52 protein-coding genes, 1 tRNA gene and 1 rRNA gene are annotated in these 55,344 nt (G+C 71.5%); 15 read left to right on the top strand and 39 right to left on the bottom strand.

The features are described 5' to 3' along the window. The first annotated feature begins 66 nt into the window (after positions 1-66). A complete protein-coding gene (locus tag J8J14_RS15245) occupies positions 67-621 on the top strand; it encodes a DUF1003 domain-containing protein (protein ID WP_209380396.1) in 555 nt (184 codons plus the stop codon). Next, positions 618-836, top strand: a complete 219-nt coding sequence (locus J8J14_RS25010; protein ID WP_209380395.1) for a DUF1289 domain-containing protein — start codon at positions 618-620, stop codon at positions 834-836. Before J8J14_RS15245 ends, J8J14_RS25010 begins: the two co-directional genes overlap by 4 nt. Before the next feature lie 6 nt (positions 837-842). Here the strand turns inward: J8J14_RS25010 and J8J14_RS15235 are convergent, their stop codons facing one another. Continuing rightward, positions 843-1,604, bottom strand: coding sequence for a TrmH family RNA methyltransferase (locus J8J14_RS15235; protein ID WP_209380394.1), 762 nt, complete (start codon positions 1,602-1,604; stop codon positions 843-845). A 125-nt stretch (positions 1,605-1,729) separates the two neighbouring features. Between J8J14_RS15235 and J8J14_RS15230 the strand changes: the two genes are divergently transcribed. Further along, positions 1,730-2,593: a branched-chain amino acid aminotransferase gene (locus tag J8J14_RS15230; protein WP_209380393.1), complete on the top strand. Its 864-nt coding sequence runs from the start codon at positions 1,730-1,732 to the stop codon at positions 2,591-2,593. 116 nt (positions 2,594-2,709) lie between these two features. Further along, positions 2,710-3,486: an SPFH domain-containing protein gene (locus J8J14_RS15225; protein ID WP_209380392.1), complete on the top strand. Its 777-nt coding sequence runs from the start codon at positions 2,710-2,712 to the stop codon at positions 3,484-3,486. Between the two features lie 14 nt (positions 3,487-3,500). On the opposite strand, the gene J8J14_RS15220 is transcribed toward J8J14_RS15225, so the two are convergent. Continuing rightward, positions 3,501-4,469: a PfkB family carbohydrate kinase gene (locus J8J14_RS15220; RefSeq protein WP_209380391.1), complete on the bottom strand. Its 969-nt coding sequence runs from the start codon at positions 4,467-4,469 to the stop codon at positions 3,501-3,503. Between J8J14_RS15220 and J8J14_RS15215 the strand changes: the two genes are divergently transcribed. Together J8J14_RS15215 and J8J14_RS15210 are read left to right on the top strand one after the other, a co-directional pair. Next, complete coding sequence (locus J8J14_RS15215) at positions 4,468-5,181, top strand: RluA family pseudouridine synthase (protein ID WP_245215817.1); 714 nt, start codon at positions 4,468-4,470, stop codon at positions 5,179-5,181. The two genes, J8J14_RS15220 and J8J14_RS15215, sit on opposite strands and share 2 nt — an antisense overlap. A gap of 127 nt (positions 5,182-5,308) precedes the next feature. After that, positions 5,309-7,018, top strand: a complete 1,710-nt coding sequence (locus J8J14_RS15210; protein WP_209380390.1) for a sensor histidine kinase — start codon at positions 5,309-5,311, stop codon at positions 7,016-7,018. Between the two features lie 12 nt (positions 7,019-7,030). Here the strand turns inward: J8J14_RS15210 and pbpC are convergent, their stop codons facing one another. The 7 genes from pbpC to bla all read right to left on the bottom strand — a co-directional run bounded on the left by pbpC (position 7,031) and on the right by bla (position 21,433). Further along, a complete protein-coding gene (pbpC, locus tag J8J14_RS15205; protein ID WP_209380389.1) occupies positions 7,031-9,031 on the bottom strand; it encodes a penicillin-binding protein 1C in 2,001 nt (666 codons plus the stop codon). A gap of 67 nt (positions 9,032-9,098) precedes the next feature. Further along, positions 9,099-9,701: a DedA family protein gene (locus J8J14_RS15200; protein ID WP_209380388.1), complete on the bottom strand. Its 603-nt coding sequence runs from the start codon at positions 9,699-9,701 to the stop codon at positions 9,099-9,101. 85 nt (positions 9,702-9,786) lie between these two features. Continuing rightward, on the bottom strand, positions 9,787-11,652 hold the full coding sequence (locus J8J14_RS15195; protein WP_209380387.1) for a fructose-specific PTS transporter subunit EIIC: 1,866 nt from the start codon (positions 11,650-11,652) through the stop codon (positions 9,787-9,789). 27 nt (positions 11,653-11,679) lie between these two features. Further along, on the bottom strand, positions 11,680-12,630 hold the full coding sequence (gene pfkB, locus J8J14_RS15190) for a 1-phosphofructokinase (RefSeq protein WP_209380386.1): 951 nt from the start codon (positions 12,628-12,630) through the stop codon (positions 11,680-11,682). Next, positions 12,627-15,113, bottom strand: a complete 2,487-nt coding sequence (gene ptsP / locus J8J14_RS15185; RefSeq protein WP_209380385.1) for a phosphoenolpyruvate--protein phosphotransferase — start codon at positions 15,111-15,113, stop codon at positions 12,627-12,629. Before ptsP ends, pfkB begins: the two co-directional genes overlap by 4 nt. A gap of 164 nt (positions 15,114-15,277) precedes the next feature. Continuing rightward, positions 15,278-20,425, bottom strand: coding sequence for an MG2 domain-containing protein (locus J8J14_RS15180; protein WP_209380384.1), 5,148 nt, complete (start codon positions 20,423-20,425; stop codon positions 15,278-15,280). Positions 20,426-20,551: 126 nt separating this feature from the next. Then, positions 20,552-21,433 (bottom strand): class A beta-lactamase, encoded by an 882-nt coding sequence (gene bla, locus J8J14_RS15175; protein ID WP_209380383.1) that lies wholly within the window; start codon positions 21,431-21,433, stop codon positions 20,552-20,554. Between the two features lie 116 nt (positions 21,434-21,549). Here bla and J8J14_RS15170 point away from each other — a divergent pair, with 116 nt between their 5' ends. After that, positions 21,550-22,422 (top strand): LysR family transcriptional regulator, encoded by an 873-nt coding sequence (locus J8J14_RS15170; RefSeq protein ID WP_209380382.1) that lies wholly within the window; start codon positions 21,550-21,552, stop codon positions 22,420-22,422. Between the two features lie 10 nt (positions 22,423-22,432). On the opposite strand, the gene J8J14_RS15165 is transcribed toward J8J14_RS15170, so the two are convergent. From J8J14_RS15165 to J8J14_RS15100, 14 genes are all read right to left on the bottom strand, one after another. Further along, entirely contained in the window at positions 22,433-23,116 is a 684-nt protein-coding gene (locus J8J14_RS15165) for an anti-sigma factor (RefSeq protein ID WP_209380381.1), read from the bottom strand. Further along, positions 23,113-23,661 carry a sigma-70 family RNA polymerase sigma factor gene (locus J8J14_RS15160; protein WP_209380380.1) on the bottom strand — a complete coding sequence of 183 codons (549 nt, stop codon included), beginning with the start codon at positions 23,659-23,661 and terminating at the stop codon, positions 23,113-23,115. The genes J8J14_RS15165 and J8J14_RS15160 overlap by 4 nt, the downstream gene beginning before the upstream one ends. Next, positions 23,654-24,841 (bottom strand): iron-containing alcohol dehydrogenase, encoded by a 1,188-nt coding sequence (locus tag J8J14_RS15155; protein ID WP_209380379.1) that lies wholly within the window; start codon positions 24,839-24,841, stop codon positions 23,654-23,656. Before J8J14_RS15155 ends, J8J14_RS15160 begins: the two co-directional genes overlap by 8 nt. 77 nt (positions 24,842-24,918) lie before the next feature. Continuing rightward, positions 24,919-26,013 (bottom strand): ABC transporter ATP-binding protein, encoded by a 1,095-nt coding sequence (locus J8J14_RS15150; protein ID WP_209380378.1) that lies wholly within the window; start codon positions 26,011-26,013, stop codon positions 24,919-24,921. Next, positions 26,010-27,005 carry an ABC transporter ATP-binding protein gene (locus tag J8J14_RS15145; protein WP_209380377.1) on the bottom strand — a complete coding sequence of 332 codons (996 nt, stop codon included), beginning with the start codon at positions 27,003-27,005 and terminating at the stop codon, positions 26,010-26,012. Before J8J14_RS15145 ends, J8J14_RS15150 begins: the two co-directional genes overlap by 4 nt. 2 nt (positions 27,006-27,007) lie before the next feature. After that, positions 27,008-28,441, bottom strand: coding sequence for an amidohydrolase family protein (locus tag J8J14_RS15140; RefSeq protein ID WP_209380376.1), 1,434 nt, complete (start codon positions 28,439-28,441; stop codon positions 27,008-27,010). A gap of 59 nt (positions 28,442-28,500) precedes the next feature. After that, a complete protein-coding gene (locus tag J8J14_RS15135; RefSeq protein WP_209380375.1) occupies positions 28,501-30,093 on the bottom strand; it encodes an ABC transporter substrate-binding protein in 1,593 nt (530 codons plus the stop codon). Between the two features lie 20 nt (positions 30,094-30,113). Next, on the bottom strand, positions 30,114-31,004 hold the full coding sequence (locus J8J14_RS15130) for an ABC transporter permease (RefSeq protein WP_209380374.1): 891 nt from the start codon (positions 31,002-31,004) through the stop codon (positions 30,114-30,116). Next, complete coding sequence (locus J8J14_RS15125; RefSeq protein ID WP_209380373.1) at positions 31,004-31,942, bottom strand: ABC transporter permease; 939 nt, start codon at positions 31,940-31,942, stop codon at positions 31,004-31,006. Before J8J14_RS15125 ends, J8J14_RS15130 begins: the two co-directional genes overlap by 1 nt. Positions 31,943-31,949: 7 nt before the next feature. Beyond that, positions 31,950-33,590, bottom strand: coding sequence for an amidohydrolase (locus tag J8J14_RS15120; protein ID WP_209380372.1), 1,641 nt, complete (start codon positions 33,588-33,590; stop codon positions 31,950-31,952). Next, entirely contained in the window at positions 33,587-34,369 is a 783-nt protein-coding gene (locus J8J14_RS15115; protein WP_209380371.1) for a class II aldolase/adducin family protein, read from the bottom strand. Before J8J14_RS15115 ends, J8J14_RS15120 begins: the two co-directional genes overlap by 4 nt. Before the next feature lie 129 nt (positions 34,370-34,498). After that, a complete protein-coding gene (locus tag J8J14_RS15110) occupies positions 34,499-34,969 on the bottom strand; it encodes a thioesterase family protein (protein WP_209380370.1) in 471 nt (156 codons plus the stop codon). Continuing rightward, positions 34,945-35,625: a class I SAM-dependent methyltransferase gene (locus J8J14_RS15105; protein ID WP_209380369.1), complete on the bottom strand. Its 681-nt coding sequence runs from the start codon at positions 35,623-35,625 to the stop codon at positions 34,945-34,947. The genes J8J14_RS15110 and J8J14_RS15105 overlap by 25 nt, the downstream gene beginning before the upstream one ends. Beyond that, entirely contained in the window at positions 35,622-36,329 is a 708-nt protein-coding gene (locus J8J14_RS15100; RefSeq protein ID WP_209380368.1) for an RraA family protein, read from the bottom strand. The genes J8J14_RS15105 and J8J14_RS15100 overlap by 4 nt, the downstream gene beginning before the upstream one ends. A gap of 175 nt (positions 36,330-36,504) precedes the next feature. Between J8J14_RS15100 and J8J14_RS15095 the strand changes: the two genes are divergently transcribed. Both J8J14_RS15095 and J8J14_RS15090 read left to right on the top strand, forming a co-directional pair. Further along, positions 36,505-38,187 carry a methyl-accepting chemotaxis protein gene (locus J8J14_RS15095; RefSeq protein ID WP_209380367.1) on the top strand — a complete coding sequence of 561 codons (1,683 nt, stop codon included), beginning with the start codon at positions 36,505-36,507 and terminating at the stop codon, positions 38,185-38,187. Then, positions 38,184-39,368, top strand: coding sequence for a PP2C family protein-serine/threonine phosphatase (locus J8J14_RS15090; RefSeq protein ID WP_209380366.1), 1,185 nt, complete (start codon positions 38,184-38,186; stop codon positions 39,366-39,368). The genes J8J14_RS15095 and J8J14_RS15090 overlap by 4 nt, the downstream gene beginning before the upstream one ends. Positions 39,369-39,389: 21 nt before the next feature. Here J8J14_RS15090 and J8J14_RS15085 read toward each other — a convergent pair whose 3' ends face one another. Then, on the bottom strand, positions 39,390-39,926 hold the full coding sequence (locus tag J8J14_RS15085; protein ID WP_209380365.1) for a hypothetical protein: 537 nt from the start codon (positions 39,924-39,926) through the stop codon (positions 39,390-39,392). Between the two features lie 175 nt (positions 39,927-40,101). Here J8J14_RS15085 and J8J14_RS15080 point away from each other — a divergent pair, with 175 nt between their 5' ends. Beyond that, positions 40,102-41,271 (top strand): helix-turn-helix transcriptional regulator, encoded by a 1,170-nt coding sequence (locus J8J14_RS15080; RefSeq protein WP_209380364.1) that lies wholly within the window; start codon positions 40,102-40,104, stop codon positions 41,269-41,271. 24 nt (positions 41,272-41,295) lie between these two features. Here J8J14_RS15080 and J8J14_RS15075 read toward each other — a convergent pair whose 3' ends face one another. From J8J14_RS15075 to J8J14_RS15035, 9 genes are all read right to left on the bottom strand, one after another. Continuing rightward, positions 41,296-43,836, bottom strand: a complete 2,541-nt coding sequence (locus tag J8J14_RS15075; RefSeq protein ID WP_209380363.1) for a chemotaxis protein CheA — start codon at positions 43,834-43,836, stop codon at positions 41,296-41,298. Continuing rightward, positions 43,833-44,561: a response regulator gene (locus J8J14_RS15070; RefSeq protein ID WP_209380362.1), complete on the bottom strand. Its 729-nt coding sequence runs from the start codon at positions 44,559-44,561 to the stop codon at positions 43,833-43,835. Before J8J14_RS15070 ends, J8J14_RS15075 begins: the two co-directional genes overlap by 4 nt. Continuing rightward, entirely contained in the window at positions 44,558-45,628 is a 1,071-nt protein-coding gene (locus J8J14_RS15065) for a chemotaxis protein CheB (RefSeq protein ID WP_209380361.1), read from the bottom strand. Before J8J14_RS15065 ends, J8J14_RS15070 begins: the two co-directional genes overlap by 4 nt. Further along, a complete protein-coding gene (locus J8J14_RS15060) occupies positions 45,625-46,764 on the bottom strand; it encodes a chemotaxis protein CheW (protein ID WP_209380360.1) in 1,140 nt (379 codons plus the stop codon). Before J8J14_RS15060 ends, J8J14_RS15065 begins: the two co-directional genes overlap by 4 nt. A 10-nt stretch (positions 46,765-46,774) precedes the next feature. After that, positions 46,775-47,566, bottom strand: a complete 792-nt coding sequence (locus J8J14_RS15055) for a CheR family methyltransferase (protein WP_209380359.1) — start codon at positions 47,564-47,566, stop codon at positions 46,775-46,777. A gap of 29 nt (positions 47,567-47,595) precedes the next feature. Beyond that, positions 47,596-47,922: an STAS domain-containing protein gene (locus J8J14_RS15050; RefSeq protein WP_209380358.1), complete on the bottom strand. Its 327-nt coding sequence runs from the start codon at positions 47,920-47,922 to the stop codon at positions 47,596-47,598. A gap of 62 nt (positions 47,923-47,984) precedes the next feature. Then, positions 47,985-48,368, bottom strand: coding sequence for an ATP-binding protein (locus J8J14_RS15045; protein ID WP_209380357.1), 384 nt, complete (start codon positions 48,366-48,368; stop codon positions 47,985-47,987). A 180-nt stretch (positions 48,369-48,548) separates the two neighbouring features. Beyond that, the gene (locus J8J14_RS15040; protein ID WP_209380356.1) at positions 48,549-48,983 is read right to left on the bottom strand and encodes a hypothetical protein; all 435 of its coding nucleotides are present in this window, start codon (positions 48,981-48,983) and stop codon (positions 48,549-48,551) included. Positions 48,984-48,994: 11 nt separating this feature from the next. Then, on the bottom strand, positions 48,995-49,297 hold the full coding sequence (locus J8J14_RS15035) for a hypothetical protein (protein ID WP_209380355.1): 303 nt from the start codon (positions 49,295-49,297) through the stop codon (positions 48,995-48,997). 184 nt (positions 49,298-49,481) lie between these two features. Here J8J14_RS15035 and J8J14_RS15030 point away from each other — a divergent pair, with 184 nt between their 5' ends. After that, entirely contained in the window at positions 49,482-49,637 is a 156-nt protein-coding gene (locus J8J14_RS15030; RefSeq protein WP_209380354.1) for a hypothetical protein, read from the top strand. Between the two features lie 32 nt (positions 49,638-49,669). On the opposite strand, the gene J8J14_RS15025 is transcribed toward J8J14_RS15030, so the two are convergent. The 4 genes from J8J14_RS15025 to J8J14_RS15010 form a co-directional block, all read right to left on the bottom strand. Beyond that, on the bottom strand, positions 49,670-51,391 hold the full coding sequence (locus J8J14_RS15025; RefSeq protein WP_209380353.1) for a sensor histidine kinase: 1,722 nt from the start codon (positions 51,389-51,391) through the stop codon (positions 49,670-49,672). 50 nt (positions 51,392-51,441) lie between these two features. Then, positions 51,442-51,651, bottom strand: a complete 210-nt coding sequence (locus J8J14_RS25005; protein ID WP_209380352.1) for a NepR family anti-sigma factor — start codon at positions 51,649-51,651, stop codon at positions 51,442-51,444. A gap of 2 nt (positions 51,652-51,653) precedes the next feature. Continuing rightward, entirely contained in the window at positions 51,654-52,310 is a 657-nt protein-coding gene (locus J8J14_RS15015) for a sigma-70 family RNA polymerase sigma factor (RefSeq protein ID WP_245215815.1), read from the bottom strand. Between the two features lie 94 nt (positions 52,311-52,404). Next, positions 52,405-52,911, bottom strand: coding sequence for a sigma-70 family RNA polymerase sigma factor (locus J8J14_RS15010; RefSeq protein ID WP_209380351.1), 507 nt, complete (start codon positions 52,909-52,911; stop codon positions 52,405-52,407). A 122-nt stretch (positions 52,912-53,033) separates the two neighbouring features. Between J8J14_RS15010 and J8J14_RS15005 the strand changes: the two genes are divergently transcribed. The 4 genes from J8J14_RS15005 (at position 53,034) to J8J14_RS14990 (ending at position 55,065) form a co-directional block, all read left to right on the top strand. Beyond that, positions 53,034-53,750: a response regulator gene (locus tag J8J14_RS15005; protein ID WP_209380350.1), complete on the top strand. Its 717-nt coding sequence runs from the start codon at positions 53,034-53,036 to the stop codon at positions 53,748-53,750. Positions 53,751-53,886: 136 nt separating this feature from the next. Continuing rightward, complete coding sequence (locus J8J14_RS15000; RefSeq protein ID WP_209380349.1) at positions 53,887-54,144, top strand: CsbD family protein; 258 nt, start codon at positions 53,887-53,889, stop codon at positions 54,142-54,144. An 86-nt stretch (positions 54,145-54,230) separates the two neighbouring features. After that, the gene (locus J8J14_RS14995; RefSeq protein ID WP_209380348.1) at positions 54,231-54,392 is read left to right on the top strand and encodes a DUF1328 domain-containing protein; all 162 of its coding nucleotides are present in this window, start codon (positions 54,231-54,233) and stop codon (positions 54,390-54,392) included. A 7-nt stretch (positions 54,393-54,399) separates the two neighbouring features. Further along, on the top strand, positions 54,400-55,065 hold the full coding sequence (locus tag J8J14_RS14990; protein WP_209380347.1) for a hypothetical protein: 666 nt from the start codon (positions 54,400-54,402) through the stop codon (positions 55,063-55,065). A 46-nt stretch (positions 55,066-55,111) separates the two neighbouring features. On the opposite strand, the gene J8J14_RS14985 is transcribed toward J8J14_RS14990, so the two are convergent. Continuing rightward, positions 55,112-55,188: transfer RNA gene (locus J8J14_RS14985), tRNA-Met, on the bottom strand. A 51-nt stretch (positions 55,189-55,239) separates the two neighbouring features. Further along, a 5S ribosomal RNA gene (gene rrf / locus J8J14_RS14980) occupies positions 55,240-55,344 on the bottom strand; the annotation flags it as partial.

Genomic DNA, 55,344 nt, shown 5'->3' with positions numbered 1-55,344 from the left:
CAACCGATGCCGCAGCCGGGAGCTTACGCGGCCGGGGGGTTCCCCGGCCCCGAAGGATCCCGCGACATGACGCCGCCCAGCCCGACCATCCCCCATCCGCGCCCGCCGAGCCTGAACAGCTCCCTCACCCGCAACATCCGGGCCCTGGAGGAGCGGCGGAAGCAGGAGGCGGCAGCGGCCCCGCGTGAGGCGCGGCTGGCGGCGGCGATCACGGGCTTCACCGGCAGCATGCGGTTCGTCTATCTCCACCTCGTCCTCTATGGCGGGTGGATCCTGGCGAATACGGGGCTGGTTCCCGGCATTCCGCGCTGGGATCCCTCCTTCGTCATCCTGGCCATGCTGGCCTCGGTGGAGGCCATCTTCCTGTCCACCTTCGTGCTCATCAGCCAGAACCGCATGGCCGAGGCGGCGGACCGGCGTGCCGACCTGGACCTGCAGATCAGCCTGCTGACCGAGCATGAGCTGACCCGGCTATCGGATCTGGTGGTCGCCATGGCGGAGCGCATGGGGATCCATGCGGCCGCCGACCCGGAACTGCAGGAGGTCCGGCAGGATGTCGCGCCCGAGGCCGTGCTGGACGAGATCGAGGCTCATCAGGAACAGGAGGCGAGCAGCCGGTGAACGAGAAGGAGGGCCGCCCCTGCATCAAGATCTGCCGTTATGAAGACGCGAGCGGCTGGTGCCTGGGCTGCGGCATGACCAAGCCGGAAAAGAAGGCCTGGAAACGCGTGCCGGGCTACCGCCCCGCCATTCTCCTGGCCCTGGAGGCACGGCTGGATGCCCTGGCCGCCGAGGGCCATCCCACCGGCCCCGCCGCCGGGGGAAAGCGCGGCTGACCGGTCCTATCGCCGCGCGGACAGCGCGTGGATGAGCACGGCGGCCGCCACGGAGACATTGAGGCTTTCCACCCGCCCTGATCCGGGCAGCGTGACCTGGGCATCGCAGGCCGCGGCCGTCCTCTCGGAAACGCCGCGCTCCTCATTCCCCAGGACCAGCGCGACGCAGGGCGCCGGCGGCAGCTTCTCCGGCGCCACCCCGCCGCTGGCCACGGCGGCCACGGTCATCACGCCCAGCCCGGGCATGATGGCCGGGAGTTCCGGCGCGGACCAAAGGCTGAGCACCTCCAACCCGCCCTCGCTGGTTCGCCAGGCAGCATCGGAGAGGCCGGCCTGGCGGGGATCGCCCGAAAGCACCATGCCGATGCAGCCGAAGAAGGCCGCGGAACGGGCGATGGCGCCGAGGTTATGGGGGTTCGAGACGCCATCCAGCACCGGCAGCACCGGCGCGGTGCGGAGCGCCGGCGCCAGCGGCAGGACGAGTTGCGGCACGCGGCGACGGGCGGTGATGGCCACGATTCCACCGTGATGCACCGTGCCGGCCACCCGGGCCAGCTCCTCCTCGCCCAGTTCGCGATAGGGCTTCCGGGCCTCGGCCAGCATGGCGCAGAAGGGATTCGCCTCCCGCCTGCGGGAAGGCAGGTGGAACAGGCGCAGCACGTCGCGCGGCCGGCGGGCGAAGACGGCGGAGACCGCCGCCAGGCCGCAGATGCGGTCCGGCTCCGGGGGCCGGGGCGGCCTGGGGCCGGCATGGGGGGCGCGTTGCATGGGCGCATCCACACCACCGGGCCGGGGCGGGTCAACCCGGCAGAACAGAAGCGGGCGATACCCTTCCCCTCCTGCCACTGCCCGTGGCAGGTTCTGCCCCTTTCATAGGCATAAGAGAGAAGAACATGGCCGGCGTCTTCTGGCACAAGGGCACCTGGACCACGGAAGAGCCGAAGGTGCTCGGCCCGATGGACCATGCCTTCTGGCTGGGATCCGTGATCTTCGACGGTGCGCGCGGCATCCGCGGGACCGTCCCCGACCTCGACCTTCACTGCAGGCGTTGCGTCCAGTCGGCCCGCAACATGCTCATGGAACCCACCATGACGGCCGAGGAGATCGAAGAGTTGTGCCGCGAGGGCGTGCGGCGGATGGGCCCGGAGGCGGAACTCTACATCCGCCCGATGTTCTTCGTGCGGCAGGGCCTGGGTGCCGCGCAGCCGGACCCGAAGACCACCGAGTTCATTCTCTCGGTCTATGATTCGCCGATGCCGCCCGCGAACGGCTTCTCCGCCATCACCGCCCCCTTCCGGCGCCCCTCAGCCGACATGGCCCCGACGGATGCGAAGGCCAGCGCCCTCTACCCCAACTCCGCCCGCGCCACCGCCTGGGCGAAGGAGCGGGGCTTCGACATGGCCGTGGTGCTGGACGCGGACGGGAACGTGGCGGAATTCGCCGCCGCCAACATCATGCTGGTGAAGGACGGCGTGGTGATGACGCCCAAGCCCAACGGCACCTTCCTCGCCGGCATCACCCGGGGGCGCGTGATGGACCTGCTGCGCAAGGCCGGGCGCGAGGTGCGGGAGTGCATCGTGACCACCGACATGCTCGAGACCGCGGACGAGATCTTCGCGACCGGCAATTTCGGCAAGGTGCAGCCCTGCACGCGCTACGCGGAACACCATATGCAGCCCGGCCCCGTCGCGGCCGAGGCCCGGCGCCTTTACTTCGAGTTCGCCGAGCAGAGCCGCATTCTCCCGAAGGCGGCCTGAGCGCGCTGTCCCTGGGCACGTGCGCCTTGCGCACGCGTCCAGGGAACCTGCCCGCTGTCCCGTCGTTTGCTGTGGCACCGAAGCCACGGATGAAGCAGGGGATTGGGCCACAGGACATGCCGAGGGATGACAGCCTCCCCGCCGCGACGCGCGGCAGGCCCGAAGCGACCCGCGCCCGCGCCGCGCTGATCGGCCTCTCGGCCATCCTTCTCCTGACCATCGGGTATTTCATCTACCGCCAGGTCGCGGTGGTGCCGGGCACCGCGCAGATGATCGTCGTCAGCAAGGGCGGGGAGGTCACGCGCATCCTCGGCCCCGGGCAATGGGGGCTGATCAATCCCTGGAGCCATGGCCGGACCGTGTATGACATGGCCGTCCGTGCCGCGGACCGCTCCGCCCCGGATGCCGGCATGCCGGCGCTGAGCGCGGAAGGGCACCCGATGACGGTGTTCGGCACCGCCTTCTGGCATGAGGGCGCCGAGGAGGACCTGCGCTGGCGCTTCTCCCATATCCGGCCCGAGCCGGACCTGCTTCCGGCGCTGATGTCGGCTTCCGTCCAGGCCGTGATGGGGAGCCGCCCGATGGATGAGATCATCCGGGAAACCGGCACGGTGCAGACGGCGCTCACCGAGGATCTTCGCCGCCGTGCCCGCGAACTCCTGCGGATCGAGATCCGCGAGTTCGTGATCACCCGGATCGACACCGGGGAAAGCTACCGGGCGGTGGTCGCGGAGCGGGAGATCGGCCGGGCCCGCGCTGCGGCGGTCGCCGCTTCCCCGGCCGTTGCGGGGAACAACGAGAATGCTGTGGAGGTGGAGATGATCCGCCGATGGGACGGGCGCGGCGTGATCCCGGAATCGATGGAGCGCCGCGCTCCCCGGCGGGAGCGCTGAGGCGGGGCCCGGCCTCAGGCCTTCCGCCGCGTCCGGACCGGCGGTTGGTCCGTATCGCCGGCCAGCAGCTCCTCCAGCATCGCGCGGTCCGGTGTCCTGCCGTCGCGGGCCCTGAGCGCGCCCGCGGCGGAGGCGAAGCGCAGCGCCTCCTCCACCCCCTGCCCCTCGGCGATGGCCAGCGTATAGGCGCCGTGGAACACGTCGCCCGCGCCGGTGGTGTTGGTCGCCTCCACCGGGAAGGCCGGGCGGGTGGCCGCCCGCTCCATGCCCGGGCAGCGCCAGTCCGTGCCCTTCTCCCCCAAAGTCACGGCGGCAAGCGCCAGCGGGCCGGTCGTCAGGGCCCGGGCCAGCCCCTCCTCCGGCGGCAGGTTCGGAGCGAAGATGGTGAGGCCGGTCTTGGCGAAGATGACATGGTCCGCGAGTGGCACGAGCTGGCGCAGCACCCGCTCCTCGCTCTTCTCGGCGTCCAGCGCGCTGGCCAGGCCCCTGGCGCGCGCGGCGCGGAAGGCGAGCTCCGCCGCCTCCGGCCAGCGCGGATCGCAGAGCAGGGCCCCTGCTTCGGCCAGCCGCTCCAGCGGAAGGGCGGAGGGGTCGGTGGGCAGGCGCTCGCCCCGGTAGGTCACGATGCTCCGCTCGCCGCGCTTGTCCACGATCACGGCAGAGAGCGGGGTGCGTGCGCCCTCCGCCATGACGAGGCCGGAGGCATCCACCCCCTCGGCCTCCAGCACATGCCGCAGCTCCTCACCGGCCTCGTCACGGCCGACGCGACCCCAGAACAGGGCTGCGCCGCCGAGGCGGACCACCGCGATGGCCGCATTCGCCGCCATCCCGCCCACGCTCGGCGCATAGCCCCGGGCGGTGGTCTTGGAGGGGGGTGGCTCCACCTCATCGACGCGGAAGGTATGGTCGGTCACCACCTGCCCGACGCAGACCACCACCGCCTTCTTCCGCTCCCCCTCCCGGCCGGACCCCCAGGACGCCATGCGTGACCCCTCTTCCCTGCCCGGCTGGCTCGCCGCGCGAATCCTGCACATCCGGCCCGAAGCCATGGTCCTCGACAAGCCGGCGGGCCTGCCGCTCGATCCCGGGCGCCGGGGGGGCAACGCCTCCCTCGTGGATTGGCTGCCCCTGCTGCAGCTGGGCAAGCGCCATCTGCCGCAGCCGGCGCACCGGCTGGACACGGACACGGCGGGCTGTCTCGTGCTCGGCCGCACCAAGCCGGCCCTGGCCGCGCTTGGCGCACTCTTCGCCGGGCGCCTGGCCGAAAAGGTCTATTGGGCCGTGGTGGCCGGCCGCCCGCCGCAGGAGGAGGGCATCCTGGATCTTCCGCTGCGGAAGGTCAGCACACGGGAAGGGGGCTGGCGGATGGAACCCCACCCGGAAGGCCAGCCCGCCCGCACCGCCTGGCGCCTGCTCGGCAGCAGTGGCGGGAGGGCCTGGCTGGAGTTGCGGCCTGCCACGGGGCGGACGCACCAGTTGCGCGTTCACTGCGCCTCGCTGGGGTGCCCCATCCTGGGCGACCCGTTCTATGGAACCTCCGCGCCCGGCGGAATGCATCTCCTGGCCCGGAGCATTCTCCTGCCGCTTGGACCGGAGATGGGAGGCGTGCTGAAGTCCGAAGCTCCCGTGCCGCCCGAGATGCTGCCGGCGTTCCGGCAATGTGGGAGCGCCACCGACTTCGTCACGGAAGTTTGACGCTGCCCCCCCGGCCCTGCCACACCACCCGCGTCAGGGATGGGATTCGATGCCTGGGAAGTCCTACGGCGCGAAGCTTCCCTCAGAGCCCATGAGTGCCGAAGCCACGTGCGGAGTGAAGGGGGACATGCCCGGGCCGGATGAGGAATCGTTGGCCGCGGCCGGCGCCTCCCCCATGGAGGAGGCGGCCCTGCCGCCGCGCTGGACCTTCAGCCAGCGCCTGGCCGTCGTCTATGGGGCGGTCTCGCTCGTCATCCTGCTCTGCGCCGGGATTTTCACTTGGTGGCAGGCCGAACTCCTCTCCGCCCGGAACGAGGAACTGGCTGTGGCCGAGACTCGCCGGATGGCCGAGCGGGTGGGCAGCGCCCTGGCCCAGGCCCGCCAGGGCGTCTCCGTGCTCGCGGTGGCGGACCCGCTGGCGGAAGGCCCGGAGGCCTGCGAGAGGCAGCTGAATGCCGCCCATCTGACGATGGACGCCATCGTGCGCCACCTGTTCGTCGTGGGGCCCGGGCACCGGATCGTCTGCTCCACCCTGCTCAACGCCACGGGGTTTCATACCGCCTCATCCCTCATCAGGACCGCCGAGCTGACCGGGCGGCCCGTGACCGGGCTGCTGAGCGAATCGGAGCTGGGGCTTGGGCGCGTGATCGGCGTGGCCCACCCGCTGCGGAACGAGGGCCGCCCGGCCGGGGTGGTCGGGGCCGCCGTGTCGGTAGAGGAGCTGCGGAACCTGATCCGGCCGCAACTTCCCGCCATCCCCGGGCTTCGGGTTTTGCTGACCGATTCGAACGAGGCGCGGGTCAGCCTGACCGATGACGGCGAGCCGATCCCTCCCCCGCCGCCCACGCTGACTACCTCCTTCATCACGCCGGAGCGGCCGGATGCGGGCGTCGCGACGGACCGGGGCACCGCCTTCATCCAGGCGCGGGTGACGGACGACCTCCTCCTCGTCGCCACGATGCCGGAGCAGGCGCTGCGGGCCGGCGCGCCGCTGGAGGTGGCGTTGCCGCCACTCCTTCTTGCCCTTGTCCTGCTCGGCGGCATGGGGGCGCTGTTCTGGTCGGTGCAGCGCTTCGTCGTCGCGCCGCTGGAGGCGGCGACGCGCCGGCTGGAAGCGCCGGACGGGGCCATGCCCGGACCGGAGACGGAGGATGCCGCCTCGGATGTGGCGGACCTGATCCGCCGCCTCGGCGCCACCCGCGCCACCCGCGACGAGGCGATCCTGCTGCGGGACATGCTGTTGCGTGAGGCGCACCACCGCATCAAAAACCACCTCGCGCTGGTCGCTTCCTTCCTGCGGCTGCAGGAGCGGCAGCTCTCCGATCATGCCGCGCTGCAGGCGCTGCGCGCCGCCCAGGGGCGGATGATGGCGATCGCCAAGACCTATGAACTGCTGCATGACGGCCCCGGAAACCTCGTCGCCCTGGACCAGACGCTGGAGCGCTTCGCCCGCGCGCTGGCCGAGCGGGACATGACCGAGGGCAACGCGGCGCAGGTCCAGGTGGACCTCAAGCCGCTGGAGGTGCCGGCGGATGTGGCGGTGAAGGTGGCGCTGGTGGTGAACGAGCTGGCGACCAACGCCCTGAAATACGCCTTCATCGGCCGCGCCCCCGGCGAGGTGCGGATCGTCCTGCGCCCGGAGGGCGAGGGCGGCTTCACCCTGAAGGTTTCCGACAATGGATCGGGCCTGCCCAACGCGCATCGGCGCGGCCTGGGGATGACCGTGGTGGACAGCCTGGTGCGCGGCATCGATGCGCGCCTGGATCGCCTGCCCGGGCCGGGAACGAGCTTCCTGATCACCTGGGTGCCGCGGACCACCCCCGCCAGCGAGACCTGAACCGGGCCACGCCTAATCGTTGGCGCGCACCCTGATCGGGGCGCTCGCCGCGGTGCCCGCCGCGTCCAGCACGGTCACGCGATAGAAGCCCGGGCCGGGTGGGACCCATCCGGCCTCCCGCCGTGCCCCGCCTTCCGCCACGGGAACGCCATCCACCAGGAAGGTCAGGGGCCGGCGCCCGCCCGCCGCGCGGATGGTCAGGGCGCCGGGCTCGATCACCGCGCCTGCCGGGGGAAAAAGAAGACGGAGAGCGTCCAGGGGCGCCGGGGCCGCCACGGGGCGAGGCCCGGCCGCACCGGCTGGAAGGGGGCGGGCCGCGGCGGGCAGGATTCCGAAGGCGCGCGCCAGGATGGGCAGGGCATGGCTGCGCCCGGTGGCGCCGGGAATGGCGGTGCCATCCGGGCGGCCCACCCAGACTCCGGCAACATGGCGGGCATCGAACCCCACCGCCCAGGCATCGCGCCCGCCCCAGGAAGTGCCGGTCTTCCAGGCGATGCCGGCCGGGCCGCCACCCGGGAAGGGCTGGGTGAGGATCGCGGCCACGGCCTCGGCGACCTGGGCACGGACCACCGGCTCCTCCCCGGCGCCCGCCGGGCCTTGCAGGGCCCGCAAAGACCCGGCCCGCCCACCATCCCCGAGAGCCGCGGTGACACCCACCAGCTCCCGCAGGGTTATGCCGGCGCCACCCAGCGCGAGCGGAAGGGCGGCCCCGGCCCCGGGTGGCAGGCGGGGCGGCGCGCCCAGGCGCTTGAGCGCGGAGGCGAAGCGGATAGGCCCCAGCGCCTCCATCAGCGCGACGGCCGGCAGGTTGAGCGACTGGCGCAGGGCGGAAGCGGCCGTGACATGGCCGGAGAATCCCCTGGCGAAGTTCTCGGGCGCCCAGTCCCCGAAATGTCGGGGCAGGTCCTCCATCACCGTGGAGGGGGTGGCGAGGCCGCGGTCGAAGGCCATCGCGTAGAGCAGCGGCTTCAGCGCCGATCCGGGGGAGCGCACGGTGCGGGTGAGGTCCAGCGCCCCGGCCCGGCCCTCGGCCAGCCATTCGCCGCCCACCACCGCGCGCATCTCCCGGCTGCGCAGATCGGCGACGACGATGGCGATGGATGCGCGTTCGGGCAGCCCGGGAAGGGCTTCCCGGACCAGCGCCTCCATGCCGCGCTGCAGCCCGGCGTCCAGCGTGGTGCGGATGGGCGCCGGCCCGGCATCCCGCGCTACCTCCCGTGACAGGTGCGGCGCCAAGCCGGGCATGGCGCGGCGGATGGCGGGGGCGGCCTCGGCCAGGGCCGCACGGCGCTCGGCCTCGGGCAGGGCGGGCGCGGCGCGGCGCAGCAGAACGGCATTCCGGGCGGCAAGGGCGGCGGCGGGGTGGCGGTCCGGCCGCAGCGCCTCGGGGCGGCGGGGCACCGCGACCAGAAGGGCGGCCTCGGCCACGCCGATGCGCTCCACCGGTCGCCCGAACCAAGCGAGGGAGCCCGCCCGCACCCCTTCCAGGTTGCCGCCCATGGGAGCGAGGGTGAGCCAAATGCGCAGCACGCCCGGCTTGCCCAGGCGCCATTCCAGCTGGGCGGCGCGGAAGGCCTCGATCGCCTTGCTGCGCAGGGTGCGGGGCCTGGGTTCCAGCAGGCGCGCCGCCTGCATGGAGAGAGTCGAGCCGCCGGAAACCACCCGCCCGGCCCGTATCCATTGGAAGGTCGCGCGACCCAGGGCTATGGGATCAACCCCGGGATGCCAGCGGAAGCGCCGGTCCTCGGCCGCGATCAGGAGATCGACCAGATGGCCGGGCACATCCTCAGCCGCCACGGGCAGGCGCCAGACGCCGCCCGGTGCCGGCAAGGCGGAGAGGACACGGCCCTCCCGGTCCTGCACCACCCGCCCCACTGTCTCCAGCCGGGGAAGGTCCGGCGGGAGGAACCGGTCGGCCAGGAGAAAAGCGCCGAAAGGCGTGGCAAGTGCCGCGAGCAGCCCGGCCGCGGCCAGCGCCAGGCGTCTTCCCCTTCCCTGCCCTTCGCGCCGCAACGCCGCGCCTCCGCCCGATCCCCGGTCACTCTCCTTATGGCGGCGCGCAGGGGCAAGCCCCGCGTGGTCAGTCTTCCCGGCTGCGGAAGGTGACGACGCGGTAGATGTAGAGAAGGACGAGCCCTCCCATCACGACATTGGAGACCGGGTTCAGATAGGCCTCCACCTTCTCGTAGCCATCCTCCAGCACATAGCCGAGCCCGGCGAGGAAGCCGCACCAGATGGCGGTGCCGGCAGCGGTGAAGGCGATGAAGGAGGGCAGCGGCATGGCCGCGATCCCGGCCGGGATGGAGATGAGGGTGCGGACCGCCGGCACGAAGTGGCAGAAGAACACCGCGCCGCGCCCATGCCGCTCGAACCAGCCCGTGGCGCGGTCCACATCCTCGGACGAGAGGGTGATCCAGCGGCCATGCGCCCCGGTCCAGCGGCGCAGCCTGTCCCGGCCGATGCGGCGCGCGACGAAGTACCAGAACAGCGCGCCGAGAACGGTGCCGACCGTGCCCGCCAGCACGACGAGGAAGATGTTGAGCTCACCCCGCGCGGCGGTGAAGCCGGCGAGCGGCATGATCAGCTCCGACGGGATCGGCGGGAACAGGTTTTCCGCCAGCATCAGGAGGGCGATGGCAATGTAGCCTCCGCCCTGCACCAGGCCCGTGATCCAGTCGAACATGCAGCCTCCGCCTCCGGTCCCGGGCGCAACGCATGAAGCCGGGTGAACGCCTCCATCCTCACATCCCTCTCGCCGTCACGTGAGGCTAGGCCGCGGCCACCACCTCGGCCGCGGGGCGCTTCACGAGGGCGACCAGCACCGCCGCGACCACCGTGCCGATCGCGATGGCGGCGAGATACATCGCCACGTTCCCCACGGCCCCCGGGATGAGCAGCACGAAAAGCCCGCCATGCGGCGCGCGCAACGTGCAGCCGAACAGCATGGAGAGCGCGCCGGTGACGGCGCCGCCCACCATCATCGTCGGGATCACGCGCAGCGGGTCCCGCGCCACATAGGGGATGGCGCCCTCGCTGATGAAGCAGAGGCCGAGCACGCCCGTGGCCTGCCGCGCCTCGATCTCGGAGGCGACGAATTTCCGCGGCGCGATGAAGGTAGCCAGGGCGAGGGCCAGCGGCGGCACCATGCCCGCCGCCATGGTCGCGGCCATCGGCCCAAAGCTGTTGGAGGCGAGCAGGCCGACCGTGAAGGCATAGGCCGCCTTGTTCACCGGCCCGCCCATGTCGAAGCACATCATCGCCCCGAGCAGGGCGCCGAGCAGCACCGCGTTGGTGCTGGACATGCCGCCGAGCCAGGCGGTCAGCCCATCCATGATCCCCTTCATCGGCGCGCCGACGACATAGACCATCAGCAGCCCCGTCACCGCCGTGGCCAGGAGAGGAATGACCAGCACGGGCATGAGCCCCTGGATGCCTTCCGGCAGCTTCAGGCGGTCCGCGATCAGCTTCGCCGAATAGCCCGCGATGAAGCCCGCCACGATGCCGCCGAGGAAGCCCGCGCCGAGCTGCGAGGCCAGCAACCCTCCGATCAGCCCCGGCGCCAGGCCGGGCCGGTCCGCGATGGAATAGGCGATGAAGCCGGCGAGCACCGGCACCATCAGCAGGAAGGCCGCCCCGCCGCCGATCTGCATCAGCGCCGCCGGCAGCGTGCCCGGCTCCTTGAAGGCCTCGATGCCGAAGACGAAGGAGAGCGCGATCAGAAGCCCGCCCGCCACCACCACCGGCAGCATGTAGGACACACCGGTCAGCAGGTGCTTGTAGGGGCCGGACTGCACCTTGCCCGTCCGAGCCGCCGGTGCCGCTGCGCGCGGCGTGTCGGCCGCGGCGGGCGCCTCGGTGGCCAGCGCGGCCTCGATCACGGCGGGCGCCTTCTTCAGCGCCGAGCCCGTATCGGTCTGGTACAGCGCCTTGCCCCGGAAGCGGGAGAGGTCCACGGCCGTGTCGGCGGCGATGATCACGGCATCGGCCTGCGCGATCTGTTCGTCGCTCAGCACGTTCTTCGCACCGACCGAGCCCTGGGTCTCCACCGCGATCTCATGGCCCATCGCGCTGGCCTGGCGCTTCAGCGCCTCGGCCGCCATGAAGGTGTGGGCGATGCCCGTGGGACAGGCGGTGATGGCGACCAGCCGCTTGCCGCCGCTTCCCGGCGGCGTGGTGATGGGGGCGGTGGCCGCGCCCGGGGATGGGTGGGCGGAAACCGCCCCCGCCGCGACTGTCCTGGCCCCATCGGCCGGCGCCCCGGCAGGCGCGCGGATCACCGGGGCGGGCACGGGCGGAATGGCCGCCGGGGCCGGCGCCTCCATCTTCCCGCCCAGGGCCAGGGCCGCATGGATGGCCGCGCCCGGATCACGGATGGCGGCGGCCGTGCTCGTCACATGCATGCGGCGGCTGCCCAGCGGGCCGAGATCCACCGGCCGGTCCGTCGCCAGCACCACGCCATCCGCCGCGGCCATGGCGGCGTCATCGGCCCAGGCGGCGGCTCCGGCCGAGGGATCGATGGCGCGCGCCTCGATATCATGTCCCAGCAGGGCCGCCTGCTTCTTCAGCGCCTCGGCCGCCATCACCGAATGCGCGGTGCCGGACGGGCATGCCGTCAGGGCCAGGATCCTGCTCATCTCTCGTTCTTCTCCTTGCCCCGCATCTCAGGCCGCATCCGGCAGCGCCTCGACCTCGACGGCATTCGCGAGCGACGCGATCTCGGCCGCATCCGGCAGGCGCGGCCCGAATGTCGAGAGCGCGCCGAGGGAGAAGGCCGTGGCCAGCCTCGCCCGTTCCGCCAGGTCCAGCCCGCGCAGCCCGCCCATCAGCCAGCCCGCCACCATCGCGTCCCCCGCGCCCACGGTGGAGCGCAGCACGCGCGGGCGGCCGACCGCATGCACGCGCTTGTCGCCCTCCGCGAAGACCGCGCCTTCCGCGCCGAGGGAGACGATCACCGTGCGCACGCCGCGCGCCTGCACCTTGCCGATGGCAGCCACCGCGTCGGCGACGCCTTCGATCCGCTCGCCGAGAAGCGCCCCCAGCTCCTCTCCATTGGGCTTGATGCAGTCCGGTCCTGCAGCGAGCCCGGCGGCGAAGGGCGCGCCGGAGGCATCGAGCAACACCTTCGCCCCCGCACGCCGCGCTTCGGCAAGAAGGCGCGCATGGAGATCGGGCGACGCGCCTTTCGGCAGTGAGCCGCAAAGCGCCACCCAGCCCGCCTCCGCCGCCGCTTCGCGCAGGGCCTGGAGCAGCGCCGCCTCCGCCGCCGCATCCACGGCGAAGCCGGGGAAGTTCAGGTCGGTGACGCGCTCATCATCCTCGACGATCTTCACATTCGTCCGCGTGCTGCCGGGCACCGGGAGGAAGCGGTCGGCAATGCCGCTGGCGGAGAGGAAGGCGCGGAAGCCCGCCGCATTCGCCTCGCCCAGCCAGCCCGTCGCCACCACCGGCACGGGCGCGCCCTGGGAGGACAGGAATCCCGCGACATTGATGCCCTTCCCGCCCGGATCCTCCTGCGCCTCCCGCACGCGGTTCACCGCGCCGGGGGTCAGCAGTTCCAGCCGCGTGGTCAGGTCCAGCGCGGGATTGGGGGTGACGGTGACGACGGATCTCACGACAGCGCCCTCACCTCCGCCGCCGTGCCGCAGGCCAGCGCACGCTCCGCGAGGCGCCGCGCATCGGCCAGGCGCAGCCCGCGGATGCGCGCCTTCAGCTCGGGCACCGAGGGCGGGCTGACCGACAACTCATCGACGCCGAGCCCGACTAGGATGGCGCAGGCCGCGCGCTCCGCGGCCAGGTTGCCGCAGACGCCCACCCATTTCCCCTCCGCATGGGCCGCCTTTACCACCTGCCCGATCAGGCGCAGCACGGCGGGGTGCAGCCCATCCGCCCTGGTGGCGAGGGCGGGATGCATGCGGTCCATCGCCAGAACGTATTGCGTCAGGTCATTCGTGCCGACGGAGAAGAAATCCACCTCGCGCGCCAGCACATCGGCCATGGTGGCGACGGAGGGCACCTCCACCATGATGCCGACCTCCATGGGTGGTGCGCCAAGTTCCGCCCGCACCGCTTCCAGCGCCGCGCGGCCTTCGCGGTACTCCTCCACGCTCGCCACCATCGGGAACATCACCTTCACCGCCCCGGCCGGCGCCGCGCGGGCCGCGCGGGCGATGGCGCGCAGCTGGGGCCCGAACAGGTCCGGGCGCTGCAGGCAAAGGCGCAGGCCACGAATGCCGAGGAACGGGTTGTCCTCACGCGGGAGGCGCAGATAGGGCAGTTCCTTGTCACCACCGATATCCAGGGTGCGCACAATCAGGGGCAGGCCGCGCAGCGCCTCGGTCATGGCGTGCAGGGCCTGGAACTGCTCCTCCTCATCCGGCGCGGAGTCGCGGTCCAGGAACAGGAACTCGGTGCGCAGCAGGCCCACCCCCTCCGCCCCTGCCTGCACGGCGGCGGCTGCCTCGGCGGGGGTGCCGATATTGGCCACCGTCTCCAAGCGGTGATTGTCCCGCGTGAAGGCGGGGCGATAGGCGGCGGCGCGGGCCTCTGCATCGGCCGCCTGGCGCTCCGTACGGGCCGCCCCGGCCAGGGCGCGGTCATGCTCATCCGGCTCCGGCAGCAGCACGCCGCCATCGCCATCCAGCACCGCCTCGGTGCCGTCGGGGATCTGCAGGATGGCTTCGCCCAGCCCGGCCACGGCAGGCAGTCCGAGGGCGCGGGCGAGGATGGCCGTGTGGGAGTTCGGGCCGCCCAGCGCCGTGGCGAGGCCGAGCACGCGCTTCACATCCAGCCCCGCCGTGTCGGAGGGGGCGAGATCCTCGGCCAGGAGGATCACGGGATGCTCCGGCAGCACGATCCCCGGGGCCTCCGGCGCGCCGGACAGGATGCGGACCACACGGGCACCGACATCCCGCACATCGCGCCCGCGCTCGGCCAGGAGCTTGTCGCTCAGGGATTCCATCTCCCGCGCCCGCGCATCGGTCACGGCCCGCCAGGCGGCGGAGGCGGAAAGGCCCTGCGCGACCCGGGCGCGGGCTGCGCCGACCAGCTCCGGGTCGTCCACCATCTCCTGATGGGCGAGGAAGATCGCGGCCTGCTTGGAGCCGGACCGGGCCGAGACCTCGGCCTGCAGCGCCCGCAATTCCTCATGGGCGCGGGCCAGGGCCGCTTCCAGCCGCTTCGCCTCCTCGGCCGGGTCGCCGGCCGGGGCTTCCTCCAACGCGGCGGGCGCCGCATGGCGCAGGCGGTGCGTGCGGGCGATGGCGAGGCCTGGGGAAGCCGGGACGCCGCGCCGCACCGCGCCCCGATAGGGCACGGCCGCCGCGGCGCGGGCCTCCGGGGCAGGCGGCTCGGGCTCGTCCGCGTCTCCCAGGCCGGACGCCACGGCATCGGCCAGGGCGCGCACGGCCTGCGCGCCATCCGGGCCACGGGCGCCGATCTCCAGCACCGTTCCGCGCTCGGCGCCGAGGGTGAGCAGCGCGGCCATGGACTTGCCGTTCGCGAGCTTGCCGCCGTGCCCGACCAGGATCTCCGCCGCGAAGCTCCTTGCGAGGGTGGCGAAGGCCGTGGCCGGGCGGGCATGAAGGCCGGCATGGCCGGTGATCTCGGCCGGGAGGCGGTGATCATACCCATCCGGCATCACCGCCGGGGCCGATGGCGCTGCGGGCGCGGCAGCGCCGCCCAGGGCACGCAGGATGTCGCCCTTGTCGCGGGTGCGGCCCAGCGCCTCGGCCAGTTCGGGTTCCTGCAGCACGCCCGTCAGGGCGGCGAGGACCTGCACATGCTCGTCGGATTGCGCCGCGATGCCGATGGCGAGATGCACGGTCTGCCCGTCGCCCCAATCGACGCCATCGGGGAACTGGGCCACGGCCACGGCGGTGCGGCGGACCATGCCCGCATCCCCGCGCAGCCCGTGGGGAATGGCGATCCCGCTGCCGAGATAGGTCGGCACCTGCCGCTCCCGCGCCAGCATGCTGTCGCCATAGGCCGGATCGACACTGCCCTCCCCGGCCAGGATCGCGGCGGCCTGCCGGATGGCGTCCTCCTTGTCCCGGGCCGTCAGCCCCAGCCGGACGAGGGAATCGGTGATCGCCACCATGCGCGCCTGCCTCCTCGCGCCGCCCCCGCATCCGCGGGGGCGGCACATGCCTTCGGGAAGGAGGCGCGGTTCAGAGGATCTCCCCTCCTTGCCCCGGGGGCGGCGCCCTCCTTCCGCTTACCGGAGCGCAACGCGGCAGGAAGCGAGGAGTCACGGAAGCGGCCTCATGGCAGGGGCGCCACCGCGACCCGCCCTGGGTTCTGCCGCGCGAAGATGCCGGGGCGATACATGTCCCGCACCTCCGCCCCAGGCAGTTCGAAGCGCCCGGCGGTCACCGCCCGGATCCGGACGGCGAAGCGGGCCAGGGGCTGCTCCGGGGTCAGGGTCACGGCGGCGGCGAAGCGGTCATCCAGCGCCGGGAAGGCCTCGGCTTCCGACAACTCGCCCAGGAAGGGCATCCCGTCCACCTGCCCTTGGGGGAAGCGGCCGACGATCTCCCACCCTGCCGGCAGGCCCTGCTGGATCATGGTCCGGTGTGTCTCCCCCGTCTCGGCCCGGGCTTCGACCTGCAGGAGGAAGACCTGGTTCTGGGCGATCGTGTCGAGGTTGAGCGGCGTGCCGTCGCGGTTGAAGAAGCGGCGGGTGATCCGCATGCCCTGGCGTGCGGCGGCAGGGGGCTGCACCGGCAGGCCGGTGACGGATACGGCCTGGGGAACAGCCCGGTCGCCCAGGTTCCGCACCTCCGCCCGGCCGTCCAGCACCGCGCTCACCACTGGCGCCTGGGGCAGGTTCCGCCCGGCAAGGGCGATCCGCACGGGCCGCCCGTCCCTGCCCAGGGAGGAGGCCAGCAGCACCGCCCAGGTCGCCTCCTGGGTCGAGGCCGTCTCGGGCGTGAGCTCCGCGCCGGGAACGCGGCCCAGCGCCTCGGCCAGCCGCCCCGGAAGCACCCCGCTCTCCTTCAGCAGCAGGGCCACGGCGAGGCTGTCCCGCGTGGCATTGCCGTAATCCTGGTACCAGGGGCGCCGGCCGGGCGCGGCCAGGGCGGCGGCGAAGGCTTCCTCCGCCCTGGCACCGTCGCCCATGCGGGCGAAGGCCGCGCCGAGCTGCGCCTTGGCCAGCGGCGTGGGCAGCTGGTCCAGGATCTCGAAGAGGCGCCGGGCCGCGCCGGGCAGGGCGCGCCCGGCCATGGCCAGCACATGCAGGCGATAGGCCTGCACCGCCTTGTCGAAGGGCTCGTCGTAATAGGAGGTGTCGGCCTCCTCGCGGATGGTGCTGAGCAGCGCCTCCAGAGGGGCATCCGGAACGGTGACACCGGCGGCCCGCGCGCGCAGCAGCGCCTCGGCGCCGTAGACGGTCACGAAGCGGTCCTGCGGCCCACCGGCGGACCAGAGGGCGAGGCTGCCGTCGAAGCGCTGCTTGTCCAGGATCTGCGCGACGGAGCGCTGCATCTTCAGCTCGCGCTCCGCCTCGCCCTCGAAGCCGATCAGGGCCAGGAGGCGGCTGGCGGCCTGCTCCCCGCAGGCGAAGGGGAAATCGAGGTTCACCTGCATCAGCGCCGCCGGATCGTAGCGCACCGGCTGGCCCCAGGTGCCGCGCACCGTGGCCGTGCCCGCATAGAAGCGAGCGAGGTCCGGCGCGACCTGCGCGGCGGCATTCGGTGCCAGGGACGCCGTGACCACCTCCCGCGCCAGCGGGCGCGGCGAGCGCAGGGTCATCCGGCTCTCATGCGTGGCCGCATAGCCGCCGGGGCCGGAGACGGAGAGGCGCACGATCCCCTCCCCCGCGCCGGTGGCGCGCAGCGTGGCCGCGGGCAAGCTGCGCTGACCCTGGGCAAGCGTGCCGCCCAGGGCGTTGCCGCCCTCCACCGCCAGCGGCCCCTCCACGGAGACGGAGGCCGCCACGGCGCCCGCAGGCAGGTCCAGGTTATGGAGCAGGACCGGCATCCGGGCCTCGTCGCCTGGCGCCATGAAGCGGGGCAGCAGCGCCTCGGCCACCACGGGGTCGCGCACCGTCACGGAGCGGGTGGCGGAGCCGACGCGGTCGCCGGACCAGGCCACCGCCATGAGCCGCAGCTCCCCGTTGAACTCCGGCAGTTCCAGCGGCACCACCGCGCGGCCATCCGGCCCAACCGCCACCACGCCCGAGAAGAGGGCGACGATGCGCTGCGGCGGCTGCACGCCGGCCGTATCGAGGTCGCTGTCGCCGCCCTGGCGGAGGGTGGTGGGCTCGCCGTCGGCCGGGGCGATCAGGCGGCCGTAATCGTCCCGGATGTCCAGGCCCAGCTTCCGGCGCCCGAGGAAATGGCCCGCCGGGTCGGGCGAGGTGAAGCGGGTCAGGCGCAGGATGCCCTCATCCACCGCGGCCAGGGTCAGCCAGGACGGGCCGGAGGCATTGGCCACGCGCACCGGCACCTCCACCCGCTGGCGCGGGCGCAGCAGCGCCTCCCCTTCCAGCGCCACCTCCAGCCGGCGTGCGGCGGGGTCCAGCCCCACCCAGGCGAGGCCGATCGCCCGGCGCGGGGCGGCGCCTCCCGGGCTCTGCGCCTCGCCGGGGCGGAAGACGGTGACGGCCACCCAGGCTCCGGGGCCCCAGGCCGCATCCACCGGCACTTCCACCTCGGTGCCGCCCTCGGGCACCTCGATATCGCGCACGGAGACCACGCGATCCGTCAGCACCGCCAGACTGGCACGGCCGGCGAAGGGCGGGGTGATGCGAAGCCGCGCCGCCTGGCCCGGTGCATAGGCGCGGCGGTCGGCGGCGACATCCACCTTGTCCGGCACCACCGGGTCGTCCGAGCCGGTCCAGCCCGCGCGGAAGCGGATGGAGGCGATGGCCAGCCCGCCGGGTTGCGTCACCTCCAGCCGGTAGCGGCCGAAGGCCACGCGCCGGGCGAAGCGGGCCGGGCTGCCCGGCGCCACGGTGAGGTCGGCGGCATCCACCGGCTCGTCCTGCCACACGGTCTGGTAGCGGGCCCGGCCCCCGATCACGGCCATGCGCCAGGTCGGGCGTTCCCGCACCAGCCGGGCGCGCAGGCGGCCTGCGAGCGCCTCGCCGGATGGGGAGACCAGCGCGGCCTCGATGGCGGCCTCGGCGCCTTCATCCACGCTGCCGTCGCGGAAGGCCGGGCGGAGGGCGATGAAGGGCTCGGCGGAGCGGACGGGAATGGTGAGGGTGGCCTTGCTGCCGCGCCCGCCCGGCTCGGCCATGGTGGCCACCAGCTCGGCCCGCAGCGGGCGGGAGGTATCGGGCAGGCTGGGGAGGGAGAGTTCCAGCACCCCCTTCCCCGCCTCATCCGTCCCGCCGATCTCGAACTCGCGCAGGCCGCCATCGAAGGGCTCCTCAGCTAGGCCGAAGCGCCAGCCGCGCCATTGCTCGAACGGCTCGGGGTCCACGGCCAGACGCATCTCGGCGCTGCCGGACAGCCCGGCGCCGGGCGCGCCGTAGAGAAAGCGCGTCTCCACCGGCACGGAAAGCGGGGCGGAGCCGGTGAGCGGGCCCGGGGCTGGGCCGAGCTTCACCTCCAGCCGCTCCGGCACGAAGGCCTCCACCTGGAAGGCGATGGTGGCGACCGGCGGGCGGTTCGGGTCGGTCAGCGCCTCGATGGTCCAGGCCCCCACCGGTGCCCCGGCGGAGATTTGCGGAGACCAGAGCACCACCCCTTCCGGCCCGCGCTCCGGCACCGCCTCCTGCGCCACCTGCCCGTTGGGACGCTTCAGGCGCAGCCGAACCGGCAGTTCCAGCACCCGCCCGGCGGCATCGCGCGGCAGGAGCGACAGGCGCACCTGCTCGCCGGGCCGGTAGATGCCGCGGTCGAGCCAGAGAAAGGCGTCCACCGGGCCGGGATAGGCGCGTCCGGTGACGCCACGGTCGGAGAGGTCGAAGGAGGCGGCCTCCAGGTCGAGCGCGACCAGGTCCTCGCCGAGCTGGGCGTGCAGCGCCACGGGAGCGACCGGCCCCTCCCCGCGCAGCAGCGGGCCGCCGAAGCGGGCCAGCCCGTCCTCGCCGGTCACGGCTTCGGCCAGCACGTCGTTGTTGCGGGCCATGAGCGAGACGCGCACGCCGGGCTTCGGCCGCGCATCGCCCAGGCCGCGCGCCTGCACCGCCACGCCCTCGCTTCCTCGCCAGGCGGTGAGGCCGAGATCGGTGGCCATGATCGGCAACGCGGCGGTGTTTCGGTTGCGGTTCTCGCCCTCCTGCGCGTCTCGGGCGAGCAGCACGAACAGGCCGGGGCCGGAGCCCGTCAGCTCCGCCGGCAGGGGCAGGACGGTGCGCTGCATGGCGTTGCGCTGGAAGCGCGGGATCTCCGCCTTGCCCTCCCAGACCACGCGCCCCCGGCTCTCGGGGATGTCCTCGGCCTGGTAGCCGTTCAGCTCCTCGCCCAGCCGCGTGTCGCGCGTCAGCGGAACGAGGTTGCGCTCGCTGACGCGCACCAGGCGCAGAGACAGCGTCTCGATGTTCATGGTGCCGACGGAGACGCGGGGCGGCGCGCCGCGGGGCAGGATGAAGGCGCGCTGGTCGAAGGCGATGGTCGCCGCGCGATCCGGCATGGAAACATCCACCGGCAGGTCGGCGCGGAGATTGGCGCCACCCTCGCCCGGCAGGCCGGCGCGCAGCACCAGCCGCGTCCGCCGGCCCCAGGGCAGGCCGGCGACGCAGAGCTGGTCGCTTTCCCGCGTCACGGCCATTCCGGGCAGGGGCGGATCGGCGCGCACCCAATCCTCGGGCTGCCAGCCGCCATCACGCTGCGGGGCGACGGTGAAGGAGAGGCAGGCGCGGGCGGGCTCGGCCTCGGGCTCCGTCTGCACGCGGCGGAGCAGCATGCCCGCCTCGCGCCGTGCATCGGCCAGGGCCTGGCGGATAGCGGGGTCGGCCGGCATGCGCTCGGCCATGGCCTCCAGCGCCTGGATGGCCTGGGGCCAGCGGTTCTGGGCGCGCAGCGCATCCGCCATCAGGCGGAGGGAGGGAACCTCCTCCACCCCCGCGGGCACAAGGTTGAAGTTTTGCTGCGCCGCCATGAGGGCCTTGCCGGGATCGGCCGGGCTGCGCGCCATCGCCGCGCGGCCGAGGGCGAGCCACATCTCCGGCCGGGCATTGCCCATGCCCAGGCGCTCCTCCCAGGCGGCAATGGCGGCGGGCCAGTCGCCCCTTGCCTCGGCCTGCTGGGCACGCTGCTCCGCCTGGCTGCGCTGGGCGGGCGTCCCGCCGGCGGGAAAGCGGCGCGCCAGGCCCGAGGCGTAGCGGCCGCTATCCGCCGAAAGGCCGGGCAGTTCGAAGCCCTGCGCCAGGGCTGGCCCGGCCCCGAGCAGTGGCGCCCCGACAAGCGACGCCCCAAGCAGCGAAGCCGAAAGGACAGCGAGACGAAGCAGGCGCATGGGCGATCACCGCGATGGTGTTTCTCGCACCCAGCCTGCCACATTCTCCGGCCAGCGACACAGGCGGCCATACTCGCCGCCGGAACGGCGCGGCACCGGGAGGCACCGCGCCGGACACGCTCCCCCTCAGGCGTAGGCCGCCGCGATGGCGGCGCCGACATCGGCCAGTGCGGCGTCCCGGGTGGCACCCTCCGCGGCACCCTCCACCAGATAGGCCGTGACGAGGATCGGAGCGGCCCCACCCGGAGGCCAGAACAGGCCGATGTCGTTGCTGGTCCGGCCCGCCGTGCCGGTCTTCTCCCCGGCGGCCCAGCCCGCCGGCAGCCGCGCCTTCAGCCGAGCATCGCCGGTGCGGTTGCCCCGAAGCCAGCCCACCAGCTTCGCGCGGGATGCCGGCGAGAGCGCGTCGCCAAGGGTCAGCTTGCCCATGGTGGCCAGCATGGCCTGGGGCGTGGTCGTGTCCCGCGGGTCGCCCTGGCGGAACTCGTTCAAGGCGGGCTCGATCCGGTCCAGCCGCGTGACCGTGTCGCCCAGGCCGCGCAGCCAGGCGGTGAGCGCCGCGGGTCCGCCCAGCACGTCCAGCAGCAGATTGGCGGCGGTGTTGTCGCTGAGGATCATGGTGCCCTCGCAGAGCGCCTCCAGCGTCATCCCCTCCCCGCCCGCATGGGGTTCGGTGACGGGGGAGTAGGTGATGAGCTGCTGGCGCGTGTAGCGGATGCGGCGGTCCAGCCGCTCCTTCCCCGCATCGGCGCGGGCCAGGATGGCGGCGGCGAGGAGCAGCTTGAAGGTGCTGCACATCGGCACCCTCTCCTCCCCACGATGCGCGGCCCGGCGCCCGCTGCCTGTGTCCAGCACTGCCACGCCCAGGCGGCCACCGCGCGCGGCCTCGATCCGCGCGAAGGCGGCGGGCAGGCGGGCGAAGCCATCCTCCGCCTGAGCCGCGGGCGCCAGCGCCATTCCCCCGAGCGCGCAGGCTGTGCCACCGATCAGAAACCGTCTGCCGATCATCTTTCTCTCCCCTCTCCAGGGGATGCCCCTGGCGGGGGGAAACTGCTGGGCGGAGCGAGGGGCCGCAAACGATGATCCTTCGCGGGAGCCCCAAAGAAAACTAATGCATCCGCGCCATGAGCCTTTCAAACCTGCCCCTCAATGCCCTGCGCGCTTTCGAGGCCGCGGCGCGCCAGCTCAGCTTTACGCGGGCCGGAATGGAATTGCGTGTCACCCAGGCGGCCGTCAGTCATCAGGTGAAGGCGCTTGAGGAAATCTTGGGCGTCCCCCTGTTCCGGCGGCTTCCCCGCGGCCTGGCGCTGACCGAGGAAGGAGAGGCGCTGCTGCCGGTCATGAGCGACGCTTTCCGCCGGATCGCCGGCACGCTGGACCGCTTCGAGGGCGGGCGGCTGCGGGAGGTGCTGAGTCTCGGCGCGGTGGGCACCTTCGTCACGGGCTGGCTGCTGCCGCGACTGGCGGATTTCCGCGCGGCCCATCCCTTCGTCGATCTGCGGCTGATGACCAACAACAACCGGGTAGACCTGGCGGGGGAAGGGCTGGACCTGGCCATCCGCTTCGGGGACGGCGCCTGGCATGGGACGGAGGCGGCGCGCATCCTGGCGGCTCCCCTCACCCCGCTCTGCTCGCCGGAGATCGCGGAGAGGCTGCGGGAACCCGGGGACCTGATGCGGGAGACGCTGCTGCGCTCCTATCGCCTTGATGAATGGCCGCGATGGTTCGCAACGGCCGAGCTGGCCGCGCCCAATATCCGCGGCTTCGTCTTCGACTCATCGCTGACCATGGCGGAGGCCGCGGTGCAGGGGCTGGGGGTGGGGTTGCTGCCCGGGCGGATGTTCGGCCGCCAGCTGCGCCAGGGGCAGCTCGCCCGGCCCTTCGCGGCGGAGGTCACCCTGGGCGAGTACTGGCTGACCCGGCTGAAGTCGCGGCCGGAAACCCGCGCCATGGCGGCTTTCCGGGAATGGCTCCTGGCCGAGGCGGCGGAGGGCTGAACGCCGGTGCTCAGCTCCCCCGCGCGGGCGCCAGCCGGCCGATGAAGAGGATGGGGCCAGTGGGCCGGCCCGTGGGCGATCCGCCCGGCGGTTCCAGCGTGATCTCGATCAGCATGCCGGGCTCGGGCCTGACCCGGCCCGGGGCGACGCTGACCTGCCCGTTCGCCGGAATCAGCCCGAGCGAGATGGGGGCGGTGGCCCCGGGCGGAAGTGCCCAGAGCTGCTGCGCACGTCCCTGCTCGACCGGGCGCGGGTTGAGGCTGGCGAGGCGCAGCCCGCCGCCCTCGGCCTCCACCAGCCAGGCGGGCTGGTCGCTGCTGGTGAGGAGCACGGTCATCATCCGCGGCTCCTCTGCCGGGCGGAGCAGGAGGAAGGCGGCAAGACCGGCCGCGATGGCCGTGGAGCCCCCCGCCCAGGCCTGCCAGAACCTGCTGGGGCGGAGAGGCACCACCGGGGCTTCCGGACGGGCTGCGAGGGAATCCTCGATCCGGCCCCAGAGCCCGGGCGGCGGCGGTTCCGGCGGCGCGAGATCGGCCAGGGGAGCGAGGCGCCTCTCCCAGGCCGCCACCGCGTCGCGCAGGGCGGGGTTGGTGGGAAGGGCACGGGCCACCTCCCCGGCTTCCCGCGCATCGAGGGTGCCAAGGACATGCTCGGCGGCCAGGGCGTCCAGGACTTCTGGATCGGAGGGGATCATGCGAGGCACCCCTTCAGCCGCATCAGGCCGCGCCGGATCCAGGCCTTCACCGTGCCCAGCGGCATCTCCAGCCGCGCCGCGATCTGGGCATGGGAGAGCCCGTGCACGAATGCGAGGAGAATGCCCTCCCGGTTCCGGGCTTCCAGCGTGGCCAGGCAGTCCCGCAACCGGCTGGATTGCTGGGCGGCGGCCAGGCGCTCCAGCGCCTCCGCCGGCACCGGGCTGTCGCCCAGCGCGGGATCGTCGGAGAGGATCTCGCGCCCCCTGGCCCTGGCGAGGTCCAGGGAGGCGTTGCGGATGATGGCCGCGAGCCAGGCCGTGGCCTCGCCGCGCGTGGGCTCAAACTGCCCGGCGCGGGCCGCGATCTTCAGCACGGCGTCATGCAGCGCATCGGCCGCCGCGTCCCGGTCCCGCAGGATGGCCAGGGCGATGCCGAAGAGCCGCCCGGCCTGGGCGTCATAGAGCCGGCGCAGGGCGCCGGCCTCGCCAAGGGCGATCCCGCGGATCAGCAGGGCCGCATCGGCCGCGGGCTGGGTGTCAGGCATAGGCCTCACGATAGAGGGCCACGATCTCGGCCGCATCCGGCACGCGAGGATTATTCGCGGGGCTGCCCGAGGCAAGGGCCTGGGACGCCATGGTTTCCAGCAGCCCGTCCCAGCGGTCCGCGGGGATGCCATAGGCGGCAGGGCTGGGCACGGAGAGGTCGCGGTTCAGCGCCTCCAGCTCCTCCACCAGCCTCATGGCGGCGGACTGGTCCCCCTCCCCTTCGCTGGCCACGCCCATGATACGCGCCGCCTCGGCATAGCGCGGGAGCGCCGCCTGCAGGCCGAAACGCGTGACGGCGGGCAGGAGCATGGCGTTGGACAGGCCATGCGGCACATGGAAATGCGCGCCGACCGGGCGCGACATGCCATGCACCAGCGCGACGGAGGCGTTGGAGAAGGCAAGCCCCGCGAGCATGGCGCCGCGCATCATCCCCTCCCGCGCCTCCTCGTCCCGCGCGCCCTTGCCGCCATTCTGCGCATCGGCGTAGGCGCGCCGGAGATTCGGGGCGATGAGGCGCATGGCGAGCCGCGCGTAATCATCGCTGAACGGGTTGGCGCGCTTGCTGACGAAGGCTTCCAGCGCGTGGGTGAGGCTGTCCACGCCCGTATCGGCCACGGTGCGCGGCGGCACGGTCCAGGTGAGCTGGTGGTCCACGATGGCGGCCAGCGGCAGGGCGCCGAGGCCGGCGATCAGCATCTTCTCGTCATTCGCGGTGTCGGTGATGACGGTGAAGCGCGTTGCCTCGCTTCCCGTGCCGGCGGTGGTAGGGATGCAGAGGACAGGAACCGCGCCCTTGTTAGCCTGGGCCGGCACCTTGAAGGCACGGATATGGGTGCCCTCCGGCGCGGCGGCGAGGATGGCCATGGCCTTGGCCGTGTCCATCGGGCTGCCGCCGCCGAAGCCGATCAGGCAGTCATAATCGCCCGCGCGGAAGGCCTGCACGCCGGCCTCCACCACGGTATCCGTCGGGTCGGGCACGGTCTCATGGAACAGGCCCGGAGTGATGCCGGCCTCGCGCAGCGGGGCGAGGCAGCGTTCCACCGTGCCCGAGGAGGCCATCCAGGGATCGGTCACCACCAGCGGGCGGGAGAGGCCGAGCTGGGCCAGAACCTCCGCAACCTTCGCGACGGCGCCGCCGCCCGAGAGAATGAGCCGCGGCGCCTGGAGCGTGACGAGCATGGATGCGCTTCCCCGATGATCTTGCCCACCATCCTGCGGCGCGGCCGCGGGGTGGGCAATGCCCGGGGAAGCGCCCTTCAGGCCGCGGCCGGAGCCACCGCCGCCGTGCGGGCTGCGAGCGCAGTGGCATAGGCCGCCAGACGCCGCTGCGCGACGGGTGCGATGCCCCCCTCGGCTTCGGCATCGAAGCGGGGCAGGTCCTCGGCGAAGTGGCAGGCCGCAGTATGGCCGGGCGCGATCTCCCGCAGGGGCGGGTCGATCTCCTTGCACTTCGCCTGGGCCAGGGGGCAGCGCGTGTGGAAGCGGCAGCCGGGCGGCACGGCCAGCGGGCTGGGCAGGTCCCCGCCGAGCGGCGTGACGCTGCCGCGGCGCGAGGGATCCGGGCGTGGGATCGCGGCCAGCAGTGCGCGGGTATAGGGATGGCGCGGGTTGGAGAAGAGCTCGTGCTTCGACGCTACCTCGACGATCCGGCCGAGATACATCACCGCCACGCGGTCCGCGACATGCTTCACCACGGCCAGGTCATGCGCGATGAAGAGGTAGGACAGGCCGAGGCGCTGCTGCAGGTCGCCCAACAGGTTGACCACCTGCGCCTGGATCGAGACATCGAGCGCCGAGACAGGTTCGTCGCAGACCACCACCTCCGGCTCCACCGAGAGGGCGCGGGCGATGCCGATGCGCTGCCGCTGGCCGCCGGAGAACTCATGCGGATAGCGATCCGCGTGGAAGCTGCGCAGGCCCGTGAGGCGCAGCAGTTCCTGCACGCGTTCCCGGCGCGATTTTGAATCGCCGATACCATGCACCGCCATCGGCTCCGCGATGGCATCGGCCACCGTCAGCCGCGGATTGAGGCTGGCGTAGGGATCCTGGAAGACGATCTGCAGGTGCCGGCGCAGGGCACGCAGCTTCGCGCCGCCCACCTTGGTAACGTTCTCCCCCTTGAAGAGAACATCGCCCGAGGAGGGCTCGATCAGGCGCATCACCAGCCTTGCGGTGGTGGACTTGCCGCAGCCGCTCTCCCCCACCAATGCCAGGGTCTCGCCACGGCGCAGGGCGAAGGAGACGCCATCCACCGCCTTCACGGCGCCGACCTGGCGGGAGATGACCAGGCCCTTCTTGACCGGGTAGTGCTTGGCGATGCCGATCGCCTCAAGGATGGCAGGCTCGGTCATGCGGCGCGGTCCAGGGTCAGCTCCACGGGAGCGCGGATGCAGGCGGCGCGGTGGCCGGGCGAAAGCTCGCGCAAGGGCGGGTCGATCTCCGTGCATTCGCGGATGGCGAAGGGGCAGCGCGGGTTGAAGCGGCAGCCCTTGGGGAAGGCGAAGGGCGGCGGCACGCTGCCTTCGATGGAAAGGAGGCGTTCGCGGTCCTCCTCGATGCGCGGAATGCTGCCGAGCAGGCCGATCGTGTAGGGGTGCTGCGGGTCCTCGAAGATGTCCTTCGCGGTGCCGCGCTCCACCACGCGCCCGGCATACATCACGGCCACCTCGTCCACCATTTCGGCCACCACGCCGAGATCATGGGTGATGAGGATGACGGACATGCCCGTCTCGGCCTGGAGATCACGCAGGAGATCCAGGATCTGGGCCTGCACCGTCACGTCCAGCGCCGTGGTCGGCTCGTCCGCGATCAGCAGGCGCGGCTTGCAGGCAAGGGCCATCGCGATCATCACGCGCTGGCGCATGCCGCCGGAGAGCTGGTGCGGGTATTCGGCGAAGCGCCGCTCCGGCGAGGGAATGCGCACGCGGCGCAGCGCCTCGATCGCGCGGTCCTTCAGCTCCCCGTTGCTGGCCTTGCTGTCATGGGCGCGCATGGCCTCGGTGAGCTGGTCCCCGACGGTGTGCACCGGGTTCAGCGAGGTCATGGGCTCCTGGAAGATCATCGCGATCTCCGCCCCCCGCACCGCCCGCATCTCGGCGGAGGAGAGCGAGGCCAGGTCGCGATCATCGAGCACCACCCGCCCCTGGGCGATGCGCCCGGGGCGCGGAACCAGCCCCATGATGGAGAGGGAGAGCATGGACTTGCCGCAGCCGCTCTCCCCCACGATGCCCAGGGTCTTTCCGCGCGGGACCTCCAGCGTCACGCCGTCCACGGCGGCGATGTCGCCGTTGCTGCTGCGGAAAACCGTCCGCAGATCCTCGATCCGCAGGAGCGCGTCACTCATGCTCATGCCCAGGGAAAGCTCGGCGGGCTGATCTTCTCGACCGGGCGGTGCGCCCAGTCCTGCTTCGGCGCATTGTCCAGCACGCGCTTCTGCGCCTCGTGCAGATGGGCGGCCGCGGCCTCGTAATCCATGGTCAGGACCATGCCGTCCTTCACCACGAGCTGGCCATCGACATAGACGTCGCGCAGCGCACGGTCCCCGGCGGCATAGACCAGGCTGCGCATGGGATCGCGGCCCGGGCGCATCATCGGATGCTCGGCATTCACCAGCACGATGTCGGCGCGGCAGCCCGCGGCCAGCCGGCCGATATCCTCGCGGCCCAGGGCCTGCGCACCGCCGATGGTGGCGGCATCGAAGATCTCGGTGGTGGTGACGGCGCGCGGGTCGGTGGCCTGGGTGCGGGCCAGATAGCCCACCAGGCGCATCTCATCGAGCATGTTGTGCGGGTATGTGTCCGTGCCCAGGCCCATATTCACGCCGCTGCGCTTGTAGCGGCCGAAGTTCTTCATGGTGATGCCGCGCCGCGCGAAGACGGTGGGGCAATGGGCCACGGTGGTGCCGGTTTCCGCCAGGCGCTTCAGATCCGTGTCGGTGTGCCAGCGGGTGGAGGGATGGTCGTCCAGGAAGATGCCGTGGCCGATGATGGCGCGGTCGTTCAACAGCCCCATGCTGTCCAGCCAGCCGATCGGCGTCAGGCCGTGCCGGCGCGTGATCTCGTGGAACTCCACGACGGATTGCGCGGCATGGATCTGCCAGGAGAGGCCACGCATCCGGGCCTCCTCGCTGCTCTCGCGCAGCAGGCCCGGCGCGCAGGTGTCGATCTGTGCGGGCACGACCATGCCGAACAGGCGGCCGCTCTCATGCTGCTCCGCGCGGTCGATGATGGAGAGGGCCTCGGCCATCGCCTTCTCGCCGGCGGCCTCGTCCCACTCGTATTCCACGACATGGCCGTTCTTGGTGTACCAGCGCGCGGACTTGAACATCGGCGCGACGCAGACGCGCATGCCGGACTCCGCCAACAGGTCCAGCCAGCCCGGATGCGCCATGGACAGGTCGGCGACGGTGGTCACGCCGGAGAGCAGCAGCTCGCTCAGCGCCACGCGCACGCAGCTCGGCACCGCTTCCGAATCCGCCCGGAAGATCGGCATAAACTCATAGAGGGAGGAGTTGTAGAGGCCGGGCGAGCCGATCTCGTCCAGCAGCCCCTTGTTCATGGGCTCGGACGAAGGGTGCGAGTGGATGTTCACCAGCCCCGGCATCACCATGAGGCCGCGGCCCGCGACCACCTCATCCGCCGGGCCGGTATAGCCGCGGCCGACATAGGTGATGCTGCCACCCTCGAACGCGACATCCGCGCCGGTGAGGTAGACATGCTGCTTCGCCGAGGCATCCCAGGCGACGACGACATCCGCATCGCGGATCACGGTGGTGGTCATGACGATGTCCCGGCGGGAAGAAGAAGGGTGGCCGCGGGATGCGGCCACCCGGGTTCGAACTAGCGAGTCAGACGGATGTCCAGGCCCTTGTAGAGGGCAACACCGTAGATGCCATGCGGCCGCGCGCCTTCCGTGCGCTGGGAGGAGGCGAGCCAGAGCTGCTCCCGCGCCAGCGGCAGCCACACATTCGCCTGGGCGATGCGGCGCTGCGCCTGGGCGATCGCCTCGCTGCGGGCCTCCTCGGTCAGGCCGGTCTTGGCCTGGTTGAGAAGGCGGTCGGTCTCGGCATCCGTCCAGTTCATCCGGTTCGGGGTCGGCTTGTTCGCGCTGTCGAAATACAGGGCGAAGCCATCCGTCGCCGAGATGTAGGGGTAGGACATCACGAAGGCGTCGAACTCCTGCGTCGCCAGCTTGCCCCAGCCCACGGTCGCGTCCCAGAGCTGCACGCGCATGTCGATGCCGACGCGGCGGAGATCCGCCTGCATCGCCTCGGCCATGCGGCGCCACTCATTGGTTTGCAGCCCGTAGAGCAGGAAGGAAGCGCGCTGGCCGTCCTTCTCACGGATGCCATCGGAGCCCGGCTTCCAGCCAGCCTCGTCCAGCACGCGGCGCGCCTCGTCCGCGTTGAACTGCGGCACCAACTTCGCGGCCTCGGCGTCATAACCGCGGACGCGCGGGTTCAGATAGGCATCGGCCGGGTCGGCTGCGCCGAAGAAGGTGGCGCGGACCACCGCGTCACGATTCACGGCCAGGTTGACGGCACGGCGGATGGCGGGGTCGCTCACCACGGGCTTGTCGACCTTGAAGCCCATGAAGAAGTCCCAGAAATAGGTCTCCTGGCGGGCCAGCTTAACCGTGGGAACATTCCGCAGGCCCTGGATGGCGAATTGCGGGATGTACTGCGTCACGTCGCCCTGGCCGGACTGGAGGGCGGCGAGGCGGGTATTCGCCTCGGGGATCACGCGCCAGATCACCCGGTCCACCTGCGGGGACGGGTTCTGGTACAGCGGCGGGGCCCAGCGGTAGTTCGGGTGGCGCTGCAGCACGAAGTCCTGGCGCGGCGCCCAGGACACCCAGCAGAACGGGCCCGTGCCGTTGAAGCCCTGCACGCCGAAATTGTCGCCCAGCTTCTCGACCGTCGCCTGATCCACGATCGAGGCGAAGAAGAGGGTCAGCTGGTAGAGGAGCTCGCCATAGGGCTCCTTCAGCTTGTACTCGACCGTGTAGTCATCGACGGCGACGACATCCTCCACCGGGCCGGCGCGCCAGCGGACGGGGGAGCGGGTGGCGGGATCGACCCAGCGCTTGATGGAATAAGCGACGTCGCGCGCGGTGAAGGGCTTGCCGTCGCAGAAGGTGACGTCGCGGCGCAGCTTGAAGGTGTAGGTCTTGCCGTCCTCGGAGACGGTCCAGGACTCCGCCAGGCCCGGGCGGATCGTCTTCTGGTCCCAGTCCAGCGACACCAGCGTGTCGCTCATCATGTAGATCACCTCGCCGGCGCCGCGCGCGGTGGAGCGGGCGGGGTCGTAGCGGTCGGCGTCGATCTCGCGCAGCACGACCAGGGTGTTGCGCGGCGCGGCCTGGGCCAGGGCTTCCGCGGCGGGTGCCGCGGCTCCCAGGGCCAGAAGTCCCGCATAGAGCCAGTTCTTCATCGTTCTACCCCCTCTGTATGTCATGCGCGGAGCCGGGGATCGAGCGCGTCGCGCAGCGCATCCCCGAGCACGTTGAAGGCGAGCACCACCGCGAAGATGGCGACGCACGGGATCACGGCGATATGCGGCGCGAAGAACAGGAAGTTCCGGCCGTCACTCGCCATGGCGCCCAGCTCCGGCGTCGGCGGCTGCGCGCCGAGGCCGAGGAAGGACAGCGCGGAACCGAGCAGGATCACCTGCCCGAAGCGCAGGGTGGCGAAGACGAAGATGGATGAGAGGCAGTTCGGCGCCACGTGGCGCAGGATGATGCGGGCATCGGACATGCCGGTGGCCCGCGCCGCCTCGATATAGTCGAGCCCCATCACCGCGAGGGCCGAGCCGCGCACGATGCGCGCCATCAGCGGCACGGTTGCCACCGAAAGGGCCAGCACCACGGCCTGGATGCCCGGGCCGAAGATGGCGGCCAGGGCCAGGCCGAAGAGAATGGCGGGGAAGGAGAGCATCACATCCATGATGCGCATCAGGAAGCTGTCGATCCGGCGGTAATAGGCCGCGGCGAAGCCGACCAGCGCGCCGATGCTGCCGCCCAGCAGCACGGAGGCGAAGCCCATCAGCAGCGTGATGCGCAACCCGTATAGCAGCCGGGTGATCATGTTGCGCCCCTGCGCATCGGCGCCCAGCAGCAGGCCGGGCGAGCCCGGCGGCTGCATGGCCAGCGACAGGTCGTTGTCATAGGGGTCGGTCGGCGACAGCAGCGGGGCGAGGAGCGCCGCCGCCAGCACCAGCGTGACCAGAACCAGGGAGAAGGCCGCCGCCGGTTCGCGCATCAGGCGCGACAGGGTTCCGGGCCGCTTCGGCGGCGCGGCTTCCTGCTGTGCGGGAAGAGGGGGGGCTTCGACGGTCGCGCTCATCAGGTCCGCATCCGGGGATCGAGGGCGGCGTAGAGCACGTCCACAACGAGGTTGATGATGATGAAGCCGAGGGACAGCACGATGATCGTGCCCTGGGCCATGGGAAAGTCGGCAGAAAGGATGGCGCCCACGGCCAGGCGGCCCACGCCCGGCCAGGAGAACACCGTCTCCGTCACCACCGCGCCGCCGAGCAGGAAGCCGATTTGCAGGCCCACCAGCGTCACCACGGGGATCAGGGCGTTACGCAGCGCGTGGCGGGTGACGACGCGGAACTCGCCCAGCCCCTTGGCGCGGGCGGTGCGCACATGCTCCACGCCCAACACATCCAGCACCGCCGTGCGCGTCATGCGCGCCACCGGGCCGATGAAGACGCCGCCCAGGGTGAGCGCGGGCAGGATGATCGCCTTCACACCCTCTTCGGTCCAGAGCGGGCCGGCGCGGCCCGTGAAGGGCAGCAGCTGCATCTTGAAGCCGACATACCAGATCAGCACGAGGCCGAGGAAGAAGACGGGGATCGAGCCGCCCGCCACGGCGAAGGCGGTGATCAGCCGGTCCACCAGCTTACCGCGCCAATAGGCACCGATGGTGCCGAGCGCGATCCCGGTCGGGATAGACCAGATGAGGCTGGCGAACATCAGCTCCAGGGTCGGGCCCACCGTGTTCCCGAGCTCCTGCAGCACCGGCACGTTGTTGATGATCGAAACGCCGAGATCGCCATGCAGCAGGCGCCACATATAGATCCCGAACTGCTCGTAGAGAGGCCGGTCCAGGCCGAGGTCGCGCCGGAGCGCCTCGATCACATCCGGGGTGGCGGTGGGGCCGGCGCGCACCAGCGCCGGGTCGGTCGGCACCACCTGCATCAGCAGGAAGCCCACCAGCACCACCCCGAACAGGACCGGGATGGCCATCAGCAGCCGCTGGACGGCATGACGTCCCATGACGGCCTCAGGCCGCTGCCGCGGCGCGGAGCGCGCCGTGGCGGTCGAAGATGGGTTCGCCGCCACGCAGCGTCAGGTCGGCTTCCGTGGCCAGCACCTCCTCGGGCGCGATCGCGAAGATATCCTTCGAGAGCACGGCGACATCCGCCAGCATGCCAGGTTCCAGCGTGCCGCGCCGGTCCTCGGCGAATTGGGAATAGGCGCCGCACCAGGTGTAGCAATGCACGGCCTGCTCCGCCGTCAGCGTCTCCTCAGGGCCGAGCACCGTGCCCTTGTTCGTCTTGCGGGTGAGCATCGTGTAGAGATTGCCGAAGGGATCCACGGAGGAGACCGGGCAGTCCGATGAGGCGGCGGGGTTATGCCCCTCCTCAAACCAGGTGCGCATCGGATAGGCGGCGGCCGCGCGGTCATGGCCAAGATTCTTCACGTAGAGATCGCCGAACTCATACATGAAGACCGGCTGCGGCACGGGGATGATGCCATGGGCCTTCATCCGGCGCCGCTGACCGGCATTCAGGAAGCCGCAATGCTCGATGCGGTGGCGGCGGCCAGCGAGCGGCGCATCGCCCTCCCCCGCCTTCTCCATGCCCACCAGAACCTGCTCGATCGCGGCATCGCCGATGGCGTGGATGTCGAGCTGCCAGCCCTGGCGGTGATACAGCGCCAACAGGCGATGCATCGTCTCATCCGGGAAGCAGAAGATGCCGGTGCCGCCGCCCGCGCTCTGCAGGTACGGGTCGAAGAAGGCGGCGGTCAGGCCACCGGCCGAGCCGTCGCCGAAGACCTTCACGGCACCCCAGGCGAGCATGTCGTCCGTGTGGTCCGGGCGCAGACCCTCGTTCCAGGCCGCCTCGGCGATGCCCTCCGGATTGCCTGCCAGCACCTGCCACATGCGCTGCATCAGCCGCCCCTCGGCCAGCGCGCGGCGATAGGCGGCGATCTCGTGCAGCCCGGCGGTCATACCGACATTCATGTCGCTGGCCGTCGCGAAGCCCCGCGCCGCCAGATCGCGCCCCGCTGCCTCGATCGCGGAGACCATATGGTCCTCCGAGGGCAGCGGCATCGCATCGACGATCAGCCGCTTCGCGCGCTCCATGAACAGCCCGGTGAGCCGCCCGCCCTTGCGCTCGATCGCGCCGCCCTCGGGATCGGGCGTGTTGTGGCCCACCCCGGCCACCCTCATGGCGGCGCTGTTTGCCACGCCCATATGGCCGCAGGTGCGGATGATATAGACGGGATTGTCCGGAGATACCTTGTCCAGCTCCTCGGCGGTGGGGTGGCGGCCGATATCCAGCTCGCCATGGTCATAGCCACGGCCGAGCACCCAGGCGCCCTTGGGCGCCTTCTTCACTGCATCGCCGATCCGGCGCAGCACCTCGTCAAGCGACCTGACCTGCTCGGCGCGAAGATTCACCTGGCTCAGCCCAAGCCCATAGGGCAGCAGGTGCATATGGGCCTCGTTGAAGGCCGGGATCGCCACCCGGCCGCCGAGATCCACCCGCCGGACGCCGGCGGGGGCGACGCCCTCCACCTCGTCCTTCGTGCCGACCGCCGCAACGCGACCATCCGCGATCAGCAATGCATCCGCGAAGCCGCCGGCCAGGCCGCGGAAGATGCGTCCGCCGGAGAGGAGAAGAGGCTCGCTCAAGACCGCCAGTCCCGACCCTGGCCCTCGATCAGGGCAAGCGAGGAATCCCAGGAGAACTGCGCATGGGTGAGCACATGCGGGCCGTTGAACTGGGCCGCCGTCTTCAGCCGCACTTCCTCGGGCGGGAAGACCAGCTCGGCCCCGCCCGAAAGCGCCGCCACCTGCGCCTGGCAGGCGCGCTCCAGGTAGTAGATCTGGTTCCACGCCTCGGGGATGGTGCGCCCGCCCACGAGCAGCCCGTGGTTGAGCAGGATCATCGCCTTGTTGGTCGGGCCGAGGTCATGGATCAGCCGCTCGCGCTCATCCAGATCCAGGGCCACGCCCTCATAGCCGTGATAGGAGAGGTGCCCGTAGAACTTCAGCGCGTGCTGGCTGATCGGCAGAAGCCCGTGCTTCTGGCAGGACACCGCGATGCCGGCGGAGGTGTGGGTGTGCACCACGCAGTTCAGGTCCTCCCGCGCCATGTGGATGGCGGAGTGGATGGTGAAGCCAGCGGCATTCACCTTCCGGCTCTGCGGCTCGTCATCCAGGACATTACCGTCCAGGTCGATCTTCACCAGGTCGCTCGCGCGCATCTCGTGGAAGAGCACGCCGTAGCGGTTGATGAGGAAGTGGTGCTCCGGCCCCGGGATGCGGGCGGAGATGTGCGTGTAGATGAGGTCCGTCATCCGGTGATAGGCCACGAGCCGGTACAGCGCCGCGAGGTCGCAGCGGATCGTCCATTCCTCGGCGCTCATGCCGGCCGGCGCTTCACCATCGGGGCGCAATGCAACATTCATCGGGAGGTCCTCCGTCGGGGCGGATGGTTCCCCCTGGCATGACAGATCGTCAACCCGGATATCGGATATTATCGCAGCTTTCGGGGCAAAGACGCTCATTCTGCGGGCAAATTGCTGCCAGTGCGAGCTTTAGGTGCTCCGCACGGGACGCAGGGCGAGCCTTTCCGGCGCGGCACCCCTCGGCGCTGCAGCAAAAGCCCCGGCCACGTCTTCCGGCCAGAGACAAACCCGGCGCTGCGAAAGATCCACGCAGAGAAACAGCAACTCGCAACGCGCGCTCTCGAAGCCGGCTTCCGCATGGAGCAGCCTGTGGCGGACCAGGAGGCGCTTGGAGTCATGCTCCAGCACCTCGCTCTCCGCGGCCAGCGGATCGTCCAGCCGGACCTCGCGCCGGTAGGATACCCAGTTCTCCGCGGCGAAGGTTCCCAAGCCCCGCCTGCGGAACGTCTCGCCCAGGAGCAGCCTGGGCCAGAGCACGTCCGTGGCCATGTCGAACACGGCCACGTAGTAGGCGAGGTTCATGTGCCCGTAGTGGTCCACCCATTCCGGGCGGACACGGGCAAGCACCGTGCGCGTCACGCCGGCTTGCGGAGCGTCCATTTCGGCCCATCCACCTCCAGTTGCAGCCCCTTCACCGCCGCGAACTCATCCGCTGCCTGTTTCACGCCGGGCCAGGGATAGTCATCCCCGATCATGATCCCCCCGCCGCGCAGCAACGGCCAGTAGTTCTCGATATCGCGCCTCACAGGGTCGTACTCATGCGCGGCGTCGATATGGATGAGGTCCGCGCGGATGCGGAGGTGCTTCAGGATCACCACCGCGTTGTCGCTGGTCTGGGGCAACGGCACCACCCGCTCTGCATGGCCCGAGAGGACCATGTTCGAGAGGAACTGCCAGTAGAGGCTCGGCCATCCATGCACGAGGCCGAGGCTCTCCACGATCCGGTCCGGCCGCGTCCGGTCCCAGTGCCCGGGACTGCCGAGAAAGGTGTCGATCGCGAGCAGCGCCGAATCCGGACGCTCCTGGCGCATGGCCTCGGCAAGCCGCGCGACGGATTGCCCCTTCCACACGCCGATGTCGAAAGCGACCGCCGGCTTCACCTCGGCGACCGCGCGCGCCAGCGCGGGATGGGTGCCGTTCCACCCCTGCAGGTCCAGCGCGCGGATCGGCGAGAAGCCGGCATAGATGTTCGCGCCGTGCACGCTGTCCATCAGCTGCGCGGCGGTGGGCGTCAGTGCCGGCCCGGATTCGCTCAATGGATTTCGTCCGCCTTCGCCAGCGCGTCGCGCAGCGCCGCCACGGTGAAGTCGCGCGAGGCGCAGAGATCCAGGATCACCTTTTCCCGGCGGGACAGCAGCTCGATCGCGGCGGGGATCTTCGTGACAGCGTCGTGCGGGATCACCACGGCGCCATGGCGGTCGGCATGCACCACCGCATCATGGTGACAGGCCATGCCATGCACCGAGACCTCCTGCCCATATTGCACGATATGCACATAGGCATGGGACGGGTTCACGGAGCCGGCGATGAGCTGGAAGCCGGAGGCCAGCATGTCCAGGTCCCGGATGGAGCCGTTCGTCACGCAGCCCTGCGCGCCGATGGCCTTGTGGACGTTGGTGTTCACCTCTCCCCAGAAGGCGCCGGTGCCGGGCGTGTCGTCCAGGTCCTGCAGCACAACCACCGTCGGCAGGGCGGCTTCGGCCACGTATTCGTACCAGCCGATGCGGGCAGCCCGGTCCACCTCCTTCGCACGGCCCGAGGGAGCGGCGGCGCGGATGGTGCCGGTGCGCGCCAGGCCGCAGATGGGCGGCAGGGCCGTGGAGGCGGGCACCAGCTGGCGCAGGGTGAAGCCGTGGCCGCGGCGGTGCGGCACCACGATCTCCAGGGCGTTGCAGATGGTCGGCGTATCCCAGGCGCGAAGGGCCTCAAGATCCGCAGCGGTGAAGGGGTATTCGGGCATGGCGTCCTCCGGCTCCCCTCCCGGCCTGCCATCCTGGCGGGGTTGCGGGGGCGGCGCAGCATCGCCGCGCGGCGCCGGAAGGGCAATTCCACCCCGCACGGCCGCCGCGCTTGTTCCGCCTTTGCATCCCGCACACCTTGTTCAGCCCCGTGGGCGGGGGTTAGCCTTCCGGATCATGGACAACACCCTCACCGCCCCGTCGCCCGGCGATCAGGCGGTGGGCGGCGCATCGCCCCATCGCCCCCCCGCCCCCGGCCCGTCCGCCACCCCGTCCGCCCCCCCTTCCCGGGGCTTCGGTACCTTGCTGGGGCGCATCGGCACGCGGGCGGCGATGATCGCGCTGCTGATGCTGGTGGTGGTCGGGCTGCTCACCGGCATGGCGCTGCTGCTGAGCGAGCGGCAGGTGTCGATCATCCAGCGGATCACCGGCGCCGAGCATGAGGCGGATGCGGCGCTGGACCGCTTCGCCGCGTCCATCGCGGATTTCTCCTCCGGCATGACCAGCGTGCTGGCCGGCGTGCTGCAGGCCCGGCCGGCGGCGGGGCGCATGGCGCGCTCTGGCCAGATCGTCCGCGAATCCTTCGCCGAGGTGGAACGGCGGCTGGGGGCGGAGATCGATCCCGTGGTCGTCAGCGCCGCCCGGGACATGGCGGAGCGAATGGCTCCCCTCACCGAACAGGTGCGAGAGGCCTTCGCGGAGAATCGCCGCGCCGATTTCGCCCGGCTGCAGGAGGAATGGCTGGATGCGCAATCCGGCTTCAACGCCTTCACCCTTGCCGCGCGCCGCGTGATCCAACGCCACAATGCCGAGACGCTGGCGGAAGCCCTTCAGGTCACGGAGCGCGCGCGGCGGATCATCCTGGCGGCGGGGGCGGTGGGGCTGCTGGGCTGTGCCCTCATCCTTTTCGTGCTGCTCCGCCTCATTGCGCGCCCAGTGGGCCGCCTGGCCCGCGCCATGGACCGGCTCTCGGCCGGCCAGCTGGAAACCGAGGTGCCGGAGGCGATGCGAACGGACCAGGTCGGTGAGATGTCGCGCGCCGTGCTCGTCTTCAAGAACAGCCTGCTTGCCGCGCGCGCGCTGACGGAACAGGCGCTGGAGAATGCCCGCCGCACCGCCATCGCCACCAGCCAGGCCTCCGACGCCATCGGCCAGGTGAGCGACGGGGCCATGACACAGCTTTCCGAACTGAGGCACACCACCGAGGCCCTGGGGCAGACCACGCAGGCCATCGCCGATGTGTCCCGCTCCACCGCGGAGGCGCGGGACCAGGCGGAGCGCGCTAAGGCCGTGCTGGCGGAGAACCTGGCGAAGCTGGGCAGGCTGATCGGGCTGGTGGACGCGGTGGGGGAGGATACGGAGCGCGTGACGCGAATCGCCGGCACCATCGCGAAGGTCGCCACCCAGACGAACATCCTGGCCATCAATGCCGCCATCGAGGCCGCCCGCGCCGGCGAGCACGGCCGCGGCTTTTCCGTGGTGGCGGAGGAGGTGCGTGCCCTGGCCGCTTCCACCGAGAACTTGGCCCGGGAGATCGCCGATGTCGTGCTGGCGGCCGGCCGCCGCGCGCGGGAGGGCAGCGTCACCGCCGCCACGGTCGGCGAGGCGATGGACGGGCTGGAGGCCATGGTGGCCGAGAGCGCACGGCTGGCCGGCGCGATCGCGGTCGCGATGGAGCAGCAGCAGGCCACCATCGGCGGGCTGGGCGAGCGCGTGGCCACCCTCAACCGCATCGGCCAGTCCAATGCCACGGCCGCCGAGGAGATCACCGTGACCATGATCGACCTGTCCCGCCTCGCCAGCGATACGCGGCAGGTGGTGGAGAGCCTTGCCGTGTCGGATGGGGGACGCAGCGCATGAGCGCCGGGGTGAGCACAGGCATGAACGAGGCCGTTTCCATTCTCGTGGTCGAGGATTCCTCCTTCAACCGCCTGGTCCTGAAGAAGCGCTTGGCGGAACTGGGCTATACCGGCATCACGGAGGCGGTGGACGGGGTGGAAGGGCTGGCCGCGATCGAGCGCGGCGCCTTCGACGTGGTGCTGCTGGACCTGGAAATGCCGCGCCTGGACGGGATCGGTGTGCTGGAGGCGCTGCATGCCGCACGCGGGGCGGCGCCGCCCGTCATCGTCATCTCCGCCCTGACGGAGATGGAGAAGATCGTCCGCTGCATCGAATTGGGCGCTGAGGACTACCTGCCCAAGAGCTTCGACCCGCCGCTGCTGCGCGCGCGGCTTGGCGCCGTGCTGGAGAAGAAGCGCCTGCGTGACCTGGCCGACCACCGGCTCGCCGCGCTGGAGGCGGAACTGGAAAGCGCCCGCGCCGCGCAGCTGGACCTGGTGCCGCGCGACTTCGCCTCCATCACCCCTCCCGCCCTGTCGCTGCACGCCGCCATGATCCCCGCGCGGCAGGTGGGTGGGGATCTCTACGACGCCGTGCGGCTTGGCCCCGGCCTGCTCATGGCCTGCGTGGCCGATGTCTCGGGCAAGGGCGCGCCCGCCGGGCTGACCATGGCCCGCAGCCTCGGGCTGATCCGCTCCTCGGCGGCCTATCTGGCGGCCCAGGGCGGGGTGCCGGACCCGGCGGCGATCCTGGCCCATGCCAATGACGACCTGGCGCGCGAGAATGACAGCCAGACCTTCGTCACCGTGGTGCTGGCGGTGATCGATGCGGCGTCTGGCACAGGGCGCATCGCCCTGGCCGGGCATGAGGATCCCTTTGTCCTGGCGGAGGGCAGCGCACGGGCGCTGGCGAACCTGTCCCGCCAGCCGCCCCTCGGGACGATGGAGGGCTTCCCCTACCGGTCGGATGCGCTGGCGCTCGGCCCGGGAGAGGCCCTGTTTCTCTTCTCGGATGGCGTGACCGAAGCGGAGGATGGCGCGGAGGGATTCTTCGGCCGCGAGCGGCTGGCGGAGATCCTCGGCCGGGCGGGCGGTGCGCCCGCGCCGATGGTCGTGGAGGCCGTGCTGGAAGCGGTGCACGGCTTCGCGGCAGGGGCGCCGCAAGCCGACGACATCACCGTGTTGGTGGTGCGGCGCAACTGAGCCGCCCCGCGCCCTCCGCTTTCAGGCGCCTCGGCGCTGGTCCCGGTCAGAGCGGACCTGTGGGCGAAACGCGATCGAGAACCCTTCCAGGATGGCGGCCGGGCGCCCATTCAGCAGGATGGTGCCATCCGCCGTCAGGCGCTGCGCGCTGCGGACGATCCGACGCACGTCCAATTGGTATTCCACACGGCCACGGCCCCCTACGGGCACCGGCAGCTGCCGCAGCCTGCCACCGTGGATCGGCTCCACCGCTCCTTCGAAGCCCAGCCAGATGCCATAATGGGCGAGCAACCGGATCAAGGCGTTCATGTCAGGCGTGCCGTCACCATCCTCACCGATCAAGGCCCGCATCGCGCCGAGGCCATGCCGGCCGTCCTTGGTGCCCAGCGAGAGGATGGTGCCAGGGCCATCCCAGCACGGTTCCGGAGGGCCGGCATCCGCGCCGTTGCCGGAGGAGGGTCCCTCATTGTCGTTGGCGAAGGCATCCAGGAGCCGCGACACGGCTGGGGAGCGCTCTGCCCGAAGGGCCGCCGCCAGGCGGAAAATCCGATCAGGCATGCCCGGTGCCATCCCCCGATTATCAATCCCCCTTATCATTCACAGTCTCGCGACCTGAGCATCATCAATATTGCGGATCATGCGTGCCGGAAATGCATCCGGTATCATGCTCGCCCGTGACAGAGCAGCAGCCCAGCCCGCAGAGCCCGCCCGGTTGGCCCGACGCAGAGGATGGATGGACGACACGGACTCCCTGATCACCGGGATCTACGCGGCCGCGGCTGAGGAGCTTTCCTGGTCCGATGCCATGCTTGCATTGCAGCGCGCCACGGGGGCCGTCAGCTCATCCCTGATCAACGCCCCGGCTCCGCTCGGCAGGATGGAGGCACTGCATGCCACGCCCTTCGATGGCGCGACCGTGCAGGCCTATCTGGATCATTTCCACAGGATCGATCCCTGGGTGGAGCATCTCCGGCCCGGCCTCGCGGCAGGCATCGGGCCGCAGATCATCCGCAGCGACCATGAGCTTCGACAGGAGGAGTACCGGGCAACCGAGTACTACAATGATTTCGGCCGCCGGATCGGGCTCGAATGGATCGTGGTTGGTATCGGGCGGATAGGCCAGGGCTATTTCAACATCGGCCTGCACCGGCCAGGCGGCGCGAAACCCTTCGCGGCGGAGGACCTGCAGCCCCTCCGGGCCGCGCTGCCCCATGTGCAGCGCGCTCTCGAACTGCGAGCCCGTCTTGGCGCCGCGGCCTCCGGCCTGCCGCTGCGGATGCTGGACGCGGTGCCCGAGGCGGCCATGGTCGTCGATGCCACCCTTGCGATCCACCATGCCAATACCGCCGCGCTCCGGCTCAGCGGCCCGGCGAGCGGCCTCAGCCTCGCGCGCGACGGATCCCGCCCTGGCGCGCCGCTCCATCTGCGCCTTCCCGGGACGGAGGAGACAGCCCGGCTGACGGCGCTCGTGCAATCCGTCGCGCGGCTCAGGCAGGCGGGGGGCGCCATGCGGCTGGCAGCCGTGGCGGAGCGGCGGCGCCATGCGATCGCCATCCTTGTCTCACCCCTGCCGGGGGCGCTGCATCCGGCGGGACGCCCGGCGGACTCAGGACCCGTGCAGGGCCTGGCGCTCCTGCTGCTCCGTCCGCTGGACCGGCCGGGCCCGCCCGCGCCGCTCCTGCAAACGCTGTTCGGCCTCACGGCGGCGGAAGCCGAGGTGGCCTCGGGCCTTGCAGGCGGCATCAGGGCGGAACAGCTAGCGGAACGCCGGCGGGTGAGCCTTCCCACCATCCGCGCCCAGGTCCGGGCGGTGCTGGAGAAGACCGGGACGGTGAACCTGCGGGAACTCGAAGCGCTCCTCGCCTCGCTTCCCCTGCCGGGCCCGGCGGAGAACGAACACTAGGGGCGGCGCCCCGCGGGGCCGGGGTCAGCCCTCCCCGGCCAGCCCGTCCGGCTCCAGCAGCAGCACCGGTTCCCCATTGCCCAGCACGCCCACGCCGCCGACGCCGGGCATGCGGGCCAGGGCGGGGTGAAGCGGCCGAAGCAGGATATCCGCGCGGCGCTGCACCCGGTCCACCCCGAGCGCGACAGGGCCTGCGGCGGACCGTGCAACCACCACGGCGCCGGTCGGCCTGCGGGGCAGGCCCAGAAGGGGCGCGAGGGCCAGCACAGGCCGCCCATCCCCTTCCCCCTCCAGCACCGCCTCAATCCGCGCCGTTGGAAGCGCATAGGGGTGCCCCGCCACCTCCACCAGCAGCACGGCCTGGGTAGCGGCGGTGAGCGGCAGGCGGAGGGTGAAGCTCGTGCCGCGGCCGGGTGTGCTTGCCACCTCCAGCGTGCCGCCGGCGCGCCGCGCGGCATCCTGCACCACATCCAGCCCCACGCCGCGGCCGGAGGTTTCGGTGACGGTGCTGGCGGTGGAGAAGCCGGGGCGGAAGAGCAGTGCCTCGATCTGGGCGGGGGAGAGCCCCGGCGCCTGCCCCGGCGTGACCAGACCGCGCTCCACGGCGCGGGCCAGGACCCGGTCATGGTGGATGCCGCGCCCGTCATCCGAAACGCGCACCCGGATGCTCCCGGCGCGCCGGGCGGCGGAAACGCGCAGCAGGGCACGGGGCGGCTTGCCTGCCGCGCGCCGCTCCGCGGGGGGCTCGATCCCGTGGTCCACCGCGTTCCGGATGAGATGCAGGAGCGGATCGGCCAGGAGTTCGACCAGAGAGCGGTCGATGGCGACCTCCTGCCCCTCCAGCACCACCTCCACCTCCTTCCCGGCGGGCTCCGCCACGGCGCGGGCAACCCGGGGAAGCCGGGCGAAGAGGGTGCCCACCGGAACCACGCGCAGTTCCATCACCGCCTCGTCCAGCCGGCGCAGGGAGAAGGAGAGGCGGCTCTCCGCCTCCTCCAGCGCGTCCTCGAAGCCGCGGAGCCGGTCGGACAGTTCCGTCAGCTCCCGGCCCACCGGTCCGTCCAGCTTTCCGGCTAGCACGGCGATCCGCGCGATGGCCGAGCGTGGCGTGCTTTCCCGCAGGGCCTCCGCCAGGGCCAGGGAGGCGGCACGGACTTCCGCCTCAAGGGTGATGATCCCGTCGATTACCTCTTGCCGCACCCGCATGGTGGCGCTGCCGAGCGTGGCCGGGGCGTGGGAGGCCTCATCCTCCGCGGCGGAGAGGGAGAGCAGCACGCGGCGCGAGGGATCCGCGGCCGTGGCCGCGCGGGAAAGGGCGTCCAGCTCCGCCGTGCTGGCGATCAGCAGTTCAAGGAGTGGCGGGCTGGCGCCGGGAAGGGTCCGGCTTCCCAGGATCTCCGCCTCGGGCCGCAGCGCATCGGCGATGCCGGCCTCCAGCGCCTCGCCCTGCCCCATTGCGAGACGCGCGACATAGAGCCGTGCCCCGGATTCGAGCGCGGCGGCGGCGCGCTGCCGGGCAGTTTCACTCAGCAGCGGCAGGAAACTGGGCGGGATGCGCGAATCGCTGGCAGACCCCGCCATCGGGGCGGCGCCTCCTCCCCCGGCATGGCGGATCGCCTCGGCCAGGGCCGGGCCGCGGGCGCCAAGCAGGGCAGCCGCATCCGGGTCGGCGGCACGATCGGCGAGATCCTCCAGGGCGAGCAGGGCGCGCTCCAGCGCCTCCTGGCCCAGCGCGCAGGCGGCGGCGGCCCCCTCGCGCGCCGTGGCCGCCAGCGCCGCATGGCCGCCCGGGGGATCGGCCAGGCCCTGGGCCGCATCGGCAAGGAAGGACCGGTCCACGGTACCGCTCGCGGCACCCGGAATGGCATCGGCGCCTGCCGCTTCCCCCGCCCGCGCTCCGAGCAGCGCGAGCAGCCGGCGCAGGCGGCCAAGGGCGGGCAGCGCGGCGGGGGTGCCGGCGGCGCCGGCCAGCGCCTCGAACCCGGCAGCCAGCCCGGGCAGGCGCATCAGCCGGGCAGCGCCGGCCAGATCCGACGCCTCGGCCAGCGCGGCCTCATCCCGTCCAGCGGAAAGCCCGGCCAGGGCCGCGGCGGCGGCAGCGCAGCGCGAGGCGAAGGCTCCCAGCAGCGGATCCGCCGCGTCCGGGGCGGTTGTCCCTCCCGCTTGCGGTTGCGGGATCCCCGCCTCGGACAGGGCGGCGATCCGGCGCAGCAGGGCAGGGTCGGCCGGGGCGTCCCGATGCGTTTCGATCACCTGCGCCCGCAGGGCGCGCAGCGAATCGACGGCCGCCATGAGCCCGTCCGCCACGCCGCCCCCGACCGCCAGCTTCCCGGCACGGGCAAGCCCCAGAAGGTCCTCGCAGCCATGGGCCAGATCCCGCATGCCGGCCGCGCCGAGCACGGAAGCCATGCCCTTGAGGCTGTGGAAGGCGCGGAAAAGGGTGTTCACCCCCTCCCCTTCCACCAGGCTCTCTTCCCCTGCGCCGGAGAGCAGGCGCTCGATCGTGTCGAGATGCTCCTCGCTTTCGGCGGCGAAGCCCTCCCAGAGGGCATCATCCTCGATCATGCGGCGCCTCCATGCGGCGGCAGGCCCACGGCACGGCGGGCCGCGCGGCGGATCGCCTCGCCCTGGCGCTCGCCGAGATCGGGGGAGAAGGCGCCGGAGGGCTTGCCCACCACGGCGCTGGCACCGAGCCGCCTCGCCTCCGTCGCCACCTCCCCGCCCGGCACGGCGGCGGAGGACACCACCACCACGGCGCCGGTTCCGCTCAGCGCCCATTCCCGCAGCACGCCCAGCCCATCCAGCACGGGCATCTCGATATCCAGCAGGATCAGCTCCGGGCTCTGCCCGGCGATCCGCTCCAGCGCCTCCCGCCCATCCGCCGCCTCGGCGACCACGGCGAAAGCCGGGTCGGCGGCCAGGCTCTCGCGGACCAGGCGGCGCATCATCGCGCTGTCATCCACCACCAGGGTCCGCACGGCGTCGCGGCCGTCGGCCGGCGCTGAGGGCTCCGTGAAGGGAAGGTCCCGCCCCGCCGCGACCACGGCCCGCGCATGGGCGGACAGGGCGGCGGCCGTGGCGGCAGCGTCAAAGGGATCGGGCAGCGGGTCCAGCGCGCGCAGCGCCCCGCGCAGCGATTCGATCTCCGCGCCCGAGGCGAGGCCCCGCAGCGCATCCAGGCTTCGGCGCTGCGCCGCCTCGTCCCCGCCCGCCGCCAGTCGCGCCGCCTCGGCCTCCCATTCCGGAAGGAAGAAGGACAGCAGCTCCGCATCCAGCGCGCGCCCGCTCATGCCATGCCCCAGCCGCGGCCCGGCAGGGTGGCGCGCGGTGTGGCCAGGGCGCGCAGCCTTGCCCCGAGGATATCAGGGGCTGCCACCTCGCCGGCCAGCCCGGCCTCGATCACGGCGCCGGACATGCCCGCCACCACGCAGCTTTCCGGCGATTGCGCCAGCACAGCCATGCCTCTCTCTCGCATCGCGGCGGCCCCGGCCGCCCCGTCGCGTCCCATGCCCGTGAGGACCACGCCGATCGCACGCTGCGCCACAAGGGCGGCCGAGCGGAAGAGCATGTCCGCCGAGGGATGCACCAGCCCATCGCCCCGCCCCAGGCGCAGTGCCAGCCCTTCGGCCCCGCGCGCGAGATGACCATCCGTGCCGCCCGGGATGACGGCGACATGGCCGGGGCGCAAGGCCATGCCATGCTCGCCCAGCACCGCCCCCACCCCACCGCGGCGGTTGAGATGGCGCACGAAATCGGGGCCGAGATCAGCGGGCATGTGCTGCGCCACCACGCAGGGCACGAGCAGCGGCCCCGAGGCGGAGAAAAGCGCGGCCAGCGCATCCGGCCCGCCGGTCGAGGCGGCGAGGACCACCACGTCGCATCCAGTGCGGGCCGGCGGCATCGGGCGGGGCGGCGGGGCGGGCGCTACAGGATGCGAAGCAAGCGAGGAAGGGCGTGCCCTCTGCCGGGCCCAGTGGCGAAGGCGGCCGCGCAGTTCCCGGTCGATCTGCGCAAGGTCCAGCGCCCCGATCGCGGAGCCCTTCCACAGCACATCCGCGGCGCCAGCCGCCAGGGCCTCCAGGGCCGCCTCGGACCCATTGCGCGTGTGGTGGCTGACCATCACCACGGCCGGGGGGTCCGGAAGGGCTGCAAGGCTGCGGGTGGCGGCAATTCCGTCCAGACCCGGCATCTCGATGTCCATGGTCACGATGTCCGGATGCAGCCTGGCCGCCAGTTCGACCGCCGCCCCGCCCTCGCTCGCCTCTCCCACCACGCGCAGGTCGCCATCGGCCTCGATGATCCGGCGCAGGGCCATGCGCATGAAGGCCGAATCATCCACCACCAGGGCACGGATCACACCCCGTGCCCCCCCTGAAGCGGCGCGAGCAGCGCGCGGGCACGCAGGATGGGGATCAGCGGCCCGTCCACCCGTGCCATCGCGGCCACCAGCCCCGTGCCGGCCAGCGGCGCGATATCGGCCTCGGGCACCGGTTGCAGCCCGATCACGGCGGAAACAGCCAGCGCGGCCGGGTGGGCGCCGGGCAGCCGGATCATCGGAACGGGGCGGCCATCCGCGAGCACTGGCGCGCGGCCCAGCCGCTGCCCCGCATCCAGCACGGGCAGCACATCCCCCCGATGCGCGGCGATCCCGGCGACCGCCCCGTCGCGGCGGTTTCCCGCTGTCATGGGCGGGATGATCGCGGCGACATCCTCCAGGAACAGGGCGAAGGCGGCCCCGGCGGCACGGGCGACCAGGAGGGAGCGCCTGCGCACCGGCAAGGCCTCGGCCGGAGGCACCACCAGCGGCGCGGCGGCGAGCAGGGCGGGGGAAAGAAGCGCCTCCGGCAGGGAGCCCGGCGCCTGGGCGAGCGGCACCACGGAGCGGCAGCCCAGGCCGATCCGGCGCCCCGAGGAGAGGATCACCGCCAGCAGCGGCGTTGCAGCCTCGCCCTCCTCCTCCGGCGCATCTGTTCCCAGGACCAGCACGGCTCCGACAGCCGTCCAGGCCATGCCGCGCATGCCGGGCGGGGCATCGGGCATGGGATGCAGCGCGGGCATGGGAAGCAGGCGGTCCAGCGCACCGAAGGGCAGGTCCAGAACCCCATCGCTCAGGATGAGGCGGAAGCCCCCCGGGGCCGGTGGCGCCGCGGGCGTCTCCTCCTGTTCGGCCGGCTCCACGCGCCGGGCCAGCCGCAGCTGGGACGGGGGAAAGGCGGGCTGCGGCACAGGGAGCGCTTCAGGCGGGAGCTCGTTCAGCAGAAGATCGCCACCGAGCAGCGAGGCCCCCTCTTGCCCGGGGAGAAGGACCCATGCCGAGGCGGGCTGGCGCGTGCCGGGCAGGATCCAGGCCGGGAGCGCAGCGCCCCCGAGCAGCCCCACGCTGAGGGTGCCGTGCCCGCGCGGAAGGGGCCGCAGCACCGGAAGGCCGGTGGCGGACGCGCCTTCCGGCAAACGGTACGCCGTGCCGCCTGCCAGGATGCCGGCCGGGCTCATGCGAAATGGCTCATAGGCGGCGCCACATCACGTGGGCGCCCGGCACCTGCGCCAGCGGCAGGCCCGGGTCTGGCTTGTCCGTGGCGCCGAGCAACAGGGCGCCGCCGGGCCGGAGAATCGCGACGAGACGGCGCAGCACTGCCTGCCGTGCTTCCGGCAGGAGATAGATCAGCACGTTGCGGCAGAGGATGGCGTCGAAGGTGCCGAGATCGGCAGGCGGATGGAGCAGGTTCGCGTGCCGGAAGATGGGGCGGGGGCCGGTGCGCGGCATCACCCAGCCGCCGGCCTGTGTGAAACAGGGCAGGAAGACGGGCGGAACCTCGCGCAGCGCATCGGGCGGCCCGGCAAGGTAGCGGCCGGATTCCGCAGCCTTCAGGGCGGGGCGGCAGAGATCGAGTCCGAGGACCTCGGCCTCAATCCCTGACGCCCCTGCCAGTATGGACAGGCTCCAGGCTTCCTCCCCGGTCGCGCAGCCGGCGGAGAGGAGCCGAAGCGGCCGCCCGGGCAGATCCGGCAGCAGCGCGGAAAGCGAGAGCAACTGCGGCGCGGTGCGGAACAGCCGCGTTTCCTGGACCGTCACGCAATCGAGCAGCGCGGCCCAGGGGGAGGATTTGGGGATCGATGAATCGAGCTCGGGCGAATCGCCATCCGGCGCGGTGCCCAGGGCTTCGAGAAGCGGCGCCGCGCGCTCAAGCCGGCGGCGCAGCACATCGGACGGAGCCAGGCCGGCCAGGGCCGCAAGCCCGTTCTCCGCCCGCTGACGCAGGGCAAGGAGGTGCGCGGCCCGGCCCGTGGCGGGCATGGTGCACCTCCTCTCCCGGCGCGGGCCGGTCAGCCCGCGGCCAGCGCCTCGGCGCGAGTCGCGTGCAGGGGAATGATCTTGTCGAAACCGGAAATCTCGAAGACCTCCCGCACGGCGGGCTGAAGCCCGCAGACGGAAAAGCCAACGCCCTTCGTGCGGGCCTGCTTCGCCGCCTTCAGCAGGACGCGCAGCCCGGCGGAGGAGACGTAGCGCACCCCCGACATGTCGGCGACCAGCGGCCCCCCTTGGATGAGGGAGAGGAGCTTTTCCTCGGTGGCCGGGGCGGTGGCGGTATCCAGGCGGCCCTCCAGCGCGGCCACTGTGGCGGCGCCTTCCCTGTGCTCGGCGATCTGCATGGCATCTCCAGTCAGGTCCGGCACGGAAGGCCGGTTGTGGTGAGCGATGTTTGCCCCCCGGTTCACCCGGCGTCCAGCAGGGCCGTCACGCGGTTCAGCCCGTCACGCCGTTCATAGGCGGCCGAACGCGTCATGGTGCGGACGAAATGCACGCCCAACCCGCCGATCTGACGGGTTTCGACCCCTGAATCGAGGTCCGGCCCTGCCACGGAAAGCGGATCGAAGGCCGGACCGTCATCCTCGATCACCAGCCGGACCGAATCGTGTTCCCGGCTTACCGTGATGCGCAGCATCGTCGCGCCCGCGGCGTGCATGGCGACATTCGCCGCCAGTTCCTCCGCCACCAGGGTCAGGTGCTGGGTCGTACGGGGAGAAAGCCCGGCGGCCTCGGCAAAGGCCTCCAGCCGGTCGAGCAGCGCGGGCAGCGCATCGACATCAGGCGGCATCTCGTGGCGCAACGCCGCAATGTCCAACCTGGGCCTCCCCTTTTCAGGCGCGAAGGATACGCCGGGCGGCCGCGATTGGGAACCGAAGGGCGGGCACCCATCACGCGGAGGCCGGCCTGCAAGGAAAAGGGGCACCCCCCTGGAGGGAGGCGCCCCTTTTGGGGTGCGGTGGCGCGAGGATCAGCGCCGGCCGCGGCGCCCGTTCAGCTTGGGCCAGAGCGCGGCGATGAGAATGCCGCCCAGCGCCATCAGCGGCGCCCCCTGGGTGGTGAAGCTGGCAATAGCCGACTGCGCGGCCCCGGTGAGCGCGACGTTGCGCACCGCCTGGGCCTCCATCTCCTCCTGCGCCTTGGTGTTACGCGAGGCCAGGAAGACCAGCAGGCCAGCCAGCACCAGATCCACCACCATAACGATCAGCGCCGAAGTGGTTGGTCCGAAGCTGTTGCGCGCCGCATGCCATCCCAGCACATGCAGCATCACGAAGGCCGCCAGGCCCATCAGGGCAGCGGCGGCATAGAAGGCGGCACTGCGCGCGGTGGCGTTTGCCTTTGCCTTCAGGCGGCGGCCTTCCGCCTGCGCCGCCATTCCGACCAGGCCGAAGGTCCGCAGCAGCATCCCCTACCCCCTCAGCGGCCGAGAATGCGGGCGAGGATGAACCCCGCGGCGGCGGCGATCAGCAGCGACTGGGCGGGCCGCTCGCGCACACGGTCCGCCACCTGGTCATACTGCATCTGGGCCTGGTCGGCGGCGCGGGCGGCATAGCCCTCGGCCGTGTCCACCGCCTGGGAGAGGTATTTCTGCCGGTCGGCGTAAAGCTCCTCCACCTGCCTGCGCAGCGCCGCGATCTGTTCGCTGGCGCTCGTGGCGGCATCGTTCACGGCCGTGGCAGCCTGGTCTACGGCTTTCCCGGCCTCGGTATTTGCGGCCATCAGTCCCTCCTGCGGAGATGTCTCGGTCCCCACGGCAACGCAACCCTGCCAGGGGGGTTTCCGGCGCCAGGGCAGCTTGGTGCGCAAGGCCGGAGGCCGGGCGGGCAACCTGCCGGCACGATGCGGCGTTCGGAACGAAAGGCCTGGCCAAAGGGGCCAGGAAGGGAGAACGGAGAACAAGGCGATGCAGGTCGGGCGCCTCACGATGATGCTGCTGCTCGCGGCCTTGCTGGCGGTGCCCGTTGCCTATGCGCAGATGAGCGCCGTCCTGGATGGGGCCGGGGTTCTGATGACAGGCTTCGGCGGCACCGGCTTCCACACCGCCAGCCTGCCGCAGTAGCCATCCGGCCGGGGCCAGCGCGGCCCCTTTCATCAGGTCATGGCGCGCGGCGCGGGATTTTCCCGAATGGGGAAGCGCACCGTCCACCGCGTGCCGCCCGCCTCTCCGTCGGCCCTGCCGCCCACCAACTGGCCGCCGAGCTGCTTGGCGAAGCCCTCCATCAACTGGAGCCCCAGGCCGCGCGGCCGGTCCTTGCGGTCCGGCAGGCCTATTCCGTCATCACGGACCACCAGCGTCACCTCCGCCTCGTCGGCGGACAGGGTGAGCCAGACGGTCCCGCGCATGTCATCCGGAAAGGCATGCTCGACCGCATTGCCAACGGCTTCGGTGACGAGAAGGGAAAGCGAGACGGCCTGGTCGGTGGAGATGGCAATGTCCGCCACATCGAGGCGGAGCGCCAGGCGCTCGCCCGGGGCCTCGTTGTGGGAGGCGAATTGCTGGTTGGTCAGCTCCGTCAGGAAGGGCACGAGCGAGACGGCCTCGAAGCTGTGCTGCATGTAGAGATGGCGATGCAGCGTGGCGAGCGCACGCACGCGGTTGCGTGCCGCCAGGAACTCCTCGGCGGCCGCGGGGTCGCCGATGCGCCCGGCCTGAAGGTTCAGCAGCGAGGAGACGATCTGCAGGTTGTTCTTCACGCGGTGATGAATCTCGGCCATCAGCGCGTCTCGCTGTTCGAGCGCCGCGCGCAGGTCACCCTCGCGCCGGGCCAGGGCGGCGGCGGCGTCGCTGAAGGCTTGCTCCACATCCCGCACCTCCCGCGGCTCGGTGCCGGCGGGGCTGACGCCGAAGGGATGACCGGGACGCCAGCCGCGGACGCGCGCCGCAAGCGTGCGGAGGGGCCGCACCATGGCCAGGTCCGCCCCCACGACGATCGCCGCGAGACAGGCCACGAGGAAGGTGGCCAGTTCCATGAAGCGCTGCATGAGGAAGCTGCGCGCTGCTTCCTTCACGGCACCAATGGAACGCCCGACCACCAGGCGGAGCCCCGGGTTCAGCCGGGCCCCTGCATAGGCCATTTCGCCGTGCCGCCCCTCGACAACCGCCTCCCCGTCCCCGAGCGCGGCCAGCACGGCGGGATCCAGCGTTGCGGCCGCAGGCTGGCCGGGGGAGATCACGCGTCCGTCGCGGTCCACCAGCCAGACCGTGTCGCCGGCTCGCCGCGCCTCGCCCGGCAGCGTCGCGTAGTCCCGCAGGAGCAAGGTGCCGACAATGGCCCAGCCCGCACTCTGCGAGGCAGCCGTGGAGACTCCCGGCATGATGACGGGAAGGGTTGGCGTCTGCCCGGTGCCGCCCGGCAGGAAGGGGCCATAGGCGGGCGCTCCGCTCGCCAGGGACTCGCGCAGCAGGGCTTCCAGGTCAAAGCCTGGCGCCACGGCGCCGCAGATGGGCTGCTGGCCGGGCACGGCGACGGAAAGGCTGGTGATATCGGCGGGCGCGAGATCGGCAAGGCGCCGGAAGCCGGCACTGCACCCACCCTCCGGTACGCGCGGATCCTGGCGCGACAAGGAGAGAAGAACCGATTCCGAGACGCTAAGGGCAACGCCGTAGCGCGCCGCCATGAGCGTGCGGAGCGACTCCACGCCCCGGCGCCCATCGGCAAGGGCGCTTTCGTAATCCTGAATGGAATTGGTGATCGCGATGGAGGCGACAGGGATGCCCGCCACCATCAGCAGGACGATCATTCGCCCGCGAATCCCGCCGAGGCTGGATGCCACCCGGCGTCTCAGCCGCGTGAAGCGGTCGCGCTGCCCCATCAAACGCTCATTCTCCGCGCGGCAGCACCCGGCGCTTGCCCGATCCCGGATCAGCCCTGGCTTCGATCCTGCTCGATCAGGCGAAGCAGTTCCTCCGGGATGGGCTCGCGCATGACATCATCGAACATCTGGTGCAGGCCCCGCTGCAGCCAGAGATCGAAGGCAGTTTCGGGCGCGGCTTGGCCGCGCCCGTTCCCAACACCCTGCCCTGGTTTCGGCACCGGCCCTGGTTTTCCCTTTGGCTGACTAGTCTCGTCCATCCTCAGACAGGGGTCGCATGCCCCATCCCCGCCTCATGCGACGCAGTATGACGACGCTGCGCACGAGGGGAAGAGGCGGACTTGCGGGCAGAGGCAGCGGCCTTCGGGGCATCCACCCCACGCTCCTCGCCCGTCAGCCAACGCTGCAGGGTCTGGCGGGCGCGGAAGACGCGGCACTTGGCGGTGCCGACGGCGCAATCCATCGCGGCAGCCACCTCCTCGTAGGACATGCCCTGGACGGTCACCATCACCAGCGCGGTGCGCTGCTCGGCCGGCAGGCGCGACAGGTGGCCGCGCAGCTCGCGCATCACCAGGCTGTCCTCCTGCGCGCCGGGGCGGGCGAAGGCGCTGCTCGGCACATCATCGATATCCGTGGTCTCGCGCTTGCGGCGGACATCGGAGATGAAGCGGTTGCGCAGGATGCGGAACATCCAGGCGCCGAAGTTGGTGCCGGGGGTGAAGCTGTCCTTCGCGGCCAGGGCCGAGGTCACGGCGGCCTGAACCAGGTCATCCGCGTCGGCGCGATTGCGGGTCAGTGCCAGGGCCTGGACGCGCAGGCGCGGCAGGGTCGTCACAAGAAGCTTGTGGAAATCCGCGATGTCATGGGTCGGGCGGGCAGCCGGGGTCTCGACGATGTCGGTCGCGACGGTCTGGCTCATCTGTTTTTCCCCTCAACTCGATCTTCACCGGACCAATGCGCCATGCCGGGATTCAGTTACCGCCCGCTTGATCACGAAAAAGCCAGGGGCGGGGTCAATCGGTAACCCCTTGATCCGGCTCGCTGCCGTATTGCGAGGCGAGTGCCTTGCGGGCCCGGGAGAGGCGGGTCTTGAAGGTTCCAACCTGCACGCCGGCGACACGGGCCGCATCCTCGTTGGAGAAGCCGAGCGCGCCGACAAGGACCAGCGCTTCCTGCTGTTCGCGCGGAAGATGGTTCAACGCGCGGGCAAGCCCCATCACCTCCATCCTGTGCTCCTGCCCCGCCGGCACTTCCTCCTCGACCGTGACGCGGTCCAGGGCCCGCTGGCGGGCGGCGGCTCGGCGGCGATTCTCGAACCAGGCGTTCCGGAGGATGGAAAAGGTCCAGGCCCGGAGGCTGGTGCCGGGCTGCCATTGCTCCTCGTTGCGCAAGGCGCGCAACAATGTGTCTTGCACGAGGTCGTCCGCTGCGGCCGGATCGCGCGACAGAAAGCGGGCGAAAGCCCGCAGGTCGGGAAGCAGCCGAATAAGGGCCGGGCGGAAATCCTGGTCGTTCGTCATGCACCCGGCTGAAAAAGGACCGTGTGCCGCATCGACGCGGCGCGCGGCACACCCATGTAAGGACCCCGCAAGGGCGCGCCATGGCGGCGGCGCCCAGCCGGGGCGGCGGAGGACTATCACGGATGAATGCTGTCACGCAGGGGGAGTTGCTTCGCACCCTGCCCTTCGCCCGGCGCTACGCCCGGGCTCTGACGGGCGGACAAGCGCGAGGCGATGCCTTGGTGGCACAGGCACTTCGCGCGGGGCTGCCGAAGGACGTGCCGGGCCCAATCGCGCTGTTCGCAGGGGTCAGCCGGCTCGTGCCGGACAGCGCTGGCGAACACATCACCGCAAAGCAGCGCCAGCTCCTGCTCCTGACGGCCCTGGAAGATCTGTCCATCACGGATGCGGCACAGGCCGTGGGCCTGCCGGTCGGCGAGGCGAAGCAGCGTCTGGACCAGGCGCGCGAGGCGCTGCTGGCCGTAACGGCCACGGACATCATGGTGATCGAGGATGAGCCGATCATCGCGATGGATATCCGGCAGCTGGTGGAGAGCTGCGGCCACAATGTCGTCGGCATCGCGACCGGGGAGGCCGAGGCGGTGGAGATGGCCCGTGAACTGAGGCCGGGCCTGATCCTGGCGGATGTGAATCTGGGCCCCGGCGGGGACGGCATCTCGGCGGTGCAGCGGATCCTGCAGGAGCAATCCACGCCCGTGATCTTCGTGACCGCCTATCCGGAGCGGCTGCTCACGGCGGAACGGCTGGAGCCCGCCTTCATCATCAGCAAGCCATTCGAGCCGGTAGCCCTGGCGATCGCGACCTATCAGGCGGTTTCGGGCGGCATCTCGCTCGATTGAAATGGGTGCTTGAGGTTGGGGCGAGAGCCCTGGATCTGACGGGCCGGGCCGGGCAACGGTCCGGCCCAATTTCATTCTGCCCCCCTTCGCAGGCCGGCATGGCAACCGGTCGCATATCCGCCCCGTTCCGCGCCTGATGCCCGCCACCATGCGGGCCATGGAGGCAGCAATGGATTGGGACAGGCTCGCGGGTGACTGGGGCGACATGGGCGGCAAGGTCCGCAAGAACTGGGGAAAGCTGACCGAGGAGGATATCCGCGCGGCCGGCGGGCGCCGGGACATTCTGCTGGAGCGGATCCGCGAGCGTTACGGCCTGGGCCCCGACGAGGCCGAAAAACAGCTTCAGGACTGGGCTTCCCAGCACGACAAGAGCAACTCCGGCCAAGCGGTGTAGCGCAGGCGCAACGGGGCGTGGCCCACCGGCAACCGGCATCTGAATACCACGTTCAGGGAACGCATCTTCCTTGAAGGAAAACGGACATGCTCTACTGGACCATCATCTTCCTGATCATCGCACTGGTAGCAGGCGTGCTGGGTTTTGGTGGCGTGGCCTCTGCGGCCAGCGGCATCGCCAAGGTCCTTTTCGTTATCTTCCTCGTGCTGTTCCTGGTCTCCCTGGTGGCTGGCCAGGGCTTTATCTGAGGGTGCCATGAACCGCCGAACGGCGCTTCTCGCCGGCCTCGTGACGCTCGTCGCGAGGCCGGCTCTGTCTCAGGGTAGCGGCGGGGGGCGCTTCTGGTTTGACCCGACGCAGCTCCCCTCCTTTACCGGCGTGGTCGAGCGCTATCTTCTCACCCCGGAAGGAAAGACGGACCGGCTGGTCTTCCGCGAGGGACCGCAGGTCCTTTTCCCCGAGCATGTGGCGGATGCCATCATGGCGGCCGTGCCTCCGGGGCGATCCATCATCGTGTTCGGCATCCGCGCGCGGCGGGCACCGGTGATCACGCTGCTGGCCTGGGCCAGGGATGGCGAGTCGCAGCCGCGCTTTGTGGACCGCCCGAGCTGGACCTTCCCTGAGTTCCGCGCGGCCGATGAGAGGCTGGAAGCGGCAGGAACCATCCGCATGCCACTCTACACCCCGCAGGGGGATGTGATCGGCGCGGTGCTGGATGAGGGTGTGGTGATCCGCCTGCCGGCCGGGGTCGCGCAGGCGCTAGGGGACCGGCTTGCTCCTGGGCGGCCAATCGCCGCGGCGGGCCATGGTGCAACGGTGCCGGGCCGTGGCAAGGCACTGGATGCAGACCGGCTCGGCGACAGTGCTGAAAAGCTGGAGCCGCTACCGGCCCCGGTTTTGCCGCCTCAGAGTGGCGGGTAGCACACAAGGAAAAACCCCGTTCCCTTGTTGGAGGGGACGGGGTTTTTGGATGCGGGGACAGGATTTGAACCTGTGACCTTCAGGTTATGAGCCTGACGAGCTACCGGGCTGCTCCACCCCGCGTGAGGTGATTGTTTGGTAGGGAGGATGTTCCGCTACAGATCTGGTCTGGTGGCCTGGCGCCGACCGACTCTCCCGCGTCTTAAGACGCAGTACCATGGGCGCTGGGGTGTTTCACGGCCGAGTTCGGGATGGGATCGGGTGTATCAACCTCGCTGT

Origin of the sequence: Pararoseomonas baculiformis, assembly GCF_017813395.1 — a bacterium.
Classification (GTDB): Bacteria; Pseudomonadota; Alphaproteobacteria; order Acetobacterales; family Acetobacteraceae; genus Roseomonas; species Roseomonas baculiformis.
The sequence above is the reverse complement of the archived record's forward strand: the minus strand, read 5'-3'. Positions and strand labels throughout refer to the sequence as shown.

Bases quoted from the DNA above. Each gene is read 5' to 3' on its own strand.
- J8J14_RS15245 (WP_209380396.1), top strand. From the start codon at position 67: ATGACGCCGCCCAGCCCGACCATCCCCCATCCGCGCCCGCCGAGCCTG.
- J8J14_RS15235 (WP_209380394.1), bottom strand. From the start codon at position 1,604: ATGCAACGCGCCCCCCATGCCGGCCCCAGGCCGCCCCGGCCCCCGGAG.
- J8J14_RS15230 (WP_209380393.1), top strand. From the start codon at position 1,730: ATGGCCGGCGTCTTCTGGCACAAGGGCACCTGGACCACGGAAGAGCCG.
- J8J14_RS15225 (WP_209380392.1), top strand. From the start codon at position 2,710: ATGCCGAGGGATGACAGCCTCCCCGCCGCGACGCGCGGCAGGCCCGAA.
- J8J14_RS15215 (WP_245215817.1), top strand. From the start codon at position 4,468: ATGCGTGACCCCTCTTCCCTGCCCGGCTGGCTCGCCGCGCGAATCCTG.
- J8J14_RS15220 (WP_209380391.1), bottom strand. From the start codon at position 4,469: ATGGCGTCCTGGGGGTCCGGCCGGGAGGGGGAGCGGAAGAAGGCGGTG.
- J8J14_RS15210 (WP_209380390.1), top strand. From the start codon at position 5,309: ATGCCCGGGCCGGATGAGGAATCGTTGGCCGCGGCCGGCGCCTCCCCC.
- J8J14_RS15200 (WP_209380388.1), bottom strand. From the start codon at position 9,701: ATGTTCGACTGGATCACGGGCCTGGTGCAGGGCGGAGGCTACATTGCC.
- J8J14_RS15195 (WP_209380387.1), bottom strand. From the start codon at position 11,652: ATGAGCAGGATCCTGGCCCTGACGGCATGCCCGTCCGGCACCGCGCAT.
- ptsP (WP_209380385.1), bottom strand. From the start codon at position 15,113: ATGGTGGCGATCACCGATTCCCTCGTCCGGCTGGGGCTGACGGCCCGG.
- J8J14_RS15180 (WP_209380384.1), bottom strand. From the start codon at position 20,425: ATGCGCCTGCTTCGTCTCGCTGTCCTTTCGGCTTCGCTGCTTGGGGCG.
- bla (WP_209380383.1), bottom strand. From the start codon at position 21,433: ATGATCGGCAGACGGTTTCTGATCGGTGGCACAGCCTGCGCGCTCGGG.
- J8J14_RS15170 (WP_209380382.1), top strand. From the start codon at position 21,550: ATGAGCCTTTCAAACCTGCCCCTCAATGCCCTGCGCGCTTTCGAGGCC.
- J8J14_RS15165 (WP_209380381.1), bottom strand. From the start codon at position 23,116: ATGATCCCCTCCGATCCAGAAGTCCTGGACGCCCTGGCCGCCGAGCAT.
- J8J14_RS15160 (WP_209380380.1), bottom strand. From the start codon at position 23,661: ATGCCTGACACCCAGCCCGCGGCCGATGCGGCCCTGCTGATCCGCGGG.
- J8J14_RS15155 (WP_209380379.1), bottom strand. From the start codon at position 24,841: ATGCTCGTCACGCTCCAGGCGCCGCGGCTCATTCTCTCGGGCGGCGGC.
- J8J14_RS15150 (WP_209380378.1), bottom strand. From the start codon at position 26,013: ATGACCGAGCCTGCCATCCTTGAGGCGATCGGCATCGCCAAGCACTAC.
- J8J14_RS15145 (WP_209380377.1), bottom strand. From the start codon at position 27,005: ATGAGTGACGCGCTCCTGCGGATCGAGGATCTGCGGACGGTTTTCCGC.
- J8J14_RS15140 (WP_209380376.1), bottom strand. From the start codon at position 28,441: ATGACCACCACCGTGATCCGCGATGCGGATGTCGTCGTCGCCTGGGAT.
- J8J14_RS15135 (WP_209380375.1), bottom strand. From the start codon at position 30,093: ATGAAGAACTGGCTCTATGCGGGACTTCTGGCCCTGGGAGCCGCGGCA.
- J8J14_RS15130 (WP_209380374.1), bottom strand. From the start codon at position 31,004: ATGAGCGCGACCGTCGAAGCCCCCCCTCTTCCCGCACAGCAGGAAGCC.
- J8J14_RS15125 (WP_209380373.1), bottom strand. From the start codon at position 31,942: ATGGGACGTCATGCCGTCCAGCGGCTGCTGATGGCCATCCCGGTCCTG.
- J8J14_RS15115 (WP_209380371.1), bottom strand. From the start codon at position 34,369: ATGAATGTTGCATTGCGCCCCGATGGTGAAGCGCCGGCCGGCATGAGC.
- J8J14_RS15110 (WP_209380370.1), bottom strand. From the start codon at position 34,969: ATGGACGCTCCGCAAGCCGGCGTGACGCGCACGGTGCTTGCCCGTGTC.
- J8J14_RS15100 (WP_209380368.1), bottom strand. From the start codon at position 36,329: ATGCCCGAATACCCCTTCACCGCTGCGGATCTTGAGGCCCTTCGCGCC.
- J8J14_RS15095 (WP_209380367.1), top strand. From the start codon at position 36,505: ATGGACAACACCCTCACCGCCCCGTCGCCCGGCGATCAGGCGGTGGGC.
- J8J14_RS15090 (WP_209380366.1), top strand. From the start codon at position 38,184: ATGAGCGCCGGGGTGAGCACAGGCATGAACGAGGCCGTTTCCATTCTC.
- J8J14_RS15085 (WP_209380365.1), bottom strand. From the start codon at position 39,926: ATGCCTGATCGGATTTTCCGCCTGGCGGCGGCCCTTCGGGCAGAGCGC.
- J8J14_RS15080 (WP_209380364.1), top strand. From the start codon at position 40,102: ATGGACGACACGGACTCCCTGATCACCGGGATCTACGCGGCCGCGGCT.
- J8J14_RS15075 (WP_209380363.1), bottom strand. From the start codon at position 43,836: ATGATCGAGGATGATGCCCTCTGGGAGGGCTTCGCCGCCGAAAGCGAG.
- J8J14_RS15070 (WP_209380362.1), bottom strand. From the start codon at position 44,561: ATGAGCGGGCGCGCGCTGGATGCGGAGCTGCTGTCCTTCTTCCTTCCG.
- J8J14_RS15060 (WP_209380360.1), bottom strand. From the start codon at position 46,764: ATGAGCCCGGCCGGCATCCTGGCAGGCGGCACGGCGTACCGTTTGCCG.
- J8J14_RS15055 (WP_209380359.1), bottom strand. From the start codon at position 47,566: ATGCCCGCCACGGGCCGGGCCGCGCACCTCCTTGCCCTGCGTCAGCGG.
- J8J14_RS15050 (WP_209380358.1), bottom strand. From the start codon at position 47,922: ATGCAGATCGCCGAGCACAGGGAAGGCGCCGCCACAGTGGCCGCGCTG.
- J8J14_RS15045 (WP_209380357.1), bottom strand. From the start codon at position 48,368: ATGCCGCCTGATGTCGATGCGCTGCCCGCGCTGCTCGACCGGCTGGAG.
- J8J14_RS15040 (WP_209380356.1), bottom strand. From the start codon at position 48,983: ATGCTGCTGCGGACCTTCGGCCTGGTCGGAATGGCGGCGCAGGCGGAA.
- J8J14_RS15035 (WP_209380355.1), bottom strand. From the start codon at position 49,297: ATGGCCGCAAATACCGAGGCCGGGAAAGCCGTAGACCAGGCTGCCACG.
- J8J14_RS15030 (WP_209380354.1), top strand. From the start codon at position 49,482: ATGCAGGTCGGGCGCCTCACGATGATGCTGCTGCTCGCGGCCTTGCTG.
- J8J14_RS15025 (WP_209380353.1), bottom strand. From the start codon at position 51,391: ATGGGGCAGCGCGACCGCTTCACGCGGCTGAGACGCCGGGTGGCATCC.
- J8J14_RS25005 (WP_209380352.1), bottom strand. From the start codon at position 51,651: ATGGACGAGACTAGTCAGCCAAAGGGAAAACCAGGGCCGGTGCCGAAA.
- J8J14_RS15015 (WP_245215815.1), bottom strand. From the start codon at position 52,310: ATGAGCCAGACCGTCGCGACCGACATCGTCGAGACCCCGGCTGCCCGC.
- J8J14_RS15010 (WP_209380351.1), bottom strand. From the start codon at position 52,911: ATGACGAACGACCAGGATTTCCGCCCGGCCCTTATTCGGCTGCTTCCC.
- J8J14_RS15005 (WP_209380350.1), top strand. From the start codon at position 53,034: ATGAATGCTGTCACGCAGGGGGAGTTGCTTCGCACCCTGCCCTTCGCC.
- J8J14_RS15000 (WP_209380349.1), top strand. From the start codon at position 53,887: ATGCCCGCCACCATGCGGGCCATGGAGGCAGCAATGGATTGGGACAGG.
- J8J14_RS14995 (WP_209380348.1), top strand. From the start codon at position 54,231: ATGCTCTACTGGACCATCATCTTCCTGATCATCGCACTGGTAGCAGGC.
- J8J14_RS14990 (WP_209380347.1), top strand. From the start codon at position 54,400: ATGAACCGCCGAACGGCGCTTCTCGCCGGCCTCGTGACGCTCGTCGCG.